Origin of the sequence: Aeromonas sp. ASNIH2 (assembly GCF_002934795.1) — a bacterium.
Classification (GTDB): domain Bacteria; phylum Pseudomonadota; class Gammaproteobacteria; order Enterobacterales; family Aeromonadaceae; genus Aeromonas; species Aeromonas caviae.
Map to the genome: position 1 here is coordinate 2,480,001 of NZ_CP026406.1, position 57,184 is coordinate 2,537,184.

49 protein-coding genes, 1 tRNA gene, 2 rRNA genes and 2 pseudogenes (2 of these 54 only partly in view) are annotated in these 57,184 nt (G+C 61.1%); 37 read left to right on the forward strand and 17 right to left on the reverse strand.

Annotated features, from left to right (window positions below; genetic code table 11):
• The 6 genes and pseudogenes from C3F36_RS11700 to istB (C3F36_RS11725) all read left to right on the forward strand — a co-directional run.
• Positions 1-1,436 (forward strand): 23S ribosomal RNA (locus C3F36_RS11700); it begins 1,453 nt to the left of the window's first position.
• An 84-nt stretch (positions 1,437-1,520) separates the two neighbouring features.
• A 5S ribosomal RNA gene (gene rrf, locus C3F36_RS11705) occupies positions 1,521-1,635 on the forward strand.
• Between the two features lie 96 nt (positions 1,636-1,731).
• Positions 1,732-1,808, forward strand: a tRNA-Asp gene (locus tag C3F36_RS11710).
• A 220-nt stretch (positions 1,809-2,028) separates the two neighbouring features.
• A pseudogene (locus C3F36_RS11715) lies at positions 2,029-2,160 on the forward strand (transposase); the annotation flags it as partial.
• A gap of 231 nt (positions 2,161-2,391) precedes the next feature.
• Entirely contained in the window at positions 2,392-3,957 is a 1,566-nt protein-coding gene (gene istA, locus C3F36_RS11720) for an IS21-like element ISAs27 family transposase (RefSeq protein WP_043851823.1), read from the forward strand.
• Between the two features lie 22 nt (positions 3,958-3,979).
• Positions 3,980-4,735 (forward strand): IS21-like element ISAs27 family helper ATPase IstB, encoded by a 756-nt coding sequence (istB, locus tag C3F36_RS11725; RefSeq protein WP_043851824.1) that lies wholly within the window; start codon positions 3,980-3,982, stop codon positions 4,733-4,735.
• 97 nt (positions 4,736-4,832) lie between these two features.
• Here istB (C3F36_RS11725) and C3F36_RS11730 read toward each other — a convergent pair.
• A protein-coding gene (locus C3F36_RS11730) for an IS3-like element ISAs22 family transposase (RefSeq protein WP_088821966.1) occupies positions 4,833-5,920 on the reverse strand; the annotation gives its coding sequence in 2 pieces (ribosomal slippage) (positions 4,833-5,668 and positions 5,668-5,920; 1,089 coding nt in all).
• A 72-nt stretch (positions 5,921-5,992) separates the two neighbouring features.
• On the opposite strand from C3F36_RS11730, the pseudogene C3F36_RS11735 reads away from it, so the two are divergent.
• From C3F36_RS11735 to istB (C3F36_RS11745), 3 genes and pseudogenes are all read left to right on the forward strand, one after another.
• Positions 5,993-7,041 (forward strand): annotated as a pseudogene (locus C3F36_RS11735) (IS3 family transposase); the annotation flags it as partial.
• A 153-nt stretch (positions 7,042-7,194) separates the two neighbouring features.
• Entirely contained in the window at positions 7,195-8,736 is a 1,542-nt protein-coding gene (gene istA, locus C3F36_RS11740; protein ID WP_104454439.1) for an IS21-like element ISAs29 family transposase, read from the forward strand.
• 14 nt (positions 8,737-8,750) lie between these two features.
• Positions 8,751-9,506: an IS21-like element ISAs29 family helper ATPase IstB gene (gene istB / locus C3F36_RS11745; RefSeq protein ID WP_104454438.1), complete on the forward strand. Its 756-nt coding sequence runs from the start codon at positions 8,751-8,753 to the stop codon at positions 9,504-9,506.
• A 1,325-nt stretch (positions 9,507-10,831) separates the two neighbouring features.
• On the opposite strand, the gene C3F36_RS11755 is transcribed toward istB (C3F36_RS11745), so the two are convergent.
• The 5 genes from C3F36_RS11755 to C3F36_RS11775 all read right to left on the reverse strand — a co-directional run bounded on the left by C3F36_RS11755 (position 10,832) and on the right by C3F36_RS11775 (position 15,915).
• Positions 10,832-11,818 (reverse strand): helix-turn-helix transcriptional regulator, encoded by a 987-nt coding sequence (locus tag C3F36_RS11755; RefSeq protein ID WP_029313511.1) that lies wholly within the window; start codon positions 11,816-11,818, stop codon positions 10,832-10,834.
• Between the two features lie 285 nt (positions 11,819-12,103).
• Complete coding sequence (locus tag C3F36_RS11760; protein WP_103858883.1) at positions 12,104-12,490, reverse strand: SirB2 family protein; 387 nt, start codon at positions 12,488-12,490, stop codon at positions 12,104-12,106.
• On the reverse strand, positions 12,487-14,343 hold the full coding sequence (locus C3F36_RS11765) for a monovalent cation:proton antiporter-2 (CPA2) family protein (RefSeq protein WP_043154446.1): 1,857 nt from the start codon (positions 14,341-14,343) through the stop codon (positions 12,487-12,489). The genes C3F36_RS11760 and C3F36_RS11765 overlap by 4 nt, the downstream gene beginning before the upstream one ends.
• Before the next feature lie 70 nt (positions 14,344-14,413).
• Positions 14,414-15,013, reverse strand: coding sequence for an NAD(P)H-dependent oxidoreductase (locus tag C3F36_RS11770; protein ID WP_104455108.1), 600 nt, complete (start codon positions 15,011-15,013; stop codon positions 14,414-14,416).
• A gap of 59 nt (positions 15,014-15,072) precedes the next feature.
• Positions 15,073-15,915: a LysR family transcriptional regulator gene (locus C3F36_RS11775; RefSeq protein WP_104455109.1), complete on the reverse strand. Its 843-nt coding sequence runs from the start codon at positions 15,913-15,915 to the stop codon at positions 15,073-15,075.
• Between the two features lie 140 nt (positions 15,916-16,055).
• On the opposite strand from C3F36_RS11775, the gene C3F36_RS11780 reads away from it, so the two are divergent.
• From C3F36_RS11780 to C3F36_RS11805, 6 genes are all read left to right on the forward strand, one after another.
• Complete coding sequence (locus C3F36_RS11780) at positions 16,056-16,778, forward strand: SDR family oxidoreductase (RefSeq protein ID WP_010672575.1); 723 nt, start codon at positions 16,056-16,058, stop codon at positions 16,776-16,778.
• A 76-nt stretch (positions 16,779-16,854) separates the two neighbouring features.
• On the forward strand, positions 16,855-17,178 hold the full coding sequence (locus tag C3F36_RS11785) for a hypothetical protein (RefSeq protein WP_104455110.1): 324 nt from the start codon (positions 16,855-16,857) through the stop codon (positions 17,176-17,178).
• Between the two features lie 45 nt (positions 17,179-17,223).
• Entirely contained in the window at positions 17,224-17,655 is a 432-nt protein-coding gene (locus tag C3F36_RS11790; protein ID WP_010672577.1) for a DUF411 domain-containing protein, read from the forward strand.
• A 288-nt stretch (positions 17,656-17,943) separates the two neighbouring features.
• Positions 17,944-20,109: a S9 family peptidase gene (locus tag C3F36_RS11795; RefSeq protein WP_104455111.1), complete on the forward strand. Its 2,166-nt coding sequence runs from the start codon at positions 17,944-17,946 to the stop codon at positions 20,107-20,109.
• A 547-nt stretch (positions 20,110-20,656) separates the two neighbouring features.
• Complete coding sequence (locus tag C3F36_RS11800) at positions 20,657-21,628, forward strand: TAXI family TRAP transporter solute-binding subunit (protein ID WP_042865391.1); 972 nt, start codon at positions 20,657-20,659, stop codon at positions 21,626-21,628.
• An 87-nt stretch (positions 21,629-21,715) separates the two neighbouring features.
• Positions 21,716-24,280, forward strand: a complete 2,565-nt coding sequence (locus tag C3F36_RS11805; protein WP_104455112.1) for a TRAP transporter permease — start codon at positions 21,716-21,718, stop codon at positions 24,278-24,280.
• Between the two features lie 88 nt (positions 24,281-24,368).
• Here the strand turns inward: C3F36_RS11805 and C3F36_RS11810 are convergent, their stop codons facing one another.
• Entirely contained in the window at positions 24,369-24,527 is a 159-nt protein-coding gene (locus C3F36_RS11810; RefSeq protein WP_005332188.1) for a hypothetical protein, read from the reverse strand.
• Positions 24,528-24,699: 172 nt separating this feature from the next.
• On the opposite strand from C3F36_RS11810, the gene C3F36_RS11815 reads away from it, so the two are divergent.
• Positions 24,700-25,326: a lysoplasmalogenase gene (locus tag C3F36_RS11815; protein WP_045522987.1), complete on the forward strand. Its 627-nt coding sequence runs from the start codon at positions 24,700-24,702 to the stop codon at positions 25,324-25,326.
• Positions 25,327-25,386: 60 nt separating this feature from the next.
• Here the strand turns inward: C3F36_RS11815 and C3F36_RS11820 are convergent, their stop codons facing one another.
• Complete coding sequence (locus C3F36_RS11820; protein ID WP_104455113.1) at positions 25,387-26,940, reverse strand: DHA2 family efflux MFS transporter permease subunit; 1,554 nt, start codon at positions 26,938-26,940, stop codon at positions 25,387-25,389.
• Positions 26,940-27,992: an HlyD family secretion protein gene (locus C3F36_RS11825; RefSeq protein ID WP_039040403.1), complete on the reverse strand. Its 1,053-nt coding sequence runs from the start codon at positions 27,990-27,992 to the stop codon at positions 26,940-26,942. The genes C3F36_RS11820 and C3F36_RS11825 overlap by 1 nt, the downstream gene beginning before the upstream one ends.
• A 97-nt stretch (positions 27,993-28,089) precedes the next feature.
• Here C3F36_RS11825 and C3F36_RS11830 point away from each other — a divergent pair, with 97 nt between their 5' ends.
• The gene (locus C3F36_RS11830) at positions 28,090-28,992 is read left to right on the forward strand and encodes a LysR family transcriptional regulator (RefSeq protein ID WP_010672586.1); all 903 of its coding nucleotides are present in this window, start codon (positions 28,090-28,092) and stop codon (positions 28,990-28,992) included.
• Between the two features lie 240 nt (positions 28,993-29,232).
• Positions 29,233-29,547 (forward strand): putative signal transducing protein, encoded by a 315-nt coding sequence (locus C3F36_RS11835; protein ID WP_010672587.1) that lies wholly within the window; start codon positions 29,233-29,235, stop codon positions 29,545-29,547.
• Between the two features lie 15 nt (positions 29,548-29,562).
• Here C3F36_RS11835 and C3F36_RS11840 read toward each other — a convergent pair whose 3' ends face one another.
• On the reverse strand, positions 29,563-30,846 hold the full coding sequence (locus C3F36_RS11840) for a dicarboxylate/amino acid:cation symporter (protein WP_199769574.1): 1,284 nt from the start codon (positions 30,844-30,846) through the stop codon (positions 29,563-29,565).
• Positions 30,847-31,054: 208 nt separating this feature from the next.
• Here C3F36_RS11840 and C3F36_RS11845 point away from each other — a divergent pair, with 208 nt between their 5' ends.
• Positions 31,055-31,300, forward strand: coding sequence for a YecH family metal-binding protein (locus C3F36_RS11845; RefSeq protein WP_039040405.1), 246 nt, complete (start codon positions 31,055-31,057; stop codon positions 31,298-31,300).
• A 101-nt stretch (positions 31,301-31,401) separates the two neighbouring features.
• Positions 31,402-32,001: a YhgN family NAAT transporter gene (locus tag C3F36_RS11850; RefSeq protein ID WP_010672590.1), complete on the forward strand. Its 600-nt coding sequence runs from the start codon at positions 31,402-31,404 to the stop codon at positions 31,999-32,001.
• Positions 32,002-32,061: 60 nt separating this feature from the next.
• Here C3F36_RS11850 and C3F36_RS11855 read toward each other — a convergent pair whose 3' ends face one another.
• On the reverse strand, positions 32,062-33,039 hold the full coding sequence (locus C3F36_RS11855; RefSeq protein ID WP_010672591.1) for a LysR substrate-binding domain-containing protein: 978 nt from the start codon (positions 33,037-33,039) through the stop codon (positions 32,062-32,064).
• A 292-nt stretch (positions 33,040-33,331) separates the two neighbouring features.
• Here C3F36_RS11855 and tatA point away from each other — a divergent pair, with 292 nt between their 5' ends.
• The 3 genes from tatA (at position 33,332) to C3F36_RS11870 (ending at position 35,449) form a co-directional block, all read left to right on the forward strand.
• Entirely contained in the window at positions 33,332-33,496 is a 165-nt protein-coding gene (gene tatA, locus C3F36_RS11860; RefSeq protein ID WP_010672592.1) for a twin-arginine translocase TatA/TatE family subunit, read from the forward strand.
• Between the two features lie 10 nt (positions 33,497-33,506).
• Positions 33,507-33,809, forward strand: coding sequence for a YfcZ/YiiS family protein (locus C3F36_RS11865; RefSeq protein ID WP_104455115.1), 303 nt, complete (start codon positions 33,507-33,509; stop codon positions 33,807-33,809).
• Positions 33,810-34,027: 218 nt separating this feature from the next.
• Positions 34,028-35,449 carry a lytic transglycosylase F gene (locus C3F36_RS11870; protein ID WP_010672594.1) on the forward strand — a complete coding sequence of 474 codons (1,422 nt, stop codon included), beginning with the start codon at positions 34,028-34,030 and terminating at the stop codon, positions 35,447-35,449.
• Positions 35,450-35,454: 5 nt separating this feature from the next.
• Here C3F36_RS11870 and C3F36_RS23295 read toward each other — a convergent pair whose 3' ends face one another.
• Entirely contained in the window at positions 35,455-35,619 is a 165-nt protein-coding gene (locus C3F36_RS23295) for a hypothetical protein (protein WP_158656103.1), read from the reverse strand.
• Between the two features lie 72 nt (positions 35,620-35,691).
• On the opposite strand from C3F36_RS23295, the gene C3F36_RS11875 reads away from it, so the two are divergent.
• Positions 35,692-36,945, forward strand: a complete 1,254-nt coding sequence (locus C3F36_RS11875) for a phospholipase D-like domain-containing protein (RefSeq protein ID WP_104455116.1) — start codon at positions 35,692-35,694, stop codon at positions 36,943-36,945.
• A gap of 470 nt (positions 36,946-37,415) precedes the next feature.
• On the opposite strand, the gene C3F36_RS11880 is transcribed toward C3F36_RS11875, so the two are convergent.
• Positions 37,416-38,534 (reverse strand): fatty acid desaturase, encoded by a 1,119-nt coding sequence (locus C3F36_RS11880; RefSeq protein WP_043154420.1) that lies wholly within the window; start codon positions 38,532-38,534, stop codon positions 37,416-37,418.
• Positions 38,535-38,683: 149 nt separating this feature from the next.
• Here C3F36_RS11880 and fabR point away from each other — a divergent pair, with 149 nt between their 5' ends.
• Both fabR and C3F36_RS11890 read left to right on the forward strand, forming a co-directional pair.
• Entirely contained in the window at positions 38,684-39,304 is a 621-nt protein-coding gene (fabR, locus tag C3F36_RS11885; RefSeq protein WP_010672598.1) for an HTH-type transcriptional repressor FabR, read from the forward strand.
• Between the two features lie 19 nt (positions 39,305-39,323).
• Complete coding sequence (locus tag C3F36_RS11890; protein ID WP_041212194.1) at positions 39,324-39,689, forward strand: YijD family membrane protein; 366 nt, start codon at positions 39,324-39,326, stop codon at positions 39,687-39,689.
• A 33-nt stretch (positions 39,690-39,722) separates the two neighbouring features.
• On the opposite strand, the gene C3F36_RS11895 is transcribed toward C3F36_RS11890, so the two are convergent.
• Together C3F36_RS11895 and rsmD are read right to left on the reverse strand one after the other, a co-directional pair.
• Positions 39,723-40,037, reverse strand: coding sequence for a DUF1145 domain-containing protein (locus tag C3F36_RS11895; protein WP_010672600.1), 315 nt, complete (start codon positions 40,035-40,037; stop codon positions 39,723-39,725).
• 108 nt (positions 40,038-40,145) lie between these two features.
• A complete protein-coding gene (gene rsmD / locus C3F36_RS11900) occupies positions 40,146-40,775 on the reverse strand; it encodes a 16S rRNA (guanine(966)-N(2))-methyltransferase RsmD (RefSeq protein WP_104452017.1) in 630 nt (209 codons plus the stop codon).
• A gap of 110 nt (positions 40,776-40,885) precedes the next feature.
• Between rsmD and ftsY the strand changes: the two genes are divergently transcribed.
• The 10 genes from ftsY to hutH all read left to right on the forward strand — a co-directional run bounded on the left by ftsY (position 40,886) and on the right by hutH (position 52,742).
• Positions 40,886-42,484, forward strand: coding sequence for a signal recognition particle-docking protein FtsY (ftsY, locus tag C3F36_RS11905; protein ID WP_104455117.1), 1,599 nt, complete (start codon positions 40,886-40,888; stop codon positions 42,482-42,484).
• A 222-nt stretch (positions 42,485-42,706) separates the two neighbouring features.
• Positions 42,707-43,375 carry a cell division ATP-binding protein FtsE gene (gene ftsE, locus C3F36_RS11910; protein ID WP_104455118.1) on the forward strand — a complete coding sequence of 223 codons (669 nt, stop codon included), beginning with the start codon at positions 42,707-42,709 and terminating at the stop codon, positions 43,373-43,375.
• Entirely contained in the window at positions 43,375-44,328 is a 954-nt protein-coding gene (gene ftsX, locus C3F36_RS11915; protein ID WP_029313524.1) for a permease-like cell division protein FtsX, read from the forward strand. Before ftsE ends, ftsX begins: the two co-directional genes overlap by 1 nt.
• 451 nt (positions 44,329-44,779) lie before the next feature.
• Positions 44,780-45,634, forward strand: a complete 855-nt coding sequence (rpoH, locus tag C3F36_RS11920; protein ID WP_029313526.1) for an RNA polymerase sigma factor RpoH — start codon at positions 44,780-44,782, stop codon at positions 45,632-45,634.
• A 127-nt stretch (positions 45,635-45,761) separates the two neighbouring features.
• A complete protein-coding gene (can, locus tag C3F36_RS11925) occupies positions 45,762-46,421 on the forward strand; it encodes a carbonate dehydratase (RefSeq protein WP_010672606.1) in 660 nt (219 codons plus the stop codon).
• 10 nt (positions 46,422-46,431) lie between these two features.
• Complete coding sequence (gene hutC, locus C3F36_RS11930; RefSeq protein ID WP_041212197.1) at positions 46,432-47,136, forward strand: histidine utilization repressor; 705 nt, start codon at positions 46,432-46,434, stop codon at positions 47,134-47,136.
• Between the two features lie 156 nt (positions 47,137-47,292).
• Positions 47,293-48,528, forward strand: coding sequence for an imidazolonepropionase (gene hutI, locus C3F36_RS11935; protein WP_164882615.1), 1,236 nt, complete (start codon positions 47,293-47,295; stop codon positions 48,526-48,528).
• Positions 48,521-49,459 carry a formimidoylglutamase gene (hutG, locus tag C3F36_RS11940; protein WP_104455119.1) on the forward strand — a complete coding sequence of 313 codons (939 nt, stop codon included), beginning with the start codon at positions 48,521-48,523 and terminating at the stop codon, positions 49,457-49,459. Before hutI ends, hutG begins: the two co-directional genes overlap by 8 nt.
• A gap of 45 nt (positions 49,460-49,504) precedes the next feature.
• On the forward strand, positions 49,505-51,208 hold the full coding sequence (gene hutU / locus C3F36_RS11945) for a urocanate hydratase (protein ID WP_104455120.1): 1,704 nt from the start codon (positions 49,505-49,507) through the stop codon (positions 51,206-51,208).
• Between the two features lies 1 nt (position 51,209).
• Positions 51,210-52,742 carry a histidine ammonia-lyase gene (hutH, locus tag C3F36_RS11950; RefSeq protein ID WP_104455121.1) on the forward strand — a complete coding sequence of 511 codons (1,533 nt, stop codon included), beginning with the start codon at positions 51,210-51,212 and terminating at the stop codon, positions 52,740-52,742.
• A gap of 194 nt (positions 52,743-52,936) precedes the next feature.
• On the opposite strand, the gene C3F36_RS11955 is transcribed toward hutH, so the two are convergent.
• Together C3F36_RS11955 and C3F36_RS11960 are read right to left on the reverse strand one after the other, a co-directional pair.
• A complete protein-coding gene (locus tag C3F36_RS11955) occupies positions 52,937-54,034 on the reverse strand; it encodes a calcium:proton antiporter (protein WP_010672612.1) in 1,098 nt (365 codons plus the stop codon).
• A 151-nt stretch (positions 54,035-54,185) separates the two neighbouring features.
• The gene (locus C3F36_RS11960; RefSeq protein WP_104455122.1) at positions 54,186-55,721 is read right to left on the reverse strand and encodes an EAL domain-containing protein; all 1,536 of its coding nucleotides are present in this window, start codon (positions 55,719-55,721) and stop codon (positions 54,186-54,188) included.
• A gap of 513 nt (positions 55,722-56,234) precedes the next feature.
• Here C3F36_RS11960 and C3F36_RS11965 point away from each other — a divergent pair.
• A protein-coding gene (locus C3F36_RS11965; protein ID WP_010672614.1) for an EAL domain-containing protein crosses the window boundary here: on the forward strand, positions 56,235-57,184 show its 5' portion. 970 nt of this gene lie beyond the right edge of the window; 950 of the gene's 1,920 nt are visible here — the first part of the coding sequence; the start codon lies at positions 56,235-56,237; its stop codon lies beyond the right edge, outside the window.

The following is a 57,184-nucleotide window of genomic DNA, read 5'->3' on the forward strand; positions in this document are numbered from 1 at the left end:
AAAGTGCGTAGGTGGTGTTTCTAGGCAAATCCGGAGACACAACACTGAGACACGAGACGAACGCACCACGGTGCGGAAGCCATTGATGCCCTGCTTCCAGGAAAAGCCTCTAAGCTTCAGATTACAAGTCATCGTACCCCAAACCGACACAGGTGGTCGGGTAGAGAATACCAAGGCGCTTGAGAGAACTCGGGTGAAGGAACTAGGCAAAATAGAACCGTAACTTCGGGAGAAGGTTCGCTCTTGATGGTGAAGTCCCTTGCGGATGGAGCTGTCGGGAGTCGCAGTGACCAGATGGCTGGGACTGTTTATCAAAAACACAGCACTCTGCAAACACGAAAGTGGACGTATAGGGTGTGACACCTGCCCGGTGCCGGAAGGTTAATTGATGGGGTTAGCGCAAGCGAAGCTCTTGATCGAAGCCCCGGTAAACGGCGGCCGTAACTATAACGGTCCTAAGGTAGCGAAATTCCTTGTCGGGTAAGTTCCGACCTGCACGAATGGTGTAACCATGGCCATGCTGTCTCCACCCGAGACTCAGTGAAATCGAATTCGCCGTGAAGATGCGGTGTACCCGCGGCTAGACGGAAAGACCCCGTGAACCTTTACTACAGCTTGGCACTGAACATTGAACCTACATGTGTAGGATAGGTGGGAGGCTTTGAAGGCGTGACGCCAGTTGCGCTGGAGCCGTCCTTGAAATACCACCCTTGTATGTTTGATGTTCTAACGCAGGGCCCTGAATCGGGCTCGCGGACAGTGCCTGGTGGGTAGTTTGACTGGGGCGGTCTCCTCCCAAAGAGTAACGGAGGAGCACGAAGGTTGGCTAATCCTGGTCGGACATCAGGAGGTTAGTGCAATGGCATAAGCCAGCTTAACTGCGAGACGGACAGGTCGAGCAGGTACGAAAGTAGGTCATAGTGATCCGGTGGTTCTGAATGGAAGGGCCATCGCTCAACGGATAAAAGGTACTCCGGGGATAACAGGCTGATACCGCCCAAGAGTTCATATCGACGGCGGTGTTTGGCACCTCGATGTCGGCTCATCACATCCTGGGGCTGAAGTCGGTCCCAAGGGTATGGCTGTTCGCCATTTAAAGTGGTACGCGAGCTGGGTTCAGAACGTCGTGAGACAGTTCGGTCCCTATCTGCCGTGGGCGTTGGATGATTGAAGGGAGTTGCTCCTAGTACGAGAGGACCGGAGTGAACGAACCTCTGGTGTTCGGGTTGTCACGCCAGTGGCACTGCCCGGTAGCTAAGTTCGGAATCGATAACCGCTGAAAGCATCTAAGCGGGAAGCGAGCCCTGAGATGAGTCATCCCTGACCCCTTGAGGGTCCTAAAGGGCCGTTGGAGACCACAACGTTGATAGGTGGGGTGTGTAAGCGTAGCGATACGTTGAGCTAACCCATACTAATTACCCGTGAGGCTTAACCATACAACACCCAAGAAGTGTTCAGAGACTTGTAGCAGATACCGAGAACGAATAACTAAATCAGCTTTTTCAGATTGAAGATTTTTGCCTGGCGGCAATAGCGCAGTGGAACCACCTGACCCCATGCCGAACTCAGAAGTGAAACGCTGTAGCGCCGATGGTAGTGTGGCATTCGCCATGCGAGAGTAGGACACTGCCAGGCACCCAATTAAACAGCATCGTGCAACATCACGACGCTGGCTGCGAGGATGACACCTCATAGAAGCGGCAAATGATTTAGCGAAAGCTAACCGAATGCGGAGCGGTAGTTCAGTCGGTTAGAATACCGGCCTGTCACGCCGGGGGTCGCGGGTTCGAGTCCCGTCCGCTCCGCCACTAAATTGAAAGGCCTTCCCTGACGGGAAGGCCTTTTTGCTTTCTGACATTTACCCAATCCCTCATCCTCAGTGCCAGGTGGCTTGGCCGGGTTATCCTCATTTCCCTACACGACCATCTCCGCCTTGCCGAATGGCATCCACGCTTCATTCGTGGTCTGAGGTATCCTGATTTTCACAGACAGTCCCGATTGTTACGATGAGACAATCGGGGGTATTGAATGAAATCGAGAGAACACTATTCACCAGAGTTTCGGGCAGAGGCGGTTCGACTGGTGTTGGAGCAAGGCCTTGGCCAAGCTGAAGCCGCCAGAAGGTTGGGTATTGCCAAAGGCACACTGAGCAACTGGGTGGGTAATCCCCCCATTTTTTGGAGCACTTGCATATTCCCACGCATGGCGATCGCTCAATAACATTCATGCCGATCACGTAATAACATCCATGCCGATCACTCAATAACATCCCACGCCGATCACTTTTTACCCTCGATGGGAAACCATGATCGGCATCCATGTTATTGGTGACTTTTTCTCCCCGCTTCGTTAAACCCGCACTTTCCCATCTGCTCCAACAGAGGAACGTGCATGTCTGCGAGGCCTATCACTGTGAGAAAACTCAAAGAAATTCTTCGCCTTAAATATCAGGCTCAACTGGCTCATCGGCAGATCGCCCTCAGCCTGCATATCTCTCCTAGCACCGTATCCTATTACCTCAACCGGGCGGCTCAACTGGGTATCATGACCTGGCCCCTGTCTGAGTCCTGGGATGATGTCTCCCTGGAGCGCGCATTTCTCAAGACCTGCTCTGTCCATAAAACTCAGCACAAACCCACTCCCAACTGGGCCTTGTTGCATCAGGAACTCAAAAAACCAGGTCAAAAAGGCGTGACCCTCGAGCTGCTATGGCAGGAGTACGCCGAGCGCCATCCAGGCTCCCACTACAGCTACAACCACTTCTGTCGGCTCTATAAAGAGTGGGCGGCGCTGCTGCAACCCTCGATGCGGCAGACCCATATTGCGGGCGAAAAACTCTTTGTCGACTACTGCGGCCAGACCATGCCCATTGTCGATCCGCATACCGGCGAGATCCTTTACCGGGCCCAGATCTTTGTCGCCGTGCTGGGGGCCTCCAACTACACCTTTGCCGAGGCCACCCGCTCCCAGCAGCTCGATGACTGGGTGATGAGCCACAAGCGCGCTTTCGAGTTCTTTGGCGGTGTGCCGCAATTGGTGGTACCTGATTGCCTCAAGAGTGCCGTCAGCGTGGCGCGCAATACCGATCCGGATCTCAACCCTACCTACCAGATGCTGGCGGCCCATTTCGGTACGGCGATCATGCCCGCGCGGCCCCGCAAGCCGAAGGATAAGTCCAAGGCGGAGGTGGGCGTGCAGATCGTCACCCGCTGGATCCTGGCGGTGCTGCGTCATGAAACCTTCCATAGCCTGGCCCAGCTCAATCAGCGAATGGGTGAACTGCTGACCCGGCTCAACCAGAAATCCTTCCAGAAGCTGCCTGGCTGCCGTGCCTCACTGTTTGCCGAGCTCGATGCACCGGCGCTCAAGCCGTTGCCGGATTATCCCTATCACTACACCAAAGTAGTGCCGGTGCTGGTTGGTAAGGACTACCACGTCGATCTGGAAAAGCACTATTACTCAGTGCCCTATGCCTTGCAGGGCAAGCGGCTGGAGGCGCATCTGGCCGAGCATACCGTCACGCTGTACCACGCGGGCAAGATCGTGGCCGAACACCAGCGGAGTCATCACAAAGGCCAGCACAGCAGCCTGCGTGAACACATGCCCGCGCATCATCAGGCACTGCTGGAGTGGTCGCCAGAGCGACTGCTTGGCTGGGCGGCGTCCATCGGCCCCTACACCACGCATTGGGTGGATGGCTTTATCCGGCAGGCAGAGCATTCGACGCAAGCGGTGCGCCCTTGCCTGGCCTTGCTGGGGCAGAGCAAAACCTATGGCAAGGAGCGGCTGGAAGCGGCCTGCCTCCGGGGGCACCTGACCGGCGCCAACCGGCTGCACAACATCCGCAGCATGCTCAAGCATGGCCTGGAGGAGCAACAACTCATTGCCAACGAGCGACAGGATCCGCTGCAAGACATCCGTCATGACAATGTCCATGGCGAGCACTACTTCCACTAACCCCACGGATCAGGAGAAGCCGATGCAATTACACCTCGATGAACAACTAAGCCGCCTGCACTTGAGCGGCATGAAACAGGCTCTGAACCAGCAGCAGGCCCAGAGCATGCTGTACCTGGATATGGGTTTTGAAGAGCGGCTGCAACTATTACTGAGCCATGAGCTGGTGCAGCGGGAGCAGAGGAAAACCAACCGCCTGGAGAAGCAAGCCCGGTTCCGGCTAGCCGGACAGGTGGAGCAGCTCGACTATCGGGCGGGTCGAGGCGTGAGCAAAGCGCAGATCCGCCAACTGCTGGAAGGACACTGGCTGAGTCATCAACAAAACCTGCTGCTAACGGGCGCGGCAGGCTGTGGCAAGAGTTACCTGGCGTGTGCCCTGGGCCGTTACTTTATCCGGCAAGGAGTGGGCGTGCGGTATTACCGGCTGAAAACCCTACTTGAAGAGATGCGACTGGCCCAAGCGGATGGCAGCTATCCGAAACTGCTGGAGCGGGTAAGCAACATAGGGGTACTGATCCTGGATGACTGGGGCATGGAGATGCTGGACGCGAGCGAACGCAGCAACCTGCTGGAGATCATCGATACCCGCTACGGCAACGTCTCAACGATAGTGGCGAGCCAATTGCCGGTGGAGAAGTGGTACGGGATGATCGGAGAGGCAACCTTCGCCGAGGCGATCTTGGACCGACTGATCCACAGAGCGGTGCGCGTGACCTTAACGGGAGAATCGATGAGAAAACAGGGCGCCAACTTGACCGATGCCGATCAGGCGGAGTAAAAGGAAGACGCTATAAACGCGGGCAGAAAAAAAGTGATCGGCATGATGTTATTGGCTGATCGACATGATGTTATTAGCCAGCACTCAAAAGTAGAGGTCATGCGGCCTGTGCCAAGCGCTGTTTCGGCGTGTAGCCGCCCAGCGCCATATTGGGCCGCTCATGGTTATAAACCCACAGCCAGTTCGTGGCAAATTCCTGTAACTCATTCAGTGACTCAAACAGGTAATGGCCCAACCAGTCGTAACGCACAGTGCGGTTAAATCGCTCTATGTAGGCATTCTGCTGCGGGTTGCCTGGCTGGATATACCTCAGCGCAATCCTCTTCTGCTGCGCCCATTGCTTGAGCTCTTCGCTGATGTATTCCGGACCATTATCACAGCGGATAGCGGCTGGTTTGCCCCGCCACTCGATGACCTGCTCCAGCACCCGTTTGACTCGCGAGGCAGGCAAGGAAAAATCCACCTCGATGCACAGTGCTTCGCGATTGAAGTCATCGATCACATTAAACAACCGCACCGAACGACCATCGCTGAGCTGGTCATGCATAAAGTCCATCGACCAACAGTGATTCGGTTGGTCAGGGACTGCCAACGGCTCCGGCTTGGCCCGCACTAGCCGCTTCTTGGGTTTTATCCGCAGATTGAGCTCTAGCGCCCGATAGATCCGGTAGACCCGCTTGTGGTTCCAGCCAAAGCCTTTGACGTTACGCAGGTACAGGAAGCACAGTCCGAAACCCCAGTTGCGCTGGTTGGCGGTGAGGCGCAGCAGCCAGTCGGCAATCTCCTGGTTTTCATCAGCCAGCACGGGCTGATAACGGTAGCAACCCTCGCTCACCTTGAACACCTGGCAAGCCAGACGGATAGAAATGGCGTAATGAGCCACAGCCTTGGTCGCCATCTCCCTGCGGGCAGATGGCGTCACCACTTTTTTGCCATCGCCTCGGAGATGATCTCAGCCTTTAGGCGCTCCTCGGCATACATCTTCTTAAGGCGACGATTTTCCTCTTCCAGCTCTTTGAGGCGCGCCATGAGAGAGGCATCCATGCCACCGAATTTGGAGCGCCACTTGTAGAAGGTGGCGGAGCTGATGCCATGCTCACGGCAGAGCTCAGGGACGGGTGAACCAGACTCGGCCTGCTTGAGGATGGCGATGATCTGTGCATCGCTAAAGCGTGATGTTTTCATGTAGAACCTCCTGCGTTCAAGATACGAGAAAATTCTACTTATGAGCACCTCAGTTTTTCGGGGGGATTACCGGTGGTCGCAGCCAAAGGAGGAAAGGATACATCGGCCATTCCCGGAGCGCGTTCTGTCGCCGAGCTGGAGGCTGAAGTGGCCCGGCTACGCAAAGCTCTCGCACAAGCCAACATGGAGCGCGACATCATAAAAAAGGCCGCCGCGTACTTTGCTCAGGAGTCACTGCCAAGTACGCGTGGATAGCCAACCAACAGGACCTCTATCCCATTTCCGTTATCTGTCGTGTGCTGGAGGTCTCTCGTGCGGGCTTCTACCACTGGCGCCACCGTCCACCGTCACAGCGCCAACAAGAAGATGAACGACTCAAGGTCGCCATTCGGGCTGCTCACAGCAAGACGCGCCAGACCTATGGCGCAGCGCGTTTACAAGCTGAGTTGGCCGCCGAAGGATTTTACGCTGGGCGGGACCGGATTGGACGATTGCGCCGTGAAATGGGGTTGTCTTGCAAACAAAAGCGCAAATTCAAGGCGACAACCCATTCTGCTCATTCCCTGCCCGTGGCGGAGAATCTCCTTGGTCAGGTCTTTGCGCCGACGAAGCCCAACGAAGTCTGGACCGGTGATATCACCTATATCGCCACCGACGAAGGCTGGCTTTATCTGGCTGGTCTCAAGGATGTGTTTACCTGTGAGATAGTGGGTTATGCGATGGGAGAGCGAATGACCACCGGGTTGGTCAGTCAGGCGCTGTTTCGGGCTGTGCAGCAGAAGAGGCCACCCGTTGGGCTTATTCATCACACAGACCGGGGCAGTCAGTACTGTGCCAAGGCTTACCGGGCTCTCCAGGTACAATTTGGCATGCAGACCTCCATGTCACGCAAGGGGAACTGCTTCGACAATGCCCCGATAGAAAGCTTCTGGGGGTCTCTTAAAAATGAACTGGTTCACCACCATAGATTCGAGACGAGAGCGGAGGCCAAGGCAGCGATTCAGGAATACATAGAGATTTTTTACAACCGCCAGCGTCGGCATTCACGACTTGTGCATATTCCGGCTGATCATGAACACCGATTCCGGTTCAACGTGAACACCATTTCCGGACCAATGTGAACGCTCATTCCGGTTCAACCTGAACACTTTGCCCCTCCTTTCCGGAAACAGTGTTCAACATCCCGGAATCACTGTTCACATTCACCGGAATCATCCTTAACGCATTGATTTAACAACCTTTGATACGCTCTCCCTTTTGCCAGGGAAGAGCCTATGTCTGCCAAGAGGATTGCAATGCGTAAAATTCGTGAAGTGCTGCGACTGCGGCTGGAGGCTGACCTCTCTGTTCGCCAGATAAGTTGCTGCACCAAGGTCAGCGTTGGCTCCATCCAGAAACTCCTCAAAAGTGCCCAGGCGCTCGGCCTGACCTGGCCCTTGCCCACCGAGCTTGATGATGCCCGACTGGCTGCCCTGTTCTATCCGCAGGCCGATACCACCATCTCGGCCCGCCATGTCGTGCCGGATTGGCCCTCTGTCCATCAGGAGCTCAAGCGCAAGGGGGTCTCCAAACAACTGCTCTGGGAGGAATACACCCAGCGCTATCCCAATAGCTGTTACAGCTACTCCCAGTTCTGCGACCGTTACAAGTCCTGGTGTCAGTTGCAAAAACGCTCCATGCGCCAGATCCACAAGGCGGGGGAAAAGCTCTTTATCGACTACTGCGGGCCCACGGTGCCCATCGTCTCGCCCTCCACGAGTGAGATCCGTCAGGCCCAGATCTTTGTCGCCGTGCTTGGTGCGTCCAACTACACCTTTGCCGAGGCCACCTGGTCACAGTCACTGCCGGACTGGCTGCAAAGCCATGTCCGTGCCTTTGAGTTTTTCGGCGGGACCCCGGCACTCCTGATCCCCGACAATCTCAAGAGCGGTGTCAGCAAGGCTTGCCGTTACGATCCCGAGCTAAACCCCAGCTACCAGCAGTTGGCCGAGCACTATCAGGTGGCAGTGATGCCAGCTCGCCCTTATAAGCCTAAGGATAAAGCCAAGGCTGAAGTGGGAGTGCAGATCGTCGAGCGCTGGATCCTGGCTCGTCTACGCCATCAGACCTTCTTCTCGCTTGCCGAACTCAACCAGTGCATCCGGGCTTTGTTGAATGAGCTCAACGAGCGCCCGTTCAAGCAGCTGCCCGGTAACCGACGCGAGGCGTTTGAGCAGTTGGACCGCCCGGCACTGGGGTCACTACCGGTGCATCCCTATCGCTATGTCGCCATCAAAACGGTCAAGGTCAACATCGACTATCACGTCAGCTATGAGCAGCACCATTACTCGGTGCCGCACCAGTATGTGGGTCAGCAACTGGAGCTCCATGCGGGCGATACCCTGCTTCAGGTCTATCACCAGCAACAGCTGGTCGCGAGCCATCCACGTAAAACCATCCCGGGGATGAGCACGCTCCCTGAGCACATGCCGGAACGTCACAGCAAGCAGCAACGCTGGACGCCAGGGCGTCTTAAGCAGTGGGCTGCTGACATCGGACCGGGCACCTTGTGCTGGGTTAGCGAACGGCTGGAAGAAAAAGCCCATGCCGAGCAGGCATACCGACTCTGCCTGGGTCTACTGAGTCTTAGTCGAGAGTATCCGCCATCACGGGTCGAGGCTTGCTGCCAGTTGGCTAACCGGGAAGGACTGGTGCGGCTCAAGCAGCTCAAGTCGGTGCTGACCAGTGGCCGCGACCAACTGCCCGCAAGCCCGCTGAGCTACCCAGAGTTACCGCAAGAGCACGAGAACATCCGTGGCCCCCAGAGCTTCCACTAAAGAGGATACGCCCCATGACCCAACAAACCCTGACCCGCCTGAGAAACCTGAAACTGACCGGCATGGCGGATGCCGTGCAACAACAACTTGAACAGGCGAGTACCTACGAAGGGCTGCCCTTCATCGAGCGGCTAAGCCTGCTGGTCGAACACGAACAACTGAGCAGGGAGCAGCGTAAGCAAGCTCGGCTGGTCAAGCAGGCAAGGCTCAAACTCCAGGCCACGGTGCAGGAGCTGGACTACCAGTCAGCACGCAACCTAGAGCGGTCACAGGTAGCAAACCTGGCCCAAGGAGAGTGGCTGCGCCGGGGCCAGAACCTGCTCATTACCGGCCCCTGTGGCTGTGGAAAAACCTACCTGGCTTGTGCGCTGGGCTACCAAGCCTGTCAGCAAGGGCATAGCACTCGTTACTACCGGCTGCCGCGTCTGCTACTTGAGCTGAGCCAGGCCAAGGTAGATGGCAGTTACGCCAGGCTGCTGGGTCAACTGGCAAGGATAGAGCTGTTGATCCTGGATGACTGGGGACTAGAAGCGGTGAATGCCGAGCAGCGCAACGCCCTGCTGGAGATCATGGATGATCGGTACGGGAAATACTCGACGGTAGTGGTCAGTCAGCTGCCAACGGAAGAGTGGTACGCGAGCTTGGGGGACAACACTCTGGCAGATGCGATCCTGGACCGGCTGATGCACAACGCTCACCGGCTGTCACTGAAGGGAGAATCGATGAGAAAGAGGAGAAGTGAGTTGACCCAATCTGAACACTCGAGTTAGAAACGGGGTGACGTGAGCGCGTTAAGGATCAGGGTGTTCACGTTGGCCGGAATGGCTGTTCAACTTCGCCGGAATACGCAACTTGGCAATGTCAGCCCGGCGGAGTTTAACAAGAGGTATTGGAGAACTGCTCAGGCTGCTTGATCCGGGACTGTCCGATCTTGTCAGGACACCTCAGTCACACATATAGACAGTTCAGGGATGACTCAACAATCTGCCTGGCGGAGCAGAAGCCAGTGGCCATTGTTACCTGGAATCAGTCGCCAGGATTACTCTGGCTGGTTGGCCGCGGCTGATCTGCTGCGCTCTGGGGGCCTAGTGGATATCGCTGAGTATAGATGAGGGAGGGCGGAGGAAAGGCAAGGAACGCTACTGTGGCTGCCTCTGGTGGGTATACAAACAGGTTATCCGTGATGCAGATGGCGTGATGTGGGCAGGATCGCTCAGGCTGATTCCATTCTCTGATGTGTGGCCGCACAAAAGAAAAGGGGACAGCATCTGCTGTCCCCTCAAGTCATTTCGTCCATTCCCTGAACTGCCATGCTCCCTGCAATCCTTGACGCTATCCTTTCCTTTGGAAATTCCCCTTCCCAATCCGTTGGGGTGTCCTATGGCCTTCCTAGCCTGGCAATCTGTCCTGATTGCTTCACCCTCTCCTTCCTGGAGGTGTCCATTACCACATCCCGTGGTGTTCCTGCGTCATCCTGACTGATAACCATCCTGGCTATCACGCGTCATTTTGAAGCTGTTCCTGACCGCGTCTTGCGGTGTCCTTTCATCCTTGATGAGCGACAATCCGTGCCACTCAACCTCATCCCGAGGTATCCAACTACCGCATCCTGCGGTTGTCCTGTCGATCCTTGTGATAACCATCCTAGCTATCAACCCCATCCCGAGGTGTTCCTTGCCCACATCCTGCAGGCTATTCCTTGTTTATGCGCTGATTCTGCATCCTGCCGAATCAGCTCGTCCTTGTGAGACCCATACTAAGGCAATTACGGGCTCGAACAAGGTGTGCATTCGGCTTGGGTTCCGTGACATGCGGTGCAGAAATGGGCTTGTGTGGAATATTATCTACGTTTATCAGTTACTTAGATAGTTTCCATGGAAAGCATACCCAGTGCGGGATGGCTTCACGTACGGTTCAACACTGAGGGGTCTTACAGGGGGAATGGCAGATCTCTTACAAGCAGAAATCGGTAGGAAAACGATGGTACAGCCGCTTCAATCAGGGGTGTAAGAGTTCAAAATTAATTGAATACTTATGCTTTAAAAGTAGACAAAAGCCGAGATAAATCTCGGCTTTGTATTGTCTGCTGGTTTCTTTAGCTGACCCTTGTCCCAGGAGTCGGGTAGGCCTTGCGCAGTGATTCGGGTGCAAGTACCTCCAGGTTGCCGCTCATGTTGTTCAGCCAGGAGCGGAACTCGGGCGTATCCTGCACTTCGGTCTCCACCACCACGCTGCGCTTGTCGTAACGGGTCATGCGCGGGTTATGCCCCGGGATTTGTCCATCGATCAGGGTCGGGCAGTTGGCATCGATGCGCCCGACGAAGCGGATCGGACCGCTGACGTCCTGATAACCCTGGTCGCGGATCAGCTTCTGGATATTGAAGTCCTTCGGCTGGGTCGCGCTGAAGTTGGTCAACTCCACGTTCTTGATGTGATCGAACGGGATGCCGTAGACCTTGGGATCCAGCTCGGAGAGGGTACAGAGCAGGATGGGGCCATCGGGTTGGTTCAGGATGCCGAGGGGATTGATGCGGTCATAGCAGAGCCAGACAGTACGCTCCTTGATGACACGCTGGATCTCGGCGCTGAATTTGCGACCACGCCAGAGGGCGTCGCGGATCAGGGTGCTGCGGCGGATCTCCGGATTGCCGGCGAAGGGGCGAGGTGACTGGTGCACGCTCTCCAGCCAGCGCTCGGCCAGTTCGCTCTGGCTGTCGCGGATCACCTGACCAGCCTTGTCGATCAGCGGGTTCAATTCGGTCAGCACGCTTGCCGGCAACAGTTGGCTTGCCTGGTCGCTCCAGGTTTTCAGGGCCACTGCCAGCGAGAGCGGCATGATGTTGGCAAAGTCATTGAGACCATGGCGCTCGAAGCACCAGCCATGAGGCTTGCTGCGCTCATCGGAGGTGAGGTCGAACAGTCCCATGCCGGACATCTCTTCCAGATCCCGTTGCACGGTACGGAGACTGACGTGAATGCCTTCCTCTTCCAGTTTTACCTGGAGTTGGCTGGCGGTCAGCTTGTAAGGGCGGTGCGGGATGCAACGCGCCAAGGTCAGTTGTCGTAACAGCTTCTTACTCATGGTGCATGCCTTCACTGGTTTAGCGTTGAGTGTATCCTAGCCATGGCCTGCGACAGTCTATGTCGCAAGTTTTGCTGCGACAACTGTCGCCATTTTCATACACGAAGAATCAAGCCATTGATAAATAAAACAAAACAACAAGCAAAAGGGGTTGTTTGAGCCCTTTTTTATTGAAAACAAGCCTTGCGAGAATGCTTGCGACCAGGGTGACTGGAAGGAAATGGAAGCAATATGGAGGGGGAGGTGGGAAGGAGGTGAGGGACGGGCCCCCACCTCGACACGTCGTTATGCCAGCCAGGACCAGGCTGATTTGGTGATGGCTGCGCCCACCATGTAGCCGAATACTGCGAGAGCGGCCACTCCGGCCACCAGCTTCTGACCGCGGGCAGGGCGCTTGAGCGCCATGACGCCCAGGCCGATGTAGATCACCAGGGCAATCAGCTTGGCCATCAACCAGGGCTGCTGGCCAGGGCTCATCTGCAGGGCCACCGCCAGCAGCACGCCAAACAGCAGCAGGAAGGTGTCGTTGATGTGGGGCAGCACCTTCAACCATTTCTGTTGCAGCCGCCCGCTGCCCGCCAGCGCCAGGCTCCAGCGGTAGAGGAAGAGCAGCAGGCTGACCAGGGCCAGGGTCATGTGAAGGTGTTTGAGCATGGGGTAATAGGCAATCATGTTGCTTCCTTGTCGTTGTCGGGCAGACCGCTGTTCCATTGATGGGCGTGGGTACGCTCCTGTCCTTCCTGATCGTCTTGCAGCAGGTCGGAGAGGATGTCGCGGTATTGCAGGCTCTTGTTGATATAGGTGTGCTCGTCGTCCAGGTAGTTGACCTGTTCCCGCAGCAGCCGGTTGTCATACTGCTTGAACATCTGCCCCGCACGCCAGGCCTGATTGGCCCTGAATCCCAAGAGGGTGAGTGCTTCTACCCCAAGATCCACGGCCGACCCCAGGGTTTCGCGGTGCACGCTGTCTATCCCGTGGCGCAGGATCTCGTGGGCATGGGGTCTGTCCTGGGCACGGGCCAGTATTCTGAGGTGCGGGAAGTGCTTTTTCACCATCTCGATCACTTCGAGGGAGGTGGCCGGATCATTGAGGGAGAGCACCAGCAGTTTGGCCTTGTGGGCGCCGGCCGCGTGCAGCAGGTCGAGTCGGCTGGCATCCCCATAAAACACCTGGTAGCCGTACTTTCTCAGCATCTCTATCTGGCTGGCATCCTGCTCCAGGATGGTGGTGCCAATACCGTGGCCGTGGAGCAGACGCCCCACTATCTGACCGAAGCGACCGAAGCCCGCGATGATGACCGGGTGTTCCACCAGCTCGGGCTGTTCGTGTTCGGGGGTGTCGCTCTGGTTGCGGTAGTCGAACCAGGGCTGGATCACCCGATCGTTGAGGATAAGCAGCAGCGGTGTCAGCGCCATGGAGAGGGCGACGACCAGAGTCAGCAGTGAGATGGTGCTGCCCGGCAGTACCTTGTTCTGGGCGGCGAACGAGAACAGCACGAAGGCGAACTCACCGCCTTGGGCCAGGGCCAGGGCGAAGGTCCAGCGCTGGTTCGGGGAGAGGCGAATGACAAAGCCGAGCCCCATCAGCACCAGCCACTTGAGCACCATCAGACCGATCACCAGTGACGGGATCAACAGGGGATGGGCGGCAAAGAGGCTGAAGTCGATGCCGGCACCCACCGACATGAAGAAGAGGCCGAGCAGCAGCCCCTTGAACGGCTCAATGTCCGCTTCCAGCTCGTGGCGGTATTCGCTGTCCGCCAGTACCACGCCGGCGAGGAAGGAGCCGAGGGCGGGGGAGAGGCCGACGGATTCCATGAGCACGGCGATGGCGATCACCAGCAGCAGGGCGGCAGCGACGAAGATCTCCCGCATGTGGGACTGGGCGATGGCGCGAAACACCGGCCGCATCAGGTAATGGCCACCTAGCACGATGCCGGCGATGGCGGCCACCACCAGCAGGCCGTGCTGCCAGCCTGCCAGCTCCGAGCTGCCGCTGCTGGCGACCGGCGCGATGGCCAGCAGCGGCAGGATCGCCAGGATGGGGATGACGGCGATGTCCTGGAACAGCAGCACGGCGAAAGCGGAGCGGCCGCTCTCGCTCTGCATCAGTTTGCGCTCCTGCAGGCTCTGCAGCACGATGGCGGTGGAGGAGAGCGCAAGAATGAGACCGATGGCGAGCCCCTGCTGCCAGGGCAGACCCAAAAGATAACCCACCCCGGTCAGGGCGACACTGGTGAGCAGCACCTGCAGACCACCGGTGCCGAGGATGGGCCCTTTCAGTTGCCACAACAGGGCCGGGCGCAGCTCCAGACCGACCAGAAACAGCATCAGCACCACCCCGAACTCGGCGAAGTGCATCACGTCTTTCTGCTCGCCCACCAGACCAAGCAGGAAGGGACCTATGATGATCCCCGCCAGCAGGTAGCCAAGGACAGAGCCCAGCCCCCACCGCTTGGCCAGCGGGACGGCGATCACCGCCGCCGAGAGGTAGATCAGGGCATCAAACAGCAATCCATGTCCCATCAGCGGCTCCTCCTTAACACGATGAATGCCGGTGAGGGCTGGCCGGGCCTGCGCCCGGATCGAGTGTGTGTCATGGGAGTACCCCCAGCAGATCGCGCAGATAGGGGCTCTCGGCCAGCTGGGCCGGGGTCAGCTGCTCGTCACGCAGGGCACACAGCAGTTGGCGATAGTCCTGGCCGCAGCGGCGCAGCGCCTCGTGATCCTCGAGTTTGTGGAAAGAGTGCAGCACGAAAGGGGGCAGCCAGAGCATGCCGCACAGCTGTGCGGTCTGCTGGAAGGGGAGCAGGAAGTCGAGCAGCGGGCGCTGGTTGTAGCCGGCGCGGCAGTAGGATTCGGGGCCGCCCCCCGTGGTGATGGCGCTGAGCCACTGCTTGCCGCTGAGGGCGTGGGCCTCGGGGCCGTAGGCATAGCCGTACTCCAGCACCAGGTCCATCCACTCTTTCATGATGGCCGGGCAGGAGTACCAGTAGAAGGGGTGCTGGAAGACGATGATGTCGTGTTCCGCCAGCAGGGCCTGTTCCCGTTTCACGTTGATGAACATGTCCGGATAGCGCTGGCAGAGATCGTGCAGGGTGATCCCCTCCAGCCCCTCGATGGCATGCAGCAGCTGCTTGTTGGCCCGGGAACTCTGCAGCGCCGGGTGTGAAAAGATGACCAGAATGCGTTTCATGGGATTCCTGAAGAGGGTCTGCTGCCGGCACATGCGACAGATTGTGAGCTGAAACGTTATCAAGAAGCTCCCTGGCCCGCCAGTTCCGGGATCAGTGCGCGCAGCGCCGGATTCAGGGTCTGGTGGGCGGGGTAGCAGAGGCCGATGCGGCGGAACATCCGGGGGCCGCTCACGGGCAGGGTGCACAGGCCCGCTTCGTCCTCCACCAGCCCGTCGGGCAGGAAGCTGATGCCCACCCCGGCCAGCACCAGCGCCATCACCAGCCCCTTGCTCTCGGCCTTGGCCACCAGATTGAGGGTGAGCCGGTCACAGGCCAGCAGGTCTATGGTTTGCTGATGGGCTTCGCAGGGTGGGCACTCAATAAAATCATAATGTTGCAACTCAGCCAGCTCGATACGCGCCCTGCCCGTAAGAGGATGTCCCCTGGGAACGCACAGCACGTACTCCTCTTCCCAGAGCGGCAGGAAGATCTCGTCCTCCCGGCGCGGGGCATCCAGGGTCAGTCGGCAGTCGGCCGGAGTGCCGTAATCGGAGAGGGTGAGATCCAACTCGGGCAGCACCCCCTGCACCCGCCGAAGCAATCCCGCCAGCCGACGGCGGCTGAGGTCGGGCATGATGGCCATGTTGAGTCTCGCACGCGTCGCCTTCTGGCGAAACAGGGTCGGCAGGCGACGCGCCTCTTCCACCAGCTTGACGGCGTGGGGATAGAGATAGTGGGCCGGATCCTTCGCTTCCACCCCCTTCTTGCCCCGGATGAAGAGGCTGTCCCCCAGGCTCTCTTCGAGCTGGCGAAGGCCGGCGGAGAGGGAGGGTTGGCTCACGTGGCAGCGGGCTGCCGCCGCCGTGATGTTCTTCTCTTCATAGATGGCGATGAAGAAGCGCAGCAATCTCAGGTCCAGCATGGGGATACCATAGTTAATTCAGATGATAACCAGCGGAAAACTATATTTATCGCCGATGGATGTAGCGACTATAGTGACTGGGTCCCGTGCTGGCCAGCCCTTGTTTGACGCCCATTTCAACGCATCAGAAGGAAAACTCCATGTCCAAGTCCCTCGTGGTGATCACCGGCGCGTCCGCCGGGATCGGTGCCGCCATTGCCCGCGCCTTCTCCGCCGCCGGCCATCCGCTGCTGTTGCTGGCCCGCCGGGTCGAGCCCATGCAGGCGCTGAACCTGCCCGATACCCTCTGCATCGGGGTCGATGTCACCGACACCGCCGCCATGAAGGCCGCCGTGGCGCAGGCGGAGGCGCAATTCGGCCCGGTGGGATGTCTGGTCAACAATGCCGGCGTCATGCTGCTGGGACAGGCCGACGTGCAGGATCCCGCCGAGTGGCAGCAGATGCTCAACATCAACGTGATGGGGGTTCTGAATGGCGTGCATGCGGTACTGGCCGGCATGAAGGCCCGCCGCAGCGGAACCATCATCAACATCAGCTCCATCGCCGGTCGCAAGACCTTCCCGAACCATGCCGCTTACTGCGCCACCAAGTTCGCCGTTCACGCCCTGACCGAGAATATCCGGGAAGAGGTGGCCGATGTCGGCGTGCGGATGGTGACCATCGCTCCGGGCGCGGTGGAGACCGAGCTGCTCAGCCACACCACGGACGAGCGCATCAAGGCGGGCTATCACGACTGGAAGGATCAGATGGGAGGCGTCATTGCACCCGAGGTGATCGCCGACGCCGTGCTCTACGCCTGGCACCAGCCGGCCAACGTCTGCGTGCGGGAGATCGTGCTGGCAGCCACCCGTCAGCAACCCTGATGCAAACGGGGGAGGGGTTGACCCTCCCCCTGGGCCAAGGGTTACCATAGGCCCTCTTTCGTCATTGAGTCGTCTCATGGTCCTGACCCGTCGCCAACTCGCTCGCGCCCGCCGCTGGCTCCCCCTGTGGAGTCTGGTGCTGGTGCTGATGTCGTTTGGCAGCCGTGCGGCCACCGATCTCTGTACCCTGACGCCCCATTGCAGCCAGAGCGAGCGTACCCTGGAAAAAGCCATGCCCTGCGGCAGCTTCACCTCGGCGCTCGCCATGACGGTGCTCACCAGCGACAGCCTGACGGTTGCCCAGCTTGAGCCCGACAGGCCGACATACCTCTCTCCCTCTCTGTTCATGCCGGAGGCGCCCCTGAAGCGTCTCGAGCGTCCGCCCCGTCACCACGGCTGAGTCGAGTTTCCCTTTCCGGGCATTTCTTCTTAACCGAGGTGAGATATGTACAAGTCCCTGTTACTGGCCGTGCTGGCCGGTACCGTCAGTTTTTCTGCTCTGGCAACCGGGCAGATGACCGTCTACAAGTCCCAGTATTGCGGTTGCTGCAAGACCTGGATCAAGCACATGGAAGAGAACGGCTTTGAGGTCAAGGTCGTGGAAACCGAGCAGCTTGACCCGATCAAGCAGCAGCATGGCATCACCCCGCAGCTGGCCTCCTGCCACACCGGGGTGGTGAACGGCTATGTGGTGGAGGGGCATGTGCCCGCTGCCGACGTGCAGAAGCTGCTCAAGGAAAAACCGGCGATCCGCGGTCTGACCATTCCGGGGATGCCCCAGAGTGCGCCGGGCATGGATATTCCGGGTCAGCCCTATCAGGTGCTGAGCATCAGTGACGAGGGCGCGACCAAAGTCTGGTCGAGCTACCCCGGCTGATGGATGCTGACCGTGAGCAGACACACTTCCATCATGTGAGGCACACCTGAGCGAACCCGTGTCGCTCACGGTCAGGGAGGAGGGCCGCCATCGCGAGATGGCGGCCCTTTTTCGTCGATTTGGGGGGGAATGTCCGTGGAGCCCTTGCAACCCCGGGCGACAAGGGGCAGATTGATCGCCAATTTTTATTTTCTCAGGGACGCTTTTCCCGCTGCCTGCCGGTGTGCCGTCTGGATGCGTGCAGCACCAGCGGGAGGGGCGGCCCTGTGACAGCGCAAAGGATGCGACATGTTCACCTTTTCCCGGGGGTTGCTGCTGGCTTGCCTGCTTGCTGCGCCCTGTTCCCATGCCAACGAAGAGTCCGCCATGCCTACAAGCGATACTTCCACCCAGCCTGTCATTGTCCCCCCGGTGGCTGCCAAGCACCCCCATACCCTGAAAAAACACGGGGACACGCGCGTCGACAACTACTATTGGCTGCGCGATGACGAGCGGCAGAAGCCCGAGGTGCTGGACTATCTCAAGGCCGAGAATGCCTACACCGAGGCCATGCTCGCACCGATCAAGCCGCTGCGCGAGCAGCTCTACAAGGAGATGGTGGCCCGTATTCCCCAGCAGGACGAGTCTGTCCCCTATGTGAAGAACGGCTACCGCTATCAGACCCGTTACGAGCCGGGCAAGGAGTACGCCATCTACTCCCGCAGCAAGGTGGAAGGGGAGGGGGCGCCCGCCCTGCTGCTGGATGGCAACCAGCGCGCCGAAGGCCACGAGTTCTATGCCCTGGGGGCGCTCGAGGTGAGCCGCAACAACCGCTGGCTGGCGGTGGCGGAAGATTATCTCTCCCGCCGTCAATACAGGATCCAGTTCCTGGATCTGGAGAGCGGCGCCTGGGCCGCCGACACCCTCGAGAACACCTCCGGCAACCTGGTGTGGGCCAACGACAGCAAGACGGTCTTCTACGTGCGCAAGCACCCCAAGACCCTGCTGCCCTACCAGGTCTATCGCCACGAGCTGGGCACGGATCCCGCGAAGGATACCCTGGTCTACGAGGAGAAGGACGACTCCTTCTATGTGAGCCTCTACGCCACCACCTCGGAAGATTTCATCGTCATCTCCCTCTCCAGCACCACCACCAGCGAGGCGCGCCTCATTGATGCCAATGTGCCGGGCCAGACGCCACGCCTGTTCCTGCCCCGTCAGGTGGATCACGAGTACAGCCTGGATCACTACCGCGGCCGCTTCTATGTGCGCTCCAACAAGGACGGCAAGAACTTCGGCCTCTATGAGACCAAGGAGAGCCCGGTGGATCGCTGGAAGGCGGTGATCGCCCCCAATCCGGACGTGCTGCTGGAGAGCTATGCCCTGTTCAGGGACTGGCTGGTGCTGGAGGAGCGCAGCCAGGGGTTGACCCGGTTGCGTCAGGTCAACTGGCAGAGCGGTGAGCAGAAGGAGATCGCCTTCGACGATCCCGCCTATGTCACCTGGCTTGCCTACAACCCGGAGCCGGACACCAGCGCCCTGCGCTATGGCTACTCCTCCATGACCACGCCGTCCTCCACCTACGAGCTGGACATGGACAGCGGCAAGCGGACTCTGCTCAAGCAGCAGCCGGTGGCGGGCTTCGTGCCAGCGCAATATGCCAGCGAGCGGCTCTGGATCACCGCCCGTGACGGAGTGGCCGTGCCGGTGTCGCTGGTCTATCGCAAGGACAAGTTCAAGAAGGCAGGGGGTGGTGAAGGCACCAATCCCCTGCTGGTCTACGGCTATGGCTCCTACGGCGCCAGCATGGACCCGGACTTCAGCAGCTCACGCCTGAGCCTGCTGGACCGGGGCTTCGTCTACGCCATCGCCCATATCCGGGGTGGCGAGGAGCTGGGCCGCACCTGGTATGAAGAGGGCAAGCTGCTCAAGAAGCAGAACACCTTCAACGACTTCATCGACGTGACCGAGGCGTTGGTGGCGCAAGGCTACGGCGCCAGGGATCAGGTCTATGCCATGGGAGGCAGCGCCGGCGGCCTGCTGATGGGGGCCGTCATCAACCAGGCGCCCCAGCTCTATCGCGGCGTGGTGGCCCAGGTGCCCTTCGTCGACGTGGTCACCACCATGCTGGACGAGTCCATTCCCCTCACCACAGGGGAGTATGACGAGTGGGGCAACCCGAACAAGAAGCGCTACTACGACTACATGAAGGCCTACAGCCCCTACGATCAGGTCAAGGCCCAGGCCTACCCGAATCTGCTGGTGACCACGGGGCTGCACGACTCCCAGGTGCAGTACTGGGAGCCGGCCAAGTGGGTGGCCAAGCTGCGTGAGCTGAAGACGGACGACAACCAGTTGCTGCTCAGCACCGACATGGAGGCCGGTCATGGCGGCAAGTCGGGCCGTTTCAAGGCCTATGAGGACATCGCCCTGGAGTTCGCCTTCATTCTGGAGCTGGCTGGCAGCAAGGCGTGATGGCCGGGCCCAAATGAAATCAGCTTGTTACCAAACCCCGTTCCGGCAGCCCCGGATCGGGGTTTTTGCATCTTGGCGACAAAAGCGTCATTAACGTCGTGTTTATGCTGTTCAGTAAGCACTTCGCAATATAACGGACCAGGTTTCTAATCCTTGCCAGTCCAGGGTTGCGAAAGAATCTGGGCGTGCTTTTTATTGCTTCCCTTTGATAGTTCATGTAATTAATCTGCCCTTGAGAAATGAATGATCCGCTTCAAACTTCTCGCTATTTAAATCCGCCATTTTGCTGTTTTGTTTGATTTATGTTGGTGTTATGTGCTTAATCGGAGCGTTAATGCTTTTGAACTGACCCGTTTCTGGTCAGATCACCTCCGATCGGCATGACGCTGATTATCTCACCGCAGGATGATGGTGGCTTCTGGAAGGGCGCGTGCCGCTCGACCATTTCCTCGTACGAGGTCGTATAGGCGAACCCAGTCTTGGTGCGGGTCTGTCTCATATTCTCCCGGGAAACGGGTGAAATAAATCAATGAAAAGGATGAAGAACATGAAAGGATTATCCTTGGCGTGCGCCTTGTCGGCGGCTCTGGTCGGTGTGTCGTTTGGTGGTCCGGTGCAAGCGCAGGAGCGCTTCGTGACCATAGGCACCGGCGGTCAGACCGGCGTCTACTACGTGGCGGGCCAGTCCATCTGCCGCTTCCTCAACCGCGGCGCCGCCGATCACCAGATCAAGTGCAACGCCCCGGCCAGTGGCGGCGGTGTTGCCAACGTCAACGGCATCCGCTCCGGCGAATTCAACTTCGGCATCATGCAGTCCGACCACCAGTACAAGGCGATGAAGGGCGTCGAGCCGTTCAAGGCCGAAGGTCCGATGGATGACATCCGCGCCGTCTTCTCCCTGCAGAGCGAAGTGTTCACCATTCTGGCCCGCAAGGACGCCAAGATTGCCAGCTTCGACGACCTGAAGGGCAAGCGCGTCAACATCGGCAACCCGGGTTCCGGTCAGCGTGACACCTTTGAAGAGATCATGACCGTGAAGGGCTGGGACAAATCCGCCTTCAGCCTGGTCTCCGAACTGAAACCCGCCGAGCAGGCCTCTGCCCTGGGTGACAACAACATCGACGCCATGAGCTACTTCGTCGGCCACCCGAACGGCGCCATCCAGGAAGCCTCCACCACCACGGACACCGTGCTGGTGCCGGTCACCGGCCCCGAGATCGACAAGCTGCTGGCCGAGAAGAGCTACTACAGCAAGGCCGAGATCCCGGGTGGTCTCTACAAGGGCAGCCCGAACCCGACTCCGTCCATCGGTGGCAAGGCTGTGCTCTCCACCAGCGCCAAGGCCGATCCGGAAGTGGTCTACCAGCTGGTCAAGTCCGTGTTCGACAACCTGGACCGCTTCAAGCGCCTGCACCCGGCCTTCGCGGATCTGAAGGAAGCCGACATGATCAAGGTGGGTCTCTCCGCTCCGCTGCATGAAGGCGCTGTGCGTTACTACAAGGAACGTGGCTGGATGTAATCCGGCTGCGTCTTCGGATGTGCCCCGGACTCGCTCCTCCTTCGGGGGAGCGAGTCTCATTTATTGCAGTACCTACAGAGTCACACTATGCAGCAAACACAACAACAAGAGGCGCTCTCGGCCGAGGAGCTGATCGCCCAGGACGTCGGCGCCAGGCTGCCCGTCGGCCCCATGAGCTGGATCATCGCAGGTCTTGCGCTGATCTGGTCCCTGTTCCAGCTCTGGATCGCCTCGCCGCTGCCCTTCTCCCTCGGCATCGGCGTCCTCAACGACACTGAAACACGCTCGATTCACCTGGCCTTCGCCATCCTGCTCGCCTACCTGGTGTTCCCGGCCATGCGCAGCTCACCGCGAGACAGGGTTCCCCTTGCCGACATCGCCCTCGGCCTCGTCGGTGCCGCCGTCGCCAGCTATCTGTTCGTGATGTACCAGGAGCTTGCCCAGCGTCCCGGCAACCTGACCACCATGGACTTCGCGGTGGCCTGCGTCGGCATCCCGCTCCTGCTGGAAGCGGCCCGCCGCGCCCTGGGCCCGGCCCTGGCGGTCATCGCCATCGTCTTCCTGGCCTACAGCCTGGCCGGTCCCTGGATGCCTTCCCTGCTGGCCCACCGCGGGGTGAGCCTGCATGCGCTGGCCAACCACCAGTGGATCACCACCGAAGGGGTGTTCGGCATCGCCCTTGGGGTCTCCACCAGCTTCGTCTTCCTGTTCGTGCTGTTTGGCGCCCTGCTCGAGCGTGCCGGTGCGGGCCACTACTTCATCCAGCTCGCCTTCAGCCTGCTGGGTCACCTGCGCGGCGGCCCGGCCAAGGCGGCTGTGGTCGCCTCGGCCCTGACCGGCGTCATCTCCGGCTCCTCCATCGCCAACGTGGTGACCACGGGCACCTTCACCATCCCCATGATGAAACGGGTCGGCTTCTCCAAGGAGAAAGCCGGCGCGGTGGAAGTGGCCTCTTCGGTCAACGGCCAGATCATGCCGCCGGTCATGGGGGCTGCTGCCTTCCTGATGGTGGAGTACGTGGGCATCCCCTATGTGGAGATCATCAAGCACGCCTTCCTGCCGGCGGCCATCTCCTACATCGCCCTGCTCTACATCGTGCACCTCGAGGCGCTCAAGCTCGGGATGCAGCCCATCGGCAACCGTCAGCCGCGCCCCTGGCTGCGTCGCCTGACCGGCTTCGCCTTCGGTGCCGCCCTCATCAGCGGCCTCTCCATGGCGGTCTACTACGGTCTGGGCTGGCTCAAGCCGGTACTGGGTGACTATGCCCTGCCGGGGATCAGCGTGCTGCTGGCCGTCGCCTACCTGGGACTGCTGAAGATCGCCGCGAGCAACGCACCGCTGCCGGCGGAAGACCCGGACAAGCCACTGGACGAGCTGCCCGAGACCCGCGCCGTGCTGCTCTCCGGCCTGCACTTCCTGCTGCCCGTGGTGGTGCTGGTGTGGTGTCTGATGGTGGAGCGCCTCTCCCCCGGCCTGTCGGCCTTCTGGGGGTCGGTGATGCTCATCATCATCCTGCTGACCCAGCGACCGCTGCTGAACTGGCTGCGCACCGACGGCAAGCATGACTACGGCTCCTTCACCGATGGCGTGGTGGACCTGCGCGAGGGGCTGATTGCCGGTGCCCGCAACATGATCGGCATCGGCATTGCCACCGCCACTGCCGGCATCATCGTCGGGGCCGTCTCCCAGACCGGCGTCGGCCTGGTACTGGCGGATCTGGTGGAGTTCCTCTCCATGGGCAACCTGCTGCTCATGCTGATCCTCACCGCCCTGCTGAGCCTCATCCTCGGCATGGGGCTGCCGACCACCGCCAACTACATCGTGGTGTCCAGCCTGCTGGCGCCGGTGATCGTCACCCTGGGTCAGCAGAACGGCCTCATCGTGCCGCTCATCGCGGTGCACCTGTTCGTCTTCTACTTCGGCATCATGGCGGACGTGACCCCGCCGGTGGGGCTGGCCTCGTTCGCCGCGGCCGCCGTCTCCAAGGGCGACCCCATCAAGACCGGGATCACGGCGTTCTACTACAGCCTGCGTACCGCAGCGCTGCCGTTCCTGTTCATCTTCAACACCGATCTGCTGCTCATCAACGTGGACTTCGCCCACGGCGTATTGATCTTCTTCGTGGCCACCATCGCCATGCTGATCTTCGCTGCCGCCACCCAGGGCTTCTTCCTGGTGAAGAGCCGCTGGTACGAGAGCGTGCTGCTGCTGCTGGTGGCCTTCACCCTGTTCCGCCCTGGCTTCTGGATGGATCTGCTGCACGACCCGTATCGCGACACCGCCCCGGCCGAGCTGGTCCAGACCATGGGGCAGGTGGAGGCCGAGAGCACCCTGCGCCTGCGGATGGAAGGGGAAGATGCGGTGGGCAAGTTGCGCCGCTTCACCGTGTTGCTGCCGGTGCCGGAGGGCGCCAGTGGCGAGGATCGTCTGGCCAAGCTGGGGATCCAGACCTATGAGCAGGACGGCAAGATCCTGATCGACACCGTCACCTTCGGCAGCCAGGCGGCCGATCTGGGGCTGGAGATGGATCAGCAGATCCTGAGCGTCAAGGCGCCCACCGAGCGCTGGCCCAAGGAGCTGATGTGGCTGCCGGGCTTCCTGCTGTTCGGGGCCGTGGTCTGGCTGCAACGCCGCCGGGTCGCTCGGCCCTGATCATCACCCAATAAAAAACGGCGCCTTCGGGCGCCGTTTTTTATGCTGGGCTGTGATGCCGGCCGCTTCGGGCCATCAGTCCAGGGCATCAGTTGGACTGGGTCTGCTTCTGTTTTTGCAGTTGGTCGAGGGTCTGCTGCTCCTGCGGGCTGAGGCCAAGCTGCTCGCAGGCCTGTTCAAAGCTGATGCCAAGATGGCACATCATGATGTCGATAGCGGGCAGGTAGTTGGTCATAGCGTCTTCCATGGTGATCCTCCAGAGCTGTCTCTTATGCCCGAGGGCGGGGATGGGGGCAATTAGACTTTAGGTGTAGGGTGCCATCTGCTTCAGCCTCTGCCACTGGCCGGGGGAATTTGCTACTCTTGCGGGCACTAAAGAGGTTGCCGCCCCAGGGTGAGCAGCCGGTGAGGAGCAGGGCATGTTATTGAGTTTCTTGATCATCGCATCGGGCTGGTGGCACATCCGCGCGGCTTACGGCTCAGACTCCCGTCAGTTCTACATCAGCAAACCCCTGACCATGCTGTTCATCATCGCCCTGGCGTTTGGCTACCAAGGCGACGATCACAACGGCTCCCACGCCTGGATCCTGCTCGGTCTCTGCCTGTCGCTGGCGGGGGACGTGCTGCTGATGCTGCCACGGGATCGTTTCATCCAGGGGCTGGCGGCATTTCTTGTCGCGCACCTCTGCTACATCGTCGGGTTCGCCCAGGGGCCCCTGGTGCTCAAGCTGGTGGACGGCCTGTTGCTGCTGTTGGTGGCCGGCATGGTGTTCGGGCTCCTGTGGGGCCAGCTCGGCGAGATGAGGATCCCCGTCTTCTGCTACATGCTGGTGATCATCGCCATGGCCTGGGTGGCCGCCGGTGCCTGGCATGCCTCTCTCACTGCCGGCAGCGCCGCCGCCCTGGTGGGGGCGCTGATGTTCCTCTTCTCCGACAGCATGCTGGCACTGGACCGCTTCCGCCGCCCCTTCCCCCATGCCACGGCCTGGATCATGAGCAGCTACTTTGCGGCACAGTTCCTGATCGCCGCCTCCCTGGCGGGCTGACCGGCGGACAGCCATGAAAAACGGGCCTTCTGGCCCGTTTTGCTATGTGATCCCCACCTTTCACGCCTCGACCGGTTCTGCGTCAGGGGCCCTCGGGGCCGGCTGCTTGAGCAGCAGCATCAGGGCGCTGGCGACGAGCAGGAAGATACCCATCACGTAGAACACCTGGTTGTAGGCCATGATGGCCGCCTCGCGGCTGATGGTGTTCGACAGCATGACCCGGGCCTGCAACTGGGCCTGCTCCGGCCCGGCTCCCTGGGCCATCATGGTCTGGGCCAGCTGCATCAGATAGGCCTGCCCCTCGATGCTGGTGGCGGCCAGGGTGCTGCCGATCTGGCTGACATGAGTCCGGGTGTCGTTGTCGATAAGGGTGGCGATGATGGCGATGCCGAAGGCGCCCCCCAGGTTGCGCAGCACGTTGAGCAGGGTCGAGGAGGAGGGGATCTCGTCCGGCGTCAGGCTGGCGGTCGCCACCAGGGAGAGGGGCACCATGATGAAGGGCTGCCCCAGGGCCCGCACGATGAGGGACTGGATCAGCTGGGGCCCGGCGTAGTCGGCATTCATGTTCACGTTCATGAAGCAGCTGATGGCGAAGACCAGAAAGCCGAAGCTCACCAGATAGCGCGGATCTATCTTGTGGGTCAGCTTGGGCACCAGGGGGAGCACCAGCAACTGGGGTAACCCCATCCACATCAGCACCTCACCGATTTCCAGGGCGTTGTAGTTGTGGATCTGGGTCATGTAGAGGGGCAGCACATAGATGGAGCCCATCAACCCCATGCCGAGCACCAGGTAGGCGAAGCAGGCCAGGGCGAAGCGCGGGTTGTGCAGCAGCCGCAGGTTGACCAAGGGGTGGCGGCGCAGCAACTGGCTGATGACGAAGAACACCAGGGCCACCACTGAGATGACGGTGAGCCGCACGATGAAGCTCGAGCCGAACCAGTCTTCCCGGTTGCCCTCTTCCAGTACCACCTCCAGGAGGCCGAGACCCACCGCCATGGTGAGGATACCGATGAGATCCACCCGCTTGATCACCTCCCAGTCCACCGGCTTCCTGTCCAGCCCGTGGGCCAGCATGGCCATCACCAGCAGGCCGGGCGGCACGTTCAGATAGAAGATGTAGTGCCAGGACATCTGCTCCGTCAGCCAGCCCCCCAGGGTCGGGCCGATGGCGGGGGCGAAGGTGGCGCACAGGCCGAACAGCGCCATGCCGGTGGCTCGCTTGTGCAGCGGCAGCAGGCTGACGATGAGGGAGAAGGCCATGGGGATCAGGGCCCCGCCGGTAAAGCCCTGCAGCGCCCGAAAGACGATCATGCTGGTGAGGTTCCAGCTGAACGAGCAGAGCACGGAGGCGACGATGAAGGCGCCCGTGGTCCACAGCAGGTAGCGCCGCACGCTCAGTCCCCGGCTCAGCCAGCCGCTCAGCGGTATGGCGATCATCTCCGCCACCAGATAGGAGGTGGAGATCCAGGAGCTCTCGCTCAGGGTGGCCGAGAGTGCCCCCTGAATGTCTTTCAGGGAGGCGTTGGTGATCTGGATGTCGAGGATGGCCATGAAGGCGCCGATGAGGCCCCCCATGACCGCGATCCAGTTGCGGCGTGGTATGGCGTCCATCAGTGGGCGGCCACCACGGGATCAGGGGTGCGGGTGTCGACGATCACCTCGGTGGAGAGGCCGGGCAGCAGCTTGCCCGCCAGGGCGCCCGGATCCGGGATGCGGATCTTGACCGGTACCCGCTGCACGATTTTGGTGAAGTTGCCGGTGGCGTTCTCCGGCGGCAGCAGGGCGAACTTGGCGCCGGTGGCCGGAGAGAGGCTGTCGATGATCCCCTCGACCGGTTGATCCGGATAGGCATCTAGGATCACCTCCACCTTCTGGCCTGGCTGCATGTGCTGCAACTGGGTCTCTTTGAAGTTGGCCTCGACCCACACCTGGCTCAGGGGCACCAGGCTGGCCACCTGCATACCGGACTGGACGTAGAGCCCTTCCCGCAGGCTGCGCTTGCCGATGATGCCGTCAGCCGGGGCTCGCAGCTCGGTGTAGCCGAGTTCCAGCCTGGCCTGTTCGAGCTGGGCCTCGCTCAATGCCAGCCTGGCCTGGTTCTGCTTGGCTTCGGCATCCAGCACCAGCAGCCGCTCGCGGGCGGCCTGCAAGGCGGCTTTGGCCTCCAGTGCCTGGGCCTGGTTGACCTGCAAGCCGGCGCGCACCTCGTCCAGGCTGTCCTGGGAGCTGTAGTGACGCTCATTGAGCTGGCTGACCCGGCGCACCTGCTGCTGGGCCCGGACCTGCTCGGCATTGGCCGAGCTGACTTTTGCCTCGGCCTGGCGGATGAGGCTCAACTGCTGGATACGGGTGGCGGCGAGGTTATCCGCCGTCGCCTGGTTGAGGTGCAGATCGGCCTCGGCCTCCGCCACCTTGGTCCTGTATTCGCGGTCGTCGAGCCGGGCGATGAGCTGGCCGGCCTTCACCGCCTGGTTGTCGGTCACCAGCACTTCGCTGATGTAGCCGGAGAGCTTGGAACCGATGCCGGTCACCTCGCTTTGCAGGTAGGCGTTGTCGGTGCTCTCGAAGTAGCGGCCATGCAGATACCAGTAACCGGCAAACAACAGGCCGAGCAGGGCCAGCACCAGGGCGGCCAGCAGGGGGATCTTCTTGTGTTGACTCATGATATTGGTTTTCCTGAACTGTGGCGGGCAGGCTAACATCGTGCAACTGTTTCGATTAGTATCCATTCATGAGATATACAGTTTCACTGGTGAAACAATGGACCTGAATGCTGCCTTAATCCTCGTTCGTATCGTCGACAAGGGCTCCTTTACCGCCGCTGCCCAGGAGCTGGGCATGACCAAGGCGACGGTGAGCCGCCGCATTGCCGAGCTGGAGCAGCGTCTCGGCGCGCGGTTGCTCTATCGCTCCACCCGGCAGCTCACCCTGACGGAAGCCGGTGAACAATATTATCTACGCTGCAGCAAGGCGGTGGAGGAGCTGGCCCAGGCCGAGCTGATGCTCAGTGCCAGCCAGCAGGAGGTGACGGGGACCCTCAAGCTGGCGGTGCCCATCGAGACGGGACAGCTGGTGGTGGGCAGGCTGGTGGCGAACTTCCTGCAAGCCTATCCGGGCATGAAGGTGGAGCTGGAGCTGACCAACCGCATCGTGGATCCCATCAGCGAGGGGCTGGATGCCATCGTGCGGGTCGGCGACATGAGCGACTCCAACCTGGCGGCGCGGCGTCTCTGGAGCACCGAGCGGCTGCTGTGTGCCAGCCCGGACTATCTGGCGCGCCACCCGGTGATCCAGAGGCCCGCCGATCTGGTGCATCACGAGCGGATCGCGGTCAGCACGGGGTTCCTCGCCTCGCACTGGTGTTTCGAGCTGGATGATCGCGAAGTGCTGGTGGATCCCCCGTCCCGCTTCCAGGTCAACAACATCACCTGTGCCAGGGAGGCGGCGAAGGCGGGGCTGGGGCTGGCTTCCCTGCCCGCCATGCTGTGCCATGATGAGCTGGCGAACGGGACGCTGGTCTCCTTGCTGCCGGAGTGGCAGCAACCCAGGGTACCCATCTACCTGCTGTTTCCCGAGCGGCGCCTGATGCCGCGCAAGCTGAGGGCATTCATCGATTTTCTGGTGGCCAACGGCCCGGCTTACGGCATCGACAAGCTGCTGTAAGGGTTTCGAGGACAACGTATGGAGCGGTGGATGAATCTGTATCGGGCATCTCGCTCCCGGCAGATGCTCGCCCTGGAATGATGGTAGTGCTGGTGATGACGGCTCTGGCAAGGGTTTCGAGGACAACGTATGGAGCGGTGGATGAATCTGTATCGGGCATCTCGCTCCCGGAAGATGCTCGCCCTGGAATGATGGTAGTGCTGGTGATGACGGCACTGGCAAGGGTTTCGAGGACAACGTATGGATCAGTGGATTAACTTGTATCGCGCCTCTCACTCCCTGGAGGCGCATGCCCTGAAAGGGGCCTTGGAGGTAGAGGGAGTCAGGGTGCGCCTCAGCGGCGAAGGGCTCTCCGGCGCGCTCGGGGAGCTGCCGGTGGATCTGCTGCAAGTGACCCTGATGGTGAACGAGCGGGATCGTCAGCGGGCGGGCCGGATCATCGAGCGTTATCAGCAGCGCCAGGGCAACGGCTGGCTGTGCGGCCAGTGCGGAGAGGAGAACGGCGCCAACTTCGATATCTGCTGGCGCTGCCATCACGATCCCCAGGATCATTGAACGCCCCTTGCGCCCTCAGCGCAGGGTGAAGTCGATGTCATCCCCCGCATGGGCATCGTGGTAGGTGGCGAGATCCAGCTCCTTCTCGCTGCGGGCGATGAGCACGGAGACCAGGATGTCGCCGGAGACGTTGACCGTGGTGCGCGCCATGTCGAGGATCCGGTCTATGCCGGCGATGAGCGCCACCCCTTCCAGCGGCAGTCCCACGGCAGTGAGGGTCAGGGTCAGCAGCATCAGCCCGGTACCGGGTGTGCCCGCCGTGCCGATGCTGGCCAGCGTGACGATGCTGATGAGGGTCAGGTAGTCCACCAGATGCAGATCCACCCCGAAGGCCTGGGCCACGAACAGGGCGGTGACCCCCTGATAGAGGGCGGTGCCATCCATGTTGATGGTGGCGCCGATGGGCAGCACCTTGGCGGTGATGGCGGGGGAGACCCCGAGCCTGCGTTCGGCGCAGGCCAGGCTGATGGGCAGGGTGCTGCTGCTTGAACTGCTGGTGAAGGCCACCGCCTGGGCATCGACGATGCTCTTGAAGTAGTGCAACGGGTTGAGGCGCGCCATCAGGAGCAGCAGGCTGCTGTAGACGCCGAGCACGTGGAGCAGGCAGCCGAGGTAGACGGCGCCGATCACCTTGAGCAGCGGCAACAGCAGGCTGACGCCGTACTTGCCGGTCATCCAGGCCATCAGGGCGCAGACGCCATAGGGGGCCAGGGCCATCACCATCTGGGTCAGCTTGAACATTCCCTCCGCCAGAGAGGTAAAGAACAGGATGGCGGGGCGGCTGCGTCGTCCGGTGGCGTTGAGGGCGAGAGCGAGGGCCACGGCGAACACGATCACCTGCAATATCTTGCCATCGCCCATGGCCTGCACCGGGTTGCGCGGCACCAGGTGGCTCAGCACGCTGGCCAGGGTAGGTTGCTGCGCCATGGCGCCCCGTTCATAAGGACCCATGTTGGCGCCCATGCCCGGTTCCAGCAGCCAGCCCATCATCAGGCCGATGCAGATGGCGACGGTGGTGGAGCAGAGATAGAAGCCGATGGCCTTGCCGGCGATGCGGTCGAGCCGCTTGCCCTTGAGCAGGGCGGTGAGGCCTGCCAGGACGGAACAGAAGATGAGGGGCACCATCAGCATCTGGATGGTGTTGACGAACAGGACGCCGATGGGCTTGAGCAGCAGGGCCTGCTCGCTGAAGCAGAGCCCCAGACCTATCCCGGTCAGCATGCCGAGCAGGGTCTTCAACCAGAGCGGGCGACGGGTCCAGATCCGCCAGGGTTTGAAGACCAATCCATGGAACAGCATGACGCCAATGTCCTTATTTTCTGTCTGCGGTGGCAAAAAGGGGCGACAGTGTAGCCATCCCCCCGTCAGGTTGCCACATTATCGACAAAGCGGCGCTCACGACCAGCCCGCTGGCGTTAAAAAAGGCGTTTTGTTGGCCTATATCAAGAACCCTCTCCGGGCTTCGGGCTTTAATTGTCATCTGACATGATGATTAAAGAGGTTCGAGATGTCCCAATCGATACACGGTCACGAAGTGATGGAGATGATGCTGGAGCAGGAGAGTCCGTTTACCCGGGCCAGCCTCAGGGCGGCGATCGCCTCGCGCTTCGGTGCCGAGGCCCGGTTCCACACCTGCAGCGCCAGCGAGATGGACGCTGACGCCCTGATCGACTTCCTGGCCAGGCGCGGCAAGTTCATCGACTCGGAGTCAGGGTTCCAGACCCGCGCCGACAAGATCTGCAACCACGGATGATCGTCAGCGGCGAGCGCGGTGGGGCGCTCGCCGAATCCCGCCACCTTTGTTATATTTCGCCCTCCTTCCCCTCTTGTTGAAAGGTTCTGCCCGGGCGCTCTATGGACACATTCTCCGCTGCCGTCATGCTGTTTCTGATCATGGATCCGCTGGGCAACCTGCCGGTCTTCCTCTCCATCCTGCGCCATGTCGACCCCAAGCGTCGACGCAAGGTAATGCTGCGGGAGCTGTTGTTTTCACTGGTGATCATGATGGGCTTCCTGTTCGCCGGTCAGCAGATCCTGAGCTTCCTCAACCTGCGTCAGGAAGCGGTCAGCATCGCGGGGGGCATCATCCTCTTCCTCATCGCCATCAAGATGATCTTCCCGAGCCCCGGTGGCGTGACCGGGCTGGCGGCGGGGGAGGAGCCCTTCCTGGTGCCCATGGCCATCCCCATGATTGCGGGCCCCTCCATCCTGGCTTCCCTGCTGCTTCTGGCCAACCAGGAGCCGACCCGGATGGTGGACTGGTCATTGGCCCTGCTGATGGCCTGGGGGGCCAGCGCCGTGATCCTGATGTTCTACGAGCTGTTCAACAAGCTGCTGGGTGAGCGAGGACTCACCGCGGTGGAGCGGCTGATGGGCATGCTGCTGGTGATGATCTCGGTGCAGATGCTGCTGGACGGGGTACACCACTATCTGGCGGTGACGGGTCAGAACTGACGGGGCGAATGCTGATGTCAACGTGAAACGGGGCTTCTTGAGCCCCGCTTTTTTTGCGCGTCAGGCGGCAGCGGCCGGGCCATCCGCCGAGGTTTCCAGCTTGCCCATGATGAGGGCGAGCAGGGTCTCCCGCAGCCAGCGATGGCCCGGATCCTCCTCGTGGCGCTGATGCCAGATGAGCAGGTGAGAGATGCTGTCCAGGGCGATGGGCAGCGGCAGCGGCACCAGGGGATAGACCTGGGTGGCGTGGCGGGCGTAGAGGCGGGAGAGGGTCACTATCATGTCCGAGTGCATGCCCATGCGCAGGGCCGCCTCGAAGGAGGGCACGGTCGCCTCGATCCGGCGATAGAGATCCTGCTCCGCCAGCTTGTGATCCAGCATCCAGCGATCCCGCCCCTCGCAGTAGGTCTGCACATGGGGGTAGGCGAGGTAACGGGCGAGATCCCACTCGGGCTCCTGCAAGGCAGGGTGATCCCGCTGCACCAGGCAGGTGAGATCGTCGATGGTGAGCAACCGCTGGCAGATGGCGTTGGGCAGGGTGTCGAGGCGAAAATCCGAATTGATGCAGTTCTCCCGCACCGTGAAGGCGATATCCACCTGGCCCTGGCTCATCTCGGTCAGGCTGTGTTCGGTCCACTCCTCGTAGCGCAGGCGGATGCCAGGGGCCTGACGCTTCAGTTCGCTCAGGTAGAGGGGGGCAAACAGGGTGAAGGCGCTGTCCATGCTGGCGATGACGAACTCCCGCTCCGTGCTGGCGGGATCGAAGTCCGGCGGCTGGATCAGGTTGTCCAGGGAGAGCAGTATGGGCTGCAGTTGCTGCTGGAGATCCAGGGCGCGGGGAGTGGGATCCATCCCGTAGGCCGAGCGCACGAACAGGGGATCGTCAAAGGTCTCCCGCAACCGCCCGAGGGCCTTGCTGACGGCGGACTGGCTCAGGTGCAAACGGCGTGCAGCCCGACTGCCGTTGCGCTCTTCCAGCAAGACTTGCAGGATTATCAACAGATTAAGGTCTATGCGTGCAAGCTGTTCCAGCAACATGATATGAATCCTCTTCAATTCCTAGATGAATATATACCATTTGTTTTCATATCTTGGCGATCCTATGCTCGACGGGTCTCTCGCCTTGGTGGCGGCTGGTACAGGATGTAGCGGTTGAGGGGACAAGTAGCACCGACTCATACGGCGGCCCATGGTCGCCGTATTTTTTTGCGCCTCGTCGCCGTTTTTGCGCGATTTTTTCGCCAACTTGCACCTGCCTTGATTTTGCCCAACAATCGATACGCTTTCTTTTGATACAACCTCCAGGTATCTAACAGTCAGGAGTCTCCCTATGGGACTGGGTGGCATTCATATCTGGCATCTGCTGATCCTGCTCGTGGTCGTCGTCGTGGTGTTTGGCAGCAAACGCCTGGCTGGCGCCGGTGAGGATCTGGGCACTGCCATCAGGGATTTTCGCAACGCCTTGCGCGACGATGACAATATCAGGAATAAGTAGGAGTGAACGTATGTCTGTAGACGAGAAAGTGGAACTGAACGAGACCTGTGACAGTTGTGGCTGTTTTGCCGAAATCGGCACCATCATCGGCGAAGGTGACGATGTGATGGAACTGGTGATCGAGGCCGCAGCAGAAGCCGACGCTCGTGCCAAGCTGGCTGCCTACGAGGCGCTGGCCAAGCAGGTCACTGCCGACGCCAAAAGCAGCAGCGAGCTGAGCCAGGGCCCGGATGGCGTGCTCCTGAAGGCCCGCCTGCAATTCACCTGCACCGCCGAGAAGCTGATCTTCGAGATGCGCGCCCGCTCCCTTTGAGATCGTGATGACACGGCAGGCTTGCCTGCCGTCTTGCTCTGCCCCTCGCTTTTTCCCTCCCTTTGCGTTGTATAGTGAGTTATCCCACGGACGATCCGTTTTCCGTCCGGCATGCGCCGATCGGCAGAAGATCCCGCGACGCCCCATGACTTGGCGCAGGCGCCTTCTCTGACAGACCCGACGGTGCGCACCGGCCCCCACAGCGAGGTGGTTAAATCATGATGCGGCGATGGATCTGGGCCCTGCTGGCTCTCTGCTCTCTCCCTCTGCTGGCGGCGGATCTCAAGCCGCAGTTGCTGCCCCAGGCCGGTGATCTCGAACACATCCTGCAAAAAAAAGAGCTCAGGGCCCTGGTGGTCTATGAGCGGGGGTTTTTCTTTTTCGACAAGGGAGCCCAGTACGGCATCCTGGTCAATCAGCTTCAGGGATTCGAGCGCTGGTTGAACCAGACCTACCTGGCCAAGGAGAAGCTCAAGCTCAAGATCATTTATATCCCGGTGCGCCAGGACAAGCTGCTGGACTATCTGGCCGAGGGGCGCGGGGATCTGGTGGCCGCCAACCTGACGGTCACCCCCACCCGGCGCGAGCAGGTGACCTTCTCCCAGCCGCTGATCGCCCCCATCGAGGAGTGGGTGGTGAGCCAGCGGGAGCTCCCTGCCTTCAATCGCATCACCCAGCTGTCCGGCCGGCGGATCTGGGTGCGAGCCAGCTCCAGTTATTTCGAGAGCCTGCACCAGCTCAACTGGCTGTTTCGGGAGCTGGGGTTGCCCCCGGTCTACATCGAGACGGTTCCCGAATACCTGCAGGACGGGGACCTGCTGGAGATGGTGTCAGCCGGGATCATTCCGCTGACGGTCACCGACAGCTTCAAGGGGCGGATCTGGCTCGACATGATTGGCGGCCTCAAGGCCCACAGGCTGATTCCGCTGCGGGACAAGGGGCGAAGCGCCTGGGCCCTGCGCAACAACAGCCCGGAGCTGCTCAAGGCGGTGAACGCCTACATCTCGGAGTCGAGCAAGCGGACCCTCTACAGTGACATGACATTGCGCCGCCTGCTGGCGCAGAGCGACCGCATGAGCAACATACTGGCGCCGGACCCGCTGGGGCGACTGTCGACCATTCGCAAGGTACTGGAGGCCCAGGCGGACAAGTATCAGCTGGACTGGCTGATGCTGGCCGCGCTGGCTTACAAGGAGTCGGGGCTCAATCCCAATGTCGGCTCTCACCGGGGGGCCGTCGGCATCATGCAATTGCTGCCGAGCACCGGCAAGGAGGTGGGGATCCGAGGCGCCAGACTCACCAGTCTGGAGGGCAATGTGGAGGCGGCCTGTCGCTACATGCGGCTCATCCTGGACACCTACTTCAATGATCCCGGGATGGACAGGCTCAATCGCCATCTGTTCGCCCTGGCCGCCTACAATGCGGGTCCGAACCGTGTCCAGGCATTGCAGGCCAAGGCGGCCGACAAGGGGCTGGATCCGAACGTCTGGTTCGGCAATGTGGAGCAGCTGGTGGCCAACGATGTGGGCCAGGGGCCCATCAACTACGTTGGCACCATCTACAAATACTACGTGGCCTACCGTTTCAGCCTGCCCCAGCTGGAGGGCAAGTCAGAGGCCATCGAGGCGGTGCAGCCCTGAGCCTGTCAATGCTGGCAGGGGAGGGGATCCTCGTGATGCTGCGCAAGGGGCTCCCAGCCCAGATCCCGGTGCTGCTGGTACCAGGGCATCAACAGCCTGGCCAGAGTGGGATCCGGTTGGCTGGCATGAGGTCTCTGACTGAGGGAGGGGTGGTCGCGCAGTTCCATCATCGGCTCCTTGACACTGGGCTATCGGGACGGTTGTCTGGGTTATGCCACCACCAGATGACAGGGAGATGACCCTTGATCCCCGCCGAGTTTGCCTTGCTCGCCGATCCCGGCGCCGCCCTGAAAGCCCGATGCCAGTTGATCCGCCAGGCTCGCCACCGGATCCTCGCCCAGTATTACAGCTGGGAAGAGGACGGCAGCGGCAAGCTGCTGCTGGCGGAGCTGGTGCGGGCGGCCAGGCGCGGAGTGGTAGTGCAACTGCTCATCGACGATCTCTACGGCGGGGAGAACCGCTTTCTGGAGGCGGTGGCGGCGGAACCGGGCATCGAGGTGCGCCTGTTCAACCCCTTCTGGCTGCGGGGCTGGCGTCCCCTTACCTTGCTGCTGGAAGGGGTGCTGAGCTTTCGCCGCATCAACCACCGGATGCACAACAAGCTGCTGCTGGTGGATGGCAGCCAGGCGGTGATCGGCGGGCGCAACATCGGTGATCGTTACTTCGGGCTGGGAATGTCGCCTCACTTCATCGACCTGGATCTGCTCTGCCGCGGCCCCCTCTGTCAGCAGGCCGAGCAGGGGTTCGCGCTGTTCTGGCACAGTCGCTGGAGCCACCCGGTCCGTCGCCTGTTGAGACGCCCCTTGCTGCCAGCCGAAACCCGGGCCCTGAACGACTTCCTGCTGACCCTGACCGACCCCGCCATGGCGGCCGCCTATGATCTGCCGGCCACTCTGTTTGATGAGTGCCCCGTTCCCCTTTGCTGGCATCCCGGGCGAGGGCAGTGCTGGTTCGATCGCCCCGGCAAGGGGCTGGTCGCCCGGCCGACCACGGCGCCCCTGCTGGGACGCATGCTGGCGAGCAATCAGGGGGCCCTGAGGTTGGTGAGCCCTTACCTGATCCTGACTCGGGGGCTGCGTCGCCGGCTCAAGGGGCAGCGACGGCAGGGGGTCGACATCGAGATCCTGACCAACTCCCTGGCCAGCACGGACGTGCCCCTGGTCTATGGCGCCTATCGACGTCACCGTCCCTGGCTCGAGCATCAGGGGATCACCCTGTTCGAGCTGACGACGGAGGCGTTCAGTCTGCATGCCAAGCTGATCCTGATGGGGAAGGAGGAGGCGCTGCTCGGCAGTTTCAACCTGGATCCCCGCTCCCTGATGCTCAACACCGAGTTGATGCTGCACCTCCATAGCCCGACGCTGTGCGACGAGTTGCAGCAACTCATCGATGGCTGGTTGCAGCAGGCCGTGCACCCGGTGGTGGCGTCCCCCTCTGCATGGCGGCGCCTGCTGGCGCAATTGAGCGATTGGTTACCTTTGCATCGTTGGTTGTGAGTGGGATCCGCCTTGTGCGAGATCTCGCAAAGCCTTGTGCGCCTTCGAGGATAACGTTTGCCATCCAAATACGGGACTGGATTGTATAGTATTGTTTTTAATCGATTTATATTAAGAGCGGAGTAACAATCCAGGTTCCTCGACTGCATAGAGGTGCGTGTAGAACGGTTTTTTATTTTATTTAACTGCGTAGTATCTCGAGTGCAAGGACAAACACGGCGGCTGGTCTGTCGTGTGGGTGACGGCAACAGGGGAAATGGGTCAACCGGATTGCTCCGGCAGGCGAGGCGGATCGGGAGCGGAAACCCGTGATGCCAGACAGACCCCCGTGGTTGCGGGAGCCCAATATGGAACATGCTATTTGCGAGGGGGTGACATGCGAATGTTGCCCCATTTTTTTTATGCCCGCCGTCCACTTGCCCAATCAAAAAGACCGCCTGCTGGCGGTCTTTTGCGTGATGTCTCGGCGATCAGGCGAGGCCCGCCAGCAGACGACTCCAGTTGCGCTTGGCAACGAGGAAACCGTCTCGCAACGTGCGGTACTCCAGTTGCAGCCTGAGCCTGTCGTAGCGTGCGAGGGCTGTGCGCTTGCGCTGCTCCAGCAGTGACTTGCGGCTGGCATAGTAGTGCTGGATCTGCAGGCTCAGCTTGTCGTACTCCTCCTGCAGCAGTGCCTGCCAGCGTTCCCTGTCGTCCTGCTTGTGCACTCTGGCCTGGGCGCGCTTGAGTTGCATCTCCAGCCTGGCCTGTTCGATGCGTTCCTCCGGGCAGGATCTCAGGTCTTTGGCGAGCCCGCACCAGGCGGCGGTGCGGATCAGCCACTTGGTGGGGTCGAACTGCCACCATTGAATGCCGTTGCGGTAGTCGTTCTCGAACAGGTGATGGAAGTTGTGATAGCCCTCGCCAAAGGTGAAGAAGGCCAGGATGCCGTTGTCCCGGGCGCTGTTGCGATCCGTGAACGGTTGGCTGCCCCAGATGTGGGCCAGGGAGTTGATGAAGAAGGTGGTGTGATGAGTCATCACCATGCGCAGCACCCCGGCCAGCAACATCATGCCGAGCAGATCCCCGTGCAAGAGGCCGAGCAGCAGCGGAATGCCGATGTTGGTGACCAGGGCCAGGGCGAGATAGTGCCTGTGCTGGAAGGCGACCACGGGGTTGTTTTGCAGGTCGCGCACATTGCTGTAGTCGTGGTAGGTATCGCGCTGGTATTCCCGCAGCATCCAGCCGATGTGGGAGTACCAGAAGCCGCGACCCGCACTGTAGGGATCCTTCTGGTTGTCATCCACGTGGCGGTGGTGGCGGCGATGATCCGAGGACCAGTGCAGCGCCGAGTTCTGCAGGGCTAGCGCGCCTCCGATGGCGAAGATCCATTGCAGGGCCGGGTGCGCCTTGTAGGACTTGTGGGACCAGAGCCTGTGGTAGCCGGCGGTGATGGAGATGCCGCAATAGCAGAACAGCAGCAGGAAGCAGAGCCACTGCCAGAGGTCGTAGCCCTGGCTCAGTCCATACCAGGGGACCGCTATCAGTGCCGTCAGCCCGGAGAGGGCGAACAACAGGGTGTTGGTCATGATGATCGGGGGGCGGTCCATTTCACTCGGCTCCTTTCAGCGAACAGCTGTTCACTATTCTCCATTGAGCTGGAATGCGGGTCAATGGTAAAAAAGTCGGAGACAAACCTGATCCCGGCCCCGCCTTCGGGTTATCATCTGGCCTCGCTAATCTCAAGGTGACTGTTTTCGTGGGTATTCGCGCGCAACAAAAAGAAAAAACCCGGCGTACGCTGATCGAGGCGGCGTTCAGTCAACTCTGCGCCAACCGCAGTTTCTCCAACCTCAGCCTGCGGGAAGTGGCCAGAGAGGCGGGCATAGCGCCGACCTCCTTCTATCGCCACTTTCGGGACATGGAAGAGCTGGGGCTGACGCTGGTGGACGAGGGAGGGCTGACCCTGCGCCAACTGATGCGCCAGGCGCGCCAGCGCATTGCCGGTGGTGGCAGCGTCATCAGCACCTCGGTGCAGACCTTCATGGAATTCGTCGAAAACAACCCGAACATCTTCCGGCTGCTGCTGCGCGAGCGCTCCGGCACCTCGGCTGCGTTCCGTCAGGCGGTGGCCCGGGAGATCCAGCACTTCATCGCCGAGCTGACCGATTATCTGGAAGCCACCACGCAGGCGCCACGGGAAGAGGCCTATATCCAGGCCGAGGCCATGGTGACCATTGTCTTCAGCGCTGGTGCAGACGCCCTCGACATGACTCCGGAAGAGTGCAAGGCACTGTCGGAGCGCACCATCAGCCAGTTGCGGATGATCGCCATGGGCGCCGAGGTGCAGAACCGCAAGCGCCACGAATCTCTCACATAACGCAAGGATGGACAGCCTCATGCATGAACCGAACGCGATTCCGAAGAAGCCCCTGGTGCTGGCCCTGCTGATCGGTATCTGTGGCGATGCCTTCCTGTCGGCCTTGATGGAGTCGGTCGTCCCCTTCTCCTTCTACCCCCTCATCGCCCTGTTGCTGGCGGCCAGCCAGCTCTATCAGCACTATCGCCATGAGCCCATGGTGGGCAACACACCCAGTTGCATCCTGCTCTGCTTCTTTATCGGCGTGTTCGGCCATTCTGCCCTGGTCAAGGTGCAGTACCCCGAGCTTGGCAGCAACTTCTTCTCCCTCATTGCCATGCTGCTGCTGCTCGCCGCTCTCTCCATCAAGCTGGGAATCAGCCTCGGAAAAACGCAGAAGGAGTGACGAATCACTCCTTCTGGTCGGGCCGGGGGTGGCCTAGTCGGCCCTGGGGGGAGTCTCTCCCTTCTTCCTGGCGTCTATGATGGCCTGCAGCTTGGTGCGGATATCCATCATGCCGAACACCCCGAAGATCAGCACCTGGGTGAATTCGAGACGAGTGACCGCGAAGTAGGGTTTGCATGCCGCCTTGATCATGCTGGCCTGTACCCAGTGCATCAATATCACGATGACGCCGCACACCGGCAGAAAGCCGTTCAGTTTGCCCGGCAGGGTGCCCAGCAGGGCGAGTGCCACACCGAACCAGAAGAACAGTAGCACCCCCATCGCCAACAGATTAAACACCCGCTTCATCGTTTACCTCCCGTACATAGAGTTGATAGCAGGCCTGATGTGATCGACCTGCTTGTCCTTGAGCCGTTGTCCAAATTGACGGAGAAGGGGACTGTGCCCATCTCCCCTTTAAACAGCAGCGTCATGCTTGGTGTCCCGCAGATAGAGCTGATAGCAGACCTGACCAGCCTGCTTGTCCTTGAGTAGTGTCCAGCTGGCGGGCAGCGTCAGATCGGCCATCTCTTTTTCCCGCTCCAGATAGATGAGGGCATCGGATGCCAGCCAGCCGCGTTGCTCCAGCAGCTCGCACACCTGGGGCAGCAGCTCGCGACGAAACGGTGGGTCCAGAAAGACCAGATCGAAGGGGGTGGCCGGGCCTTGCAGCCAGCTCACGGCATCGGCCTGGATCACCTGCCCCTGGCTGCTGCCCAGGGTCGTCAGGTTCTTCTTGAGCTGGTCGGCGGCGCCTCTGTCCATCTCGATCAGGGTGACCTGTTCGGCATAGCGGGACAAGGCTTCCAGCCCCAGCCCGCCGCTGCCGGCGAACAGATCCAGGCAGCGGGTACCGCGCACGTGGGGAGCCAGCCAGTTGAAGATGGTCTCCTTGACGCGATCCGTGGTGGGCCTGAGCCCTTCCACATCCCTGACGGGGAGTTTGCGCCCCTTCCATTGGCCGCTGATGATTCGTACCACGCCCGCTCGCCCCTGGGGGGCCGGGCTCTTGCTCGGGCTGTTACGGCTGGATTTCACTCTGGGCATCGCGTTTCGTCGTCAGAAAATAAAGTGATAGTATAAGGCGGTTCATTTTTATGCCGACCCGCCGAGGGACGGCTATCTTAGCAGTCAGCCTTTGATGTGAGTATTTTTAGATGGCAAAAGGTTTGTTTTCCTGGCTGGGTTTCGGCCGCAAGAAAGAAGAGGCTGAGGCCGTTCCATCGCAGGCGCCCGACGCTACCCCGGCGGTCGTCGAGTCGGAGGCCGCCGCTGTTCCCGCGCCTGTCGCCGATGTTGCCCCGGCTGATGCCCCTACCGCCAAGCCCGAAGCGCCGCTGAGCGGCCCTGACGAAGGCCCCCTGGTTGTGGAAGAGCCGGAGGGCGAGCTTGAGCCCGTCATCGTCAATGAGGCCTTGATCTCAACCGAAGCTCAGGTCGCAGAAGAAGCCATTGTCGCCGCCGAAGCCCGCGCTGAGGAAGAGGCTCGTATTGCCGCCGAGGCTCGCGCCGCAGAAGAAGCCCGTATTGCCGCCGAAGCCTGCGCCGCAGAAGAGACCCGTATTGCCGCCGAGGCCCGCGCTGCGGAAGAGGCTCGCATCGCCGCCGAAGCCCGCGCCGCAGAAGAGGCCCGTATTGCTGCCGAGGTCCGCGCCGCAGAAGAGGCCCGTGTTGCCGCCGAAGCTCAGGCTGCCGAGGAAGCTCGTGTCGCCAAAGAGGCCCAGCGAGCGGAAGATTTGCGTCTGGTCGCCGCGATGGAGGCTGAGGCCGCCGCTCTGGCCGCTCTGCCACTGGCCGCCAAGGTGGACGACGACACTCAGGAGAAGCCGCAGCGGGAGGGCTTCTTTGTCCGCCTCAAGCGCAGCCTGGTGCGTACCAGGGAGAATATCGGTTCCGGTTTCTTCGGCCTGTTCAGCGGCAAGAAGATCGATGACGATCTGTTCGAAGAGCTGGAGACGCAGCTGCTGACCGCCGATCTTGGCGTCGACACCACCACCCGCATCATCGAGGGGCTGGTACAGCACGCGGACCGCAAGCAGCTCAAGGATGCCGAGGCGCTCTACGGTCTGCTCAAACAGGACATGGGCGAGATGCTGGCCAAGGTCGAGCAGCCCCTGGTGATCGACACCAGCAAGAAGCCTTACGTCATCCTGATGGTCGGCGTGAACGGCGTCGGCAAGACCACCACCATCGGCAAGCTGGCCAAGCAGTTCCAGGCCGAGGGCAAGAGCGTGATGCTGGCCGCTGGCGATACCTTCCGTGCTGCCGCCGTCGAGCAGCTGCAGGTGTGGGGTCAGCGCAACAACATTCCGGTGATTGCCCAGCACACCGGTGCCGACTCCGCTTCCGTCATTTATGACGCCATCGAGGCTGCCCGCTCCCGCGGGGCTGACGTGCTGATCGCTGATACCGCCGGCCGCCTGCAGAACAAGAGCAATCTGATGGAGGAGCTCAAGAAGGTGGTGCGGGTGATGAAGAAGCTGGACGATGCGGCACCCCACGAGATCATGCTGACTCTGGACGCAGGCACCGGCCAGAACGCATTGAGCCAGGCCAAGCTGTTCAGCGAGGCGGTGGGCCTGACCGGCATCACCCTCACCAAGCTGGACGGCACTGCCAAGGGTGGTGTCATCTTCGCGGTGGCCGACAAGTTCCAGATCCCGATCCGCTACATCGGGGTGGGTGAGGGGATCGACGATCTGCGCCCGTTCGTCGCCAACGACTTCATCGAGGCGCTCTTCAGCCGCGAAGAATAAATCCGGCCGACATGAGTCGGCCCAGCCGTGACGAGCACGTGTTCCATACCCCGACTCCGGTCGGGGTATGTCACTATGAGAGCGCAGGCATGGCTCATCCGGGCAAGGATGACATGCGGCATGGTTGCGACCGGTGTTGTCATCCAGGTGTTGTGCCGGTACGGGGGAGTGAGCGCCCCATGCTTTATCCCGGTCGGGGTTTGTCAATCTCAGGGAACCGTTATGATTCGTTTTGACAAGGTCAGCAAGGTCTACAGTGGCGGTCATCAAGCGCTGCAAAAGGTCAGTTTTCACCTGCGCAAGGGGGAGATGGCCTTCCTGACCGGCCATTCGGGGGCGGGCAAGAGTACCCTCCTCAAGCTCATCAGCGTGATGGAACGGCCGACCGACGGCCGCGTCTTCTTCCACGGCGATGACGTCAGCCACATCCAGCGCAGTCAGATCCCCTACGTGCGCCGCCAGATCGGCATGATCTTCCAGGATCACCGCCTGTTGATGGATCGTACCGTGTTCGACAACGTCGCCCTGCCCCTGGTGATCGATGGCTACAGCCATGGGGACATCAACAAGCGGGTGGCGGCGGCGCTGGACAAGGTCGGGCTGCTCGGCAAGGAGCGTTACCAGCCTCGCATGCTCTCCGGTGGTGAGCAGCAACGGGTCGGTATCGCCCGCGCCATCGTCAACAAGCCGCCCCTGCTGCTGGCGGACGAGCCGACCGGCAACCTGGATCCCCAGCTTTCCATGGACATCATGCGTCTGTTCGAGGAGTTCAACCGCTTCGGCGTCTCCGTGCTGATTGCCACTCACGATCTGGGGCTGATCGCCCGGATGCGCTACCGCACCCTGACCCTCAAGGCGGGTCGCATGTATTCGTCAGGGGAGGCTCGCTGATGGCTATTGTTCGTCATAAACAGCCGCCGTTGCGTCGTTTGATGATGTATGGGGTGGATCATGTGCGTCAGGCCTTTGCCAGCCTGGGTGAGCTGTGGCGCAACCCGCTCGCCTCCCTGATGACCCTGGCGGTGCTTGGCGTGAGTCTGGCGCTGCCTTCCTGTTTCCACGTATTGCTGAAGAATGCCGAAGTGGTAGAGGGGAGCTGGCAGACCAGCTCCCAGATCTCTCTCTATCTGCGCAAGGATCTGCCGGAGCAGAGCATCCTCGACATGAAGCAGCGGATCCTGCTCTATCCGGAGGTGGAGTCCGTCACTTATATGAACCGTGACGAGGCGCTCAGGGAATTTCGGGAGATCTCCGGTTTCGGTGATGCCCTGGATTATCTGGACAGCAACCCGCTGCCGCCGGTGCTGAGCGTGATCCCGGATCCGCGCTGGCAGAATCCCGAAGGGGCCGCCGAGCTGCTCGCCAAGCTGGAGAACGAGCCCGGTATCGAGCAGGGCAAGCTGGATCTGCAGTGGCTGACCCGGTTGCAGGGGATCATGAACCTGCTGCGCCACACCATCACAGGTATCGCGGTGTTGCTGCTCTCCGCCGTGTTGCTGATCGTGGGCAACACCCTGCGCCTGAATATCCTCAACCAGCGTTCCGAGATTGAAGTGCTCAAGCTGGTGGGAGCGACCGATGCCTTCATCCACCGTCCCTTCCTCTATACGGGCATCTGGTTCGGGGTCATCGGCGGCATGCTGGCCTGGTGGCTGACCGAGGTGATGGTGATCTGGAGCGAGGGGGTGGTGAAGGAGCTGGCGGGGCTCTACAACAGCAACTTCCGTCTGGTGGGGATGGGGGCGTTCGACGGCTTCAATCTCATACTGCTGGGCGCCCTGCTGGGGTTGATCGCCTCCTGGTTCTCGGTGCACAGACACATTCGCGACATAGAACCGTCCTGATTAATTTGTCAGCATTTTAAAGCGCTGGATTTTGCGAACTGGATCAAGTAAAAGAGTTGCCCGTTTCTGGCACGGGCCACTTTCTCAGAGTAATCTGAATGGTGTCTGCGCCGAGGATCATATGTGGATCCTCTGAACCTTTTGATTTATCAATGGTCTATTGACTGCAGCAGAATGAATACGGGTATGGCCCCTATGCCTTGCTCGTCTGACTTGGCAAGCATGTGAAGGTTGCGAGCTCCGCAACAATGGACTTAGCATGCTACTTTTCAGGGGTCCTTTACTGTGACCCCTTTTTTTGACTGTTCATTTATGATTCATGCCGTCAGCCTAAGATAGGCCGGGTTCATGCTGGGGTGATGTATGATGCAGCACGCAGAATGATACCTGGTCGGTAGACATGTCTTCTCAGGGTGTTAGACTGATTCGATTGAAAAGTAAGAGGTAGAACATGGGAACTTCATTGCAACGCACTATGGCTCTGATTCCGCAAGGTAGTCTGGAAGGCTATATCCAGGCCGTCAACTCGATCCCTGTGCTGAGCGCAGAGGAAGAGCGCGAACTGGCGATGCGTCTGCAGCAGGATGGTGATCTCGAAGCTGCACGCCAGCTCGTTATGTCGCACCTGCGTTTTGTCGTTCACGTGGCCAAGAGCTACTCCGGCTATGGCCTGCCTCAGGCCGATCTGGTGCAGGAAGGCAACATCGGCCTGATGAAAGCCGTCAAACGCTTCGACCCGAGCGTGGGCGTGCGTCTGGTCTCCTTCGCCGTGCACTGGATCAAGGCCGAAATCCACGAATATGTGTTGCGCAACTGGCGCATGGTCAAGGTGGCGACCACCAAGGCCCAGCGCAAGCTGTTCTTCAACCTGCGCAAGTCCAAGAAGCGTCTGGGCTGGCTGAACCACGAAGAAGTGCAGGCCGTGGCTGCCGACCTCGGGGTATCCGCTGCCGACGTCACCGAGATGGAAGCGCGCATGAGCAATTACGATCAGGCCTTCGACCTGGTCGGTGACGATGAAGACGAGGGTGGCTTCGCGCCGGTGCACTATCTGGAAGACAAGTCTTCCGATCTCGCGGCGAACATCGAGAACGACAACTGGGACAGCCATGCCACCCGTCGCCTGAGTGCGGCCATGGCGACCCTGGACGAGCGCAGCCAGCACATCATCCGTGCCCGCTGGCTCGATGACGAGAGCAAGACCACCCTGCAGGAGCTGGCCGATACTTACGGCGTCTCGGCCGAGCGGGTGCGCCAGCTTGAGAAAAACGCGCTCAAGAAGCTGAAAGATGCCATGGATGCCTGACGGCCTCCTCCGGTAAGAAGCAGGGCCTGATGGCCCTGTTTTTGTTTTGCGGGGATCTGGTCGGCCTTGCCTTGGTTACCCTTGTGTATGGTATGTTGCCGCCACTGCCACAGTAGGGAGAGCAGAAGTGAAACTGTTGAACGACTTGTTTACCAACAACCGCGAGTGGGCGGAACGGATCAAGGCCGAGGATCCCAATTTCTTCGCTACCCTGTCCGCCCAGCAGGCACCTGAGTACCTCTGGATCGGCTGTTCCGACAGCCGGGTTCCCGCCAACCAGCTGATGGGGCTCTTGCCGGGGGACGTCTTTGTCCACCGCAACGTCGCCAACCTGGTGGTGCACACCGACTTCAACTGCCTCTCGGTGCTGCAATACGCGGTGGAGGTGCTCAAGGTGAAGCACATCATCGTCTGCGGCCACTATGGCTGCGGTGGCGTCAAGGCTGCGATGCAGAACCAGGAGCTGGGTCTCATCGACAACTGGCTGCGCAACATCAAGGACGTCTACTTCAAATACGGCGAACAGCTCGAAGCCATCGAGGATGAGCACGAGCGCTTCGACTACCTGTGCGAGCTGAACGTGGCCGAGCAGGTCGCCAACGTCTGCCACACCACCATCATCCAGAATGCCTGGCGCAAGGGGCAGGAGCTGGCGGTGCACGGCTGGATCTACGGCATCAAGGATGGCCTGCTGCACGATCTCGATCTCTGCATCAGCGGCCCTGACCAGATCCCGGACGTCTATCGCGCCTGGCCGGACATGCGTCCGCCCCACCGTCGCCGCTGAGGACCATCCGGTGGCTCCTGCGCTCTACCTTCAGATAAAGCAGCACATCCTGGACGGGATCCGCGAACGCCACTATCAGGCGGGCGACCGGATCCCGACCGAGGCCGCCCTGTGCGAGCAGTTTGCCGTGAGCCGCATGACGGTGAACAAGGCGCTGCGTGAGCTGGTGGCCGAAGGCTGGCTGGTGCGCACCGCCGGATCCGGCAGTTTCGTGGCCGACAGGCGTACCGAGTCGCCGCTCCTGGCGATTCGCAATATTGCAGACGAGATCGCCGAGCGGGGCAGCGAGTACAGCGCGCGGGTGATCCGGCTGCAACGTCAGGCCGCCGACGAGAAAGTGGCGGTGCGTCTGGGCCTGCGGGTCGGGGCGCCCACCTTTCACAGCCTTATCGTCCATCAGGCCGATGGGGAGCCGCTGCAACTGGAGGAGCGCTTCGTCGATGCCGAGCGACTGCCCGGCTATGGCGAGCAGGATTTCACCCAGCAGACGCCAAACAGCTATCTGATGGAGATCTGCCCCCTCTCCGAGATGGAGCACGTGGTAGAAGCCGTGTTGCCGAGTGCTGGTGAAGCCGGACTGCTGCAAGTGAGGGTCGACACCCCCTGCCTGCTGCTGCACCGGCGCACCTGGTCAGACGGCTGTCTGGTCTCCTATGCCAGATTGTTGTCGCCGGGTTCCCGCTACAAGCTGAGCTCCAAGACGCGCCTCGCATAATTGTATATACAGATTAAGCATTTAAAAGCCCACCTCTCGGTGGGCTTTTTTGTGCTTACACTCTAATAAAGCCGATGTTATCAAGATGTGAACTTGATCCTTCCTTTCTTTTCAGAGATCGGCTATAAATTATTGTATATACATTTAGAGGTCGGTATGAACAAGGAACTGTTGAACTGCGAGCGGGTCTGGCTCAACGTGACACCCGCCACCCTGCGCCCCGATCTGGCGGACTACGGCCTGCTGGAGCCCCATGCCCTTGGCGTGCGGGATGGCAAGATTCACGCTCTGGTCCCCATGCAGGATCTCAAGGGCCCCTATGCCGCCTCCTGGCAGGACATGAAGGGGAAGCTGGTCACCCCCGGTCTCATCGATTGCCACACCCACCTCATCTTCGCCGGCAGCCGCGCTGAAGAGTTCGAGCTGCGCCAGAAGGGGGTCCCCTATGCGGAGATCGCCCGCAAGGGGGGCGGTATCATCAGCACGGTGCGCGCCACCCGGGCAGCCAGCGAGGAGCGGCTCTATGAACTGGCGTTGCCGCGGATCAAGTCCCTGATCCGGGAAGGGGTCACCACAGTCGAAATCAAGTCCGGCTACGGCCTCACCCTGGAAGACGAGCTCAAGATGTTGCGGGTGGCCCGTCGTCTGGGAGAGGCGCAACCCATCCGGGTCAAGACCACGCTGCTGGCAGCCCATGCGGTGCCGCCGGAGTATCGCGACGATCCCGACTCCTGGGTCGAGACCATCTGCCAGGAGATCATCCCGGCGGCGGCCGAGGCAGGTCTCGCGGATGCGGTGGATGTCTTCTGCGAACACATCGGCTTCTCCCTTGCCCAGACCGAGCAAGTCTATCTGGCGGCGGATCAGTACAACCTCGCGGTGAAAGGGCACATGGATCAGCTCTCCAACCTGGGGGGCAGCACGCTCGCCGCCCACTTCGGCGCCCTCTCGGTGGATCATCTGGAATATCTGGATCAGGACGGGATCCAGGCGCTGGCCCACCGTGGCGTGGTCGCCACCCTGCTGCCCACTGCTTTCTATTTCCTCAAGGAGACCAAGCTGCCCCCGATCGCCGCCTTGCGCAAGGCGGGGGTACCCATGGCTGTCTCCTCCGACATCAACCCGGGCACAGCTCCCATCGTTTCCCTGCGCATGGCCATGAACATGGCCTGCACCCTGTTTGGCCTGACCCCGGTGGAGGCCATGGCCGGGGTGACCCGCCACGCCGCCAGGGCGCTTGGCGAGCAGGAACGGCTGGGGCAGCTCAAGGTCGGCATGCTGGCGGATTTCCTTGTCTGGAACTGCGGCCATCCGGCCGAGCTCAGCTACCTCATCGGTGTCGATCAGCTGGTGAGCCGTGTGGTCAACGGGGAGGAGACCCTTCATGGATAAGTTCAACGGGATCGACATGTCGGTCTGGCAGGGGCGTCAGGATCCCGAAGACGGTGAGTTGGCCCTGCGCTGGCACGATAGGGTGCAACCCTGGCAGGAGAATCGCGAACCCGGCGTGGTGCTGCTCGGCTTTGCCTGTGACGAAGGGGTCCGCCGCAACAAGGGACGAGTAGGCGCGGCCGGTGCACCGCTGGCGGTGCGCAAGCTGCTGGCCAACACGGCCTGGCATCTGGGCGCCCCCGTCTATGACGGCGGGGATCTGGCCTGTGAGGACGGCGATCTCGATGCCGCCCACGGGCGCTTGGCCGAGCGGGTCGCGAGTGCGCTGGATCAGGGGCACTTCCCCCTGGTGCTGGGAGGCGGCCACGAGGTGGCGTTTGGCAGCTGGAGCGGCCTGAACCGTCATCTTGGCGGCGAAGGGCGGGTCGGGATCATCAATTTCGACGCCCACTTCGATCTGCGCATGAAACAGGAGCAGGCGAGCTCGGGCACCCCCTTCTTCCAGATTGCCGAGCAGTGTGCTGCCCAGGGCACCCCCTTTCACTATGCCTGTCTCGGGGTGGCCGAAACCGCCAATACCGCGGCGCTCTTTGCCCGCGCCGAGGCGCTGGAAGTCTGGCACGTGCTGGACGAAGCGATGACGCCGACCGAGCTGCCAGCCTTGCTAGGCGGGCTGGATGCCTTCATCGCCCGTTGCGACCACCTCTATCTCACCATCGATCTCGACGTGCTGCCGGCGGCGGTGATGCCGGGAGTGAGCGCTCCCGCCGCTCGCGGCGTGGAGCTGGCGGTCATCGAACCGCTCATCGCCCATATCCGGGCCAGCGGCAAGCTCAGGCTCGCCGATCTGGCCGAGTACAACCCGAACCTGGATCAGGACAACCGCAGTGCCCGCGTGGCTGCGCGCCTGGTTCACCAGTTGACCAAGTAGTGGCGCACCGCGCCGCCTGATTGCATCGCTAAACAAGGAGTGTCTATGTCTGTACAACACCAGGATCCCCGCCACGATCCGAGCCGCGTGATCCGTGCTCCCCACGGCACCCAGCTGACCGCCAAGAGCTGGCTCACCGAAGCGCCACTGCGGATGCTGATGAACAACCTGGATCCGGATGTTGCCGAGCATCCCCAGTCCCTGGTGGTGTACGGCGGCATCGGCCGCGCCGCCCGCAACTGGGCCTGCTATGACAAGATCGTCGAGGTGCTGACCCGGCTCGAGGACGATCAGACCCTGCTGGTGCAATCCGGCAAGCCGGTCGGGGTGTTCCAGACCCACAAGGATGCGCCGCGGGTGCTCATCGCCAACTCCAACCTGGTGCCCCACTGGGCCAACTGGGAGCACTTCAACGAGCTCGATAAAAAGGGTTTGATGATGTACGGCCAGATGACCGCTGGCTCCTGGATCTACATCGGCACCCAGGGCATCGTGCAGGGCACCTACGAGACCTTCTTCGCGGTGGCGAACCAGCACTTCAACGGCGAGCCCAAAGGCCGCTGGATCCTGACCGGGGGCCTGGGTGGCATGGGCGGTGCCCAGCCCCTTGCCGCCACCATGGCCGGTTTCTCCATGATCGCCGTGGAGTGCGACGAGACCCGTATCGATTTCCGTCTGCGTACCCGCTACGTCGACAAGAAGGCCCACAGCCTGGATGAGGCGCTGGCCATGGTAGAGGAGGCCAAACGCAGCGGCACCGCCGTCTCCGTCGGCCTGCTCGGCAACGCCGCCGACGTCTTCGCCGAGCTGGTGGCTCGCGGCATCACGCCGGACGTGGTGACCGACCAGACCTCCGCCCATGACCCGGTACACGGCTACCTGCCCCAGGGCTGGAGCGTGGCCCAATGGCGCGATCTGCAAAAGAGCGCACCGGACGAGGTCAACGTGGCGGCTCGCCGCTCCATGGCCCGTCAGGTCGAAGCCATGCTGACCCTGCAATCCCGCGGCGCCGCCACGCTCGATTACGGCAACAACATCCGCCAGATGGCGCTGGAAGAGGGGGTCAAGAATGCCTTCGACTTCCCGGGCTTCGTGCCGGCCTACATCCGCCCGCTGTTCTGCGAGGGCATTGGCCCGTTCCGCTGGGTGGCGCTCTCCGGCGACCCGGAAGACATCTACAAGACCGACCAGAAGGTAAAAGAGCTGATCCCGGACGATCCCCACCTGCACAACTGGCTCGACATGGCCCGCGAGCGCATCGCCTTCCAGGGCCTGCCGGCGCGGATCTGCTGGGTCGGTGTCAAGGATCGGGTGCGCCTGGGCCTGGCCTTCAACGAGATGGTGAAGAATGGCGAGCTGAAGGCACCGGTCGTCATCGGCCGTGACCATCTGGACTCTGGCTCGGTGGCGAGCCCGAACCGCGAGACCGAATCCATGATGGATGGTTCCGACGCCGTTTCCGACTGGCCGCTGCTCAACGCCCTGCTCAACACCGCCGGCGGTGCGACCTGGGTCTCCCTGCACCACGGTGGCGGGGTCGGCATGGGCTTCTCCCAGCACTCCGGCGTGGTGATCGTCTGTGACGGCACCGACGATGCCGCCAAGCGGGTCGGCCGCGTGTTGCGCAACGACCCGGCCACCGGGGTGATGCGTCACGCCGACGCCGGCTACGAGATTGCCATCAACTGTGCCCATGAGGCGAAACTGGATCTGCCGATGATCGACGCCACCGGCAAAGGGGTGAAATAAGATGTTCGAACTCAATCTGCAACCGGGCAAACTCTGCCTCGCCACCCTGCGCCGTGTCAGCCGCGAGCCCGTACACGTCAGCCTGGATCCGGCTGCCCTGGCGGGGATCCACGCCTCCGCCGCCGTGGTCACCAAGGTGATCGAGCAAAACCGGGTGGTCTATGGCATCAACACCGGCTTTGGCCTGCTGGCCAATACCCGGATCCCGGTGGAGCAGCTGGACGAGCTGCAACGCTCCATCGTGCTCTCTCATGCGGCAGGAATTGGCGAGTACATGGATGACGCCACCGTGCGGTTGATGATGGTGCTCAAGGTCAACTCGCTCGCCCGTGGCTTCTCTGGCATTCGGCTGACGGTGCTCGAGGCCCTGATGACCCTTATCAACGCCGAGGTCTACCCCGTGGTGCCGAAGAAGGGCTCCGTCGGCGCTTCCGGCGATCTGGCGCCCCTGGCTCATATGAGCTGCCTGCTGATCGGTGAAGGCAAGGCCCGTCACAAGGGTGAGCTGATCGACGCCGCCACTGCCCTGAAGATTGCAGGATTGGAGCCCATCGCCCTGGCGCCGAAAGAGGGGCTGGCCCTGCTCAACGGCACCCAGGCGAGCACCGCCTTCGCGCTGGAAGGGCTGTTCCATGCCGAGGATCTCTACGCCGGCGCCATCACCATCGGTGCCATGAGCGTTGAAGCGGCCCTCGGCAGCCGCCGGCCGTTCGATGCCCGCATCCACGAGGTGCGCGGTCAGCGCGGCCAGATCGATGCGGCCGCCTGCTACCGCCACCTGCTGGTGGACGGCAGCGAGATCGGCATGTCCCACCACAACTGCGAGAAGGTGCAGGATCCTTACTCCCTGCGCTGTCAGCCCCAGGTGATGGGCGCCTGCCTGACCCAAATCCGTCAGGCCGCCGAGGTGCTGGTGTGCGAGGCCAACGCGGTCTCCGACAACCCTCTGGTGTTTGCCGAGGATGAGGAGATCATCTCCGGCGGCAACTTCCACGCAGAACCCGTGGCCTTTGCCGCCGACAACCTGGCCCTGGCCATCGCCGAGATCGGGTCGCTGTCCGAGCGGCGCATGGCGCTACTCATCGACTCGCGCATGTCCGGCCTGCCGGCCTTCCTAGTGAACAACGGCGGGGTGAACTCCGGTTTCATGATCGCCCAGGTTACTTCGGCGGCCCTGGCCTCCGAGAACAAGACCCTGGCCCACCCGGCCTCGGTGGACAGCCTGCCCACCTCGGCCAACCAGGAGGACCACGTCTCCATGGCCACCTTCGCCGGTCGCCGGCTGGCGGACATGGCCGAGAACACCCGTGGCATCCTGGCGGTGGAACTGCTGGCAGCGGCCCAGGGGCTCGACTTCCGCGCACCCCTGCGCTCCACCGAGCTCATCGAGCTGGCCAAGGGCCGTCTGCGGGAAGAGGTCAGCTTCTATGACAAGGACAGGTACTTTGCACCGGACATCGAGGCGGCCACCGCCTTGCTGGGCCGTGCCAGCTACAACGACCTGATCCCGGCCGGGACTCTGCCCAGCCTCTGAGACCCAGAGTCTGAGCAACCATAAATAAGACCGCCCATGGGGCGGTCTTTTCATTTCCGTCTCTTGCGCTCCGCGTCGGGGCCATCGGAAGCGGGCAGCGCAGAGTGGCAGCAGACAGAGGCGGCGGCTTTATCCGTGTTCAAACATCCGGAACAGATAAACCACGAACAGCACCGGGGTGAGTGCTGGCAGCCTTATCCGTGTTCAAACATCAGGAACAGGTAAACGACAAACAGCACAAGATGGGTGGCGCCGTGCAGGGCGTGGGTGCGGCCGCTGCTGAAGGTCACTTTACAGACCATGAGGGTGGTGATGAGCAGCACCATGTCGGCAGGGGAGAGGCCCAGGCGCACTTCCTGCCCCATCAGGGAGCCGATGAAGAGCACGGAGGGTACCGTGAGGGCGATGGTGGCCAGCACAGAGCCGAAGTAGAGATTCATGGCCCGCTGCAACTGGTTGTTGAAGGCCGCCTTGATGGCGCCGACCGCTTCGGGGGCGAGCACGATACAGGCGACGATGAAGCCACCCAGCGCCATCGGGGCTTCCATCACGTGCACCCCGTAGTTGATGGGGATGGCTAGGGTTTTGGCCAGCAGGATGACCACCACCAGGTAGGCGAGCAGCAAGAGGGTGTGATAGACGTTGCTCTGCAGCGGGCCGTGGTGATCCTCGAGATCCTCGTGATCGCTGTCGACGAAGAAGTGGCTGTGGCTGCGGGTCTGGATCAGCAGGAAGACACCATAGAGCAGGATGGAGATGATGATCAGCATCCATGACATGGCCTTGGAGAGGCTGCCCAGGGTGCCGCCCTGGGTGAAGTTCGGCAGGACCAGACAGAGCAGTGCCAGGGGAATGATGGCTACCAGATAGGATTTGACCCCGTCCAGATTGAAGTTCTGGGTGTGATAGCGCCAGCCGCCAAACAGCAGGGTGAAGCCCACCAGACCGTTGGTGACCAGCATCACTACCGCGAACATGGTGTCACGGGCCATGGTGGGATTGGGATCGCCGGTCAGCATGACGGAGGAGATCATCACCACTTCCAGGGAGATGACCGAGAGGGTCAGGATCAGGGTACCGAAGGGTTCCCCGAGCTTGATGGCGAGGGCGTCAGAGTGACGCACGACGGAGAAGATGGCCCAGGTCACGATGGCAAGCAGGGCCAGCGACACCGGCAGGTAGACCGCAAGGGGGGTTGTCTCTGCCAGCAGGTCGCTCCCCAGGGTTTTGAAGAAGAGCAGGGTCAGCAGACCGGCAGGCAGAGCAATCTCTTGTCGGATAAAAGACTTCATAGGCAGTGGTTCTCATCTCGGGGCGGCCTCGGCCGACGGGGTATGGAGCGACTTGGTGCACCCAAGGTGCACAGACCCATGATAAGGGGAGATGCTCCTCATGCGGAGCATCATTTTGTTGCAGAGGGTGAGAGGCGGGGCAGATACCGCCTCAGTGCAGGTCGGAGGGGCTGGTTGTCTCGCCCTCTTGCCATGCCATCAGCCAGATCTTCAGTTTGCTCAGGGGCATGGGCTTGGCATAGACGTAGCCCTGGATCAGGTGGACTCCGTGGCGATGCAGATAATCCACCTGCTCCTGGGTTTCGACCCCTTCGGCGATCATCTCCATGCCCGATTTGAGGCCGAAAGCGATGGTGGCATCCAGCACGCTGCGCTTGAGGTCGTCCGTGCCTATGGTATCCACGAACATCTTGTCGATCTTGATCTGGCGAATGCCGAGCCGTTGCAGGTAGGCAAAGCCGCCATAGCCGGTGCCGAAGTCATCCAGCTTGAAGTGATAGCCCCTCTCCTGCAGAGCTGCGATCTCCGCCATGGCCCCCTGGATGTGCTTGATGGGATCCCGCTCGGTGAGTTCGAAGGTGAGGCGGGCCGGCGAGGGCCAGCCATGGCGCTGCAACTGGGTGCGCAGACGAGGTTGCTCGATATGGCCCGCCACCAGATTGACGCTGACCCACTGGTGCGGGGCCAGGACGGGGAGATCCGCCAGGATGCGCTCCAGCAGTTGATCCGTCATCGGCAGGATCAGCCCCTGCTCCTCCGCATAGGCGATGAAGGTGCCTGGCGACACCAGATCCCGTCCTCGCTGCCAGCGCAGCAAGGCCTCGAATCCCACCACCCTTCGGTTTCTGCTGTCCACTATGGGCTGATAGAAGGGGATGAACTCCCGCCGAGCCAGCCCTCTTTGCAGCAATCCTTTGAGGGATCGCCGGTAGTTTCTAAGGCCCCAGTAGAGGGCCGCCAGCAGCACCCCCAGCGCCCCGGCCGACCAGAGGCCATCACGGTGTATCTGTGAGCGGGCGTAGCGTTTCAGTGCCTCGCCAGCCCAGAGGGTCTGTTCCACCTGATGCTGGGGGTCGAAACTGAGCAGCCGCATCGGGTTTGCCTCTTCTCGAATGTGCTTGTTGCCACGGGGGAAAAAGAGCCCGGACTGGGTCGGGTGCTTGTGGTTGAACTCCAGGTAGAAACAGTCGTTGCAGGGGGTGCGCAGCAGCTCATGGCTCCAGCTGCTGTCGAGCACCCAATAGGCCAGATTGCCGTTGCGTCTCGCATAGACCAGGGTTTCGCGTTCGGTATCGAACATGGGGGCCGTGCTGGAAATATGAAAGTCGGGGGAGACCGGTATGCCGGCGTCGGCAAGCTGGGGCAGGGCGGGGCCCAGGGTGGAGCAGCCGCTCCCGTTGGCAAGCTGCAGGCCGGCCAGGCGAATATGGCGGTTGTAATACTGGGGTGAGCGCAGCAGCGCCATGTCTTTGGGGCCGCAATCGAAGGCAAAGTGGGCGAGTTGAGCGGGGACATCGTGATCCAGGAGCTGGTTGCGCTCCTGCTGGTAGTCGAGCAGAGCCCTTTCCTTTGTCTGCAACAGGTGGTGAGCCAGCTTGTCGCTCAACAGGGGGGTGAGCAACAGCATCAACAGCGGGGGCACACAGAAGAGGCCCAGAGGAATCCATAACGGAGATCGTGCTGACATGGTGGGCACCCTTCTTCCCTGAAATGAAACAACCCGATTGAGGCTCAAGCATCATAGCATTAGCTGCATCGATTTGAGCCAAGTTGGTCACACTTGGAACAAAAACGATAATTAATTGATAAATAAAGGATATGGCTACACACCTGAACGAGATTCAATCGCTGACCTGTCATAAATGACAATTGTCCAGCTTATCTGAAGTGGCTAAAGTAACGGTGCGGTTTGACTCACCGTGTGTTCAATACTCCTGTATCTATTTTTGTCAGTAGCACAGAGTGTTAGTTTTGATATGAGTGTTTCTTTTGGTCCCCGTTGTGGGACCATTTTTCTGTCCGCTCCTCAGCCTGTGTCCCCTCGTTCTCTCCCTTGATGCCTCTTTTGCGGCCCGCGCAACGGCGCCGCATGACGCATCCGCCCGCTTATTTGCAGAAGCGGGATCTTCATCCATAGGCGGCGTTTGGTCTGGGCTGATACCATGATGCCCTATGGATGCTGTCGGCTACGGAAAGGCACATGAAACTGACCACTCAACTCGTCTCTTTTATTACGCTGTGCGTGATCTCGGCCATGGCCATGGTGATGCTCGGCGGGGTCTTCAGTTTCCGCCAGATGGGAATGGAGCTGCAGCAGAACCGGGTCGACTCCCTGGTGGAGATCATCGACAAGCAGCTCGGGGTGACCGATGACCAGCAAGCCCTTGCCCGCTGGCTGCCCTCCCTGTTGCGGGCCTCCCATGTGGTGGAGCTGGAGATCCGTCAGGACAAGCAGCGGGTCTACTGGTTTCGCGATGTGCAGCAGCAGACGGACGAGAGCCTGCTGATCGCCTACAGCGAGGCGATCCCCAATCAGGCCGGGATGCGGGCCGACTTCAAGCTGGACAGGCCGTTCAAGGAGTTCGAGTACTCCATGAAGGCGATGTTCGGCATCTCTCTGGGTATCTTCATCGTGGTGTTCGGGCTCTGGTACTCCATCCGCTGGCTCCGTCAGCAGTTGCGCGGTGCCGAGCTGCTGGCGGAGCGTGCCCAGCTGATCCTGGATGGCAAGCTGACCAAGCTGGCCCATGACCCTGCCGAGGAGTGGCCTGTTTCGGCCAGTCAGGCCCTCACCCATCTGCTGACCGAGCTGGCCGACGCCCGCAAGGAGCGCAGCCGCTTCGACAACTTCATCCGCAGCAACGCCTTCGTCGACAAGACGACGGGCATCGGCAACCGCCTCTTCTTCGACAACCGACTGGAGAGCGCCATCATGGAGGCAAGCGTGATCAGCGGCGGTGTGCTGCTGATCGAGCTGGCTGGTCTGGAGGAGCTGGATCCCGAGCTGAGCGGGCGCCCGAGCCAGGAACTCCTGATGGAGGCGAGCGCCACCATCGCCGCCTTCGTGCGAAAGCACAGCGGAGCCCTGCAGGCGCGCTATGCCGGTCAGGTCTTTGCCGTGCTGCTGCCGAACATGTCAGAGAGCGAGAT

Excerpts from the sequence above, each read along its gene's own strand:
- rsmD (WP_104452017.1), bottom strand. The coding sequence starts at position 40,775 with ATGCCCAGAGTGAAATCCAGCCGTAACAGCCCGAGCAAGAGCCCGGCC.
- ftsX (WP_029313524.1), top strand. The coding sequence starts at position 43,375 with ATGGCTATTGTTCGTCATAAACAGCCGCCGTTGCGTCGTTTGATGATG.
- C3F36_RS11800 (WP_042865391.1), top strand. The coding sequence starts at position 20,657 with ATGAAAGGATTATCCTTGGCGTGCGCCTTGTCGGCGGCTCTGGTCGGT.
- C3F36_RS11865 (WP_104455115.1), top strand. The coding sequence starts at position 33,507 with ATGTCTGTAGACGAGAAAGTGGAACTGAACGAGACCTGTGACAGTTGT.
- istA (WP_043851823.1), top strand. The coding sequence starts at position 2,392 with ATGTCTGCGAGGCCTATCACTGTGAGAAAACTCAAAGAAATTCTTCGC.
- C3F36_RS11870 (WP_010672594.1), top strand. The coding sequence starts at position 34,028 with ATGATGCGGCGATGGATCTGGGCCCTGCTGGCTCTCTGCTCTCTCCCT.
- C3F36_RS11775 (WP_104455109.1), bottom strand. The coding sequence starts at position 15,915 with ATGCTGGACCTGAGATTGCTGCGCTTCTTCATCGCCATCTATGAAGAG.
- C3F36_RS11755 (WP_029313511.1), bottom strand. The coding sequence starts at position 11,818 with ATGAGTAAGAAGCTGTTACGACAACTGACCTTGGCGCGTTGCATCCCG.
- ftsY (WP_104455117.1), top strand. The coding sequence starts at position 40,886 with ATGGCAAAAGGTTTGTTTTCCTGGCTGGGTTTCGGCCGCAAGAAAGAA.
- rpoH (WP_029313526.1), top strand. The coding sequence starts at position 44,780 with ATGGGAACTTCATTGCAACGCACTATGGCTCTGATTCCGCAAGGTAGT.
- ftsE (WP_104455118.1), top strand. The coding sequence starts at position 42,707 with ATGATTCGTTTTGACAAGGTCAGCAAGGTCTACAGTGGCGGTCATCAA.
- C3F36_RS11855 (WP_010672591.1), bottom strand. The coding sequence starts at position 33,039 with ATGTTGCTGGAACAGCTTGCACGCATAGACCTTAATCTGTTGATAATC.
- C3F36_RS11780 (WP_010672575.1), top strand. The coding sequence starts at position 16,056 with ATGTCCAAGTCCCTCGTGGTGATCACCGGCGCGTCCGCCGGGATCGGT.
- hutU (WP_104455120.1), top strand. The coding sequence starts at position 49,505 with ATGTCTGTACAACACCAGGATCCCCGCCACGATCCGAGCCGCGTGATC.
- C3F36_RS11795 (WP_104455111.1), top strand. The coding sequence starts at position 17,944 with ATGTTCACCTTTTCCCGGGGGTTGCTGCTGGCTTGCCTGCTTGCTGCG.
- C3F36_RS11770 (WP_104455108.1), bottom strand. The coding sequence starts at position 15,013 with ATGAAACGCATTCTGGTCATCTTTTCACACCCGGCGCTGCAGAGTTCC.
- istA (WP_104454439.1), top strand. The coding sequence starts at position 7,195 with ATGTCTGCCAAGAGGATTGCAATGCGTAAAATTCGTGAAGTGCTGCGA.
- C3F36_RS11880 (WP_043154420.1), bottom strand. The coding sequence starts at position 38,534 with ATGGACCGCCCCCCGATCATCATGACCAACACCCTGTTGTTCGCCCTC.
- C3F36_RS11835 (WP_010672587.1), top strand. The coding sequence starts at position 29,233 with ATGGATCAGTGGATTAACTTGTATCGCGCCTCTCACTCCCTGGAGGCG.
- C3F36_RS11785 (WP_104455110.1), top strand. The coding sequence starts at position 16,855 with ATGGTCCTGACCCGTCGCCAACTCGCTCGCGCCCGCCGCTGGCTCCCC.
- istB (WP_043851824.1), top strand. The coding sequence starts at position 3,980 with ATGCAATTACACCTCGATGAACAACTAAGCCGCCTGCACTTGAGCGGC.
- C3F36_RS11895 (WP_010672600.1), bottom strand. The coding sequence starts at position 40,037 with ATGAAGCGGGTGTTTAATCTGTTGGCGATGGGGGTGCTACTGTTCTTC.
- C3F36_RS11840 (WP_199769574.1), bottom strand. The coding sequence starts at position 30,846 with ATGCTGTTCCATGGATTGGTCTTCAAACCCTGGCGGATCTGGACCCGT.
- C3F36_RS11845 (WP_039040405.1), top strand. The coding sequence starts at position 31,055 with ATGTCCCAATCGATACACGGTCACGAAGTGATGGAGATGATGCTGGAG.
- hutI (WP_164882615.1), top strand. The coding sequence starts at position 47,293 with ATGAACAAGGAACTGTTGAACTGCGAGCGGGTCTGGCTCAACGTGACA.
- C3F36_RS11890 (WP_041212194.1), top strand. The coding sequence starts at position 39,324 with ATGCATGAACCGAACGCGATTCCGAAGAAGCCCCTGGTGCTGGCCCTG.
- C3F36_RS11815 (WP_045522987.1), top strand. The coding sequence starts at position 24,700 with ATGTTATTGAGTTTCTTGATCATCGCATCGGGCTGGTGGCACATCCGC.
- C3F36_RS11765 (WP_043154446.1), bottom strand. The coding sequence starts at position 14,343 with ATGGGACATGGATTGCTGTTTGATGCCCTGATCTACCTCTCGGCGGCG.
- C3F36_RS11850 (WP_010672590.1), top strand. The coding sequence starts at position 31,402 with ATGGACACATTCTCCGCTGCCGTCATGCTGTTTCTGATCATGGATCCG.
- C3F36_RS11805 (WP_104455112.1), top strand. The coding sequence starts at position 21,716 with ATGCAGCAAACACAACAACAAGAGGCGCTCTCGGCCGAGGAGCTGATC.
- tatA (WP_010672592.1), top strand. The coding sequence starts at position 33,332 with ATGGGACTGGGTGGCATTCATATCTGGCATCTGCTGATCCTGCTCGTG.
- C3F36_RS11790 (WP_010672577.1), top strand. The coding sequence starts at position 17,224 with ATGTACAAGTCCCTGTTACTGGCCGTGCTGGCCGGTACCGTCAGTTTT.
- istB (WP_104454438.1), top strand. The coding sequence starts at position 8,751 with ATGACCCAACAAACCCTGACCCGCCTGAGAAACCTGAAACTGACCGGC.
- hutG (WP_104455119.1), top strand. The coding sequence starts at position 48,521 with ATGGATAAGTTCAACGGGATCGACATGTCGGTCTGGCAGGGGCGTCAG.
- C3F36_RS11820 (WP_104455113.1), bottom strand. The coding sequence starts at position 26,940 with ATGGACGCCATACCACGCCGCAACTGGATCGCGGTCATGGGGGGCCTC.
- C3F36_RS11810 (WP_005332188.1), bottom strand. The coding sequence starts at position 24,527 with ATGGAAGACGCTATGACCAACTACCTGCCCGCTATCGACATCATGATG.
- C3F36_RS11825 (WP_039040403.1), bottom strand. The coding sequence starts at position 27,992 with ATGAGTCAACACAAGAAGATCCCCCTGCTGGCCGCCCTGGTGCTGGCC.
- C3F36_RS11960 (WP_104455122.1), bottom strand. The coding sequence starts at position 55,721 with ATGTCAGCACGATCTCCGTTATGGATTCCTCTGGGCCTCTTCTGTGTG.
- C3F36_RS11830 (WP_010672586.1), top strand. The coding sequence starts at position 28,090 with ATGGACCTGAATGCTGCCTTAATCCTCGTTCGTATCGTCGACAAGGGC.
- hutH (WP_104455121.1), top strand. The coding sequence starts at position 51,210 with ATGTTCGAACTCAATCTGCAACCGGGCAAACTCTGCCTCGCCACCCTG.
- C3F36_RS11955 (WP_010672612.1), bottom strand. The coding sequence starts at position 54,034 with ATGAAGTCTTTTATCCGACAAGAGATTGCTCTGCCTGCCGGTCTGCTG.
- C3F36_RS11760 (WP_103858883.1), bottom strand. The coding sequence starts at position 12,490 with ATGATTGCCTATTACCCCATGCTCAAACACCTTCACATGACCCTGGCC.
- C3F36_RS23295 (WP_158656103.1), bottom strand. The coding sequence starts at position 35,619 with ATGATGGAACTGCGCGACCACCCCTCCCTCAGTCAGAGACCTCATGCC.